Annotated in this window: 48 protein-coding genes, 1 pseudogene and 1 other annotated feature (1 of these 50 cut by a window edge); of the genes and pseudogenes, 47 read left to right on the top strand and 2 right to left on the bottom strand. The window is 39.6% G+C overall.

The annotated features are described in order from the left end of the window. The first annotated feature begins 558 nt into the window (after positions 1 to 558). From spoIIGA to M3183_RS13610, 25 genes and pseudogenes are all read left to right on the top strand, one after another. Positions 559 to 1497: a sigma-E processing peptidase SpoIIGA gene (gene spoIIGA, locus M3183_RS13730; protein ID WP_251470607.1), complete on the top strand. Its 939-nt coding sequence runs from the start codon at positions 559 to 561 to the stop codon at positions 1495 to 1497. A 45-nt stretch (positions 1498 to 1542) separates the two neighbouring features. Further along, positions 1543 to 2262, top strand: a complete 720-nt coding sequence (gene sigE, locus M3183_RS13725) for an RNA polymerase sporulation sigma factor SigE (protein ID WP_251470606.1) — start codon at positions 1543 to 1545, stop codon at positions 2260 to 2262. 158 nt (positions 2263 to 2420) lie between these two features. After that, the gene (gene sigG, locus M3183_RS13720; RefSeq protein ID WP_251470605.1) at positions 2421 to 3200 is read left to right on the top strand and encodes an RNA polymerase sporulation sigma factor SigG; all 780 of its coding nucleotides are present in this window, start codon (positions 2421 to 2423) and stop codon (positions 3198 to 3200) included. Between the two features lie 88 nt (positions 3201 to 3288). Next, positions 3289 to 3552 (top strand): YlmC/YmxH family sporulation protein, encoded by a 264-nt coding sequence (locus M3183_RS13715; RefSeq protein WP_251470604.1) that lies wholly within the window; start codon positions 3289 to 3291, stop codon positions 3550 to 3552. A gap of 55 nt (positions 3553 to 3607) precedes the next feature. After that, complete coding sequence (pgeF, locus tag M3183_RS13710; RefSeq protein WP_251470603.1) at positions 3608 to 4438, top strand: peptidoglycan editing factor PgeF; 831 nt, start codon at positions 3608 to 3610, stop codon at positions 4436 to 4438. Continuing rightward, on the top strand, positions 4435 to 5112 hold the full coding sequence (locus M3183_RS13705) for a YggS family pyridoxal phosphate-dependent enzyme (protein ID WP_251470602.1): 678 nt from the start codon (positions 4435 to 4437) through the stop codon (positions 5110 to 5112). The genes pgeF and M3183_RS13705 overlap by 4 nt, the downstream gene beginning before the upstream one ends. A gap of 11 nt (positions 5113 to 5123) precedes the next feature. Continuing rightward, positions 5124 to 5576: a cell division protein SepF gene (locus tag M3183_RS13700; RefSeq protein WP_251470600.1), complete on the top strand. Its 453-nt coding sequence runs from the start codon at positions 5124 to 5126 to the stop codon at positions 5574 to 5576. A 6-nt stretch (positions 5577 to 5582) separates the two neighbouring features. Further along, positions 5583 to 5849: a YggT family protein gene (locus M3183_RS13695; RefSeq protein ID WP_251470598.1), complete on the top strand. Its 267-nt coding sequence runs from the start codon at positions 5583 to 5585 to the stop codon at positions 5847 to 5849. A 25-nt stretch (positions 5850 to 5874) separates the two neighbouring features. Next, positions 5875 to 6648 carry a YlmH family RNA-binding protein gene (locus tag M3183_RS13690; protein ID WP_251470597.1) on the top strand — a complete coding sequence of 258 codons (774 nt, stop codon included), beginning with the start codon at positions 5875 to 5877 and terminating at the stop codon, positions 6646 to 6648. 79 nt (positions 6649 to 6727) lie between these two features. Further along, the gene (locus tag M3183_RS13685) at positions 6728 to 7243 is read left to right on the top strand and encodes a DivIVA domain-containing protein (RefSeq protein WP_251470596.1); all 516 of its coding nucleotides are present in this window, start codon (positions 6728 to 6730) and stop codon (positions 7241 to 7243) included. A gap of 52 nt (positions 7244 to 7295) precedes the next feature. Continuing rightward, positions 7296 to 7530 (top strand) — a binding site (T-box leader). Positions 7531 to 7602: 72 nt separating this feature from the next. After that, the gene (gene ileS / locus M3183_RS13680; RefSeq protein ID WP_251470595.1) at positions 7603 to 10374 is read left to right on the top strand and encodes an isoleucine--tRNA ligase; all 2772 of its coding nucleotides are present in this window, start codon (positions 7603 to 7605) and stop codon (positions 10372 to 10374) included. Between the two features lie 141 nt (positions 10375 to 10515). Then, the gene (locus M3183_RS13675) at positions 10516 to 10809 is read left to right on the top strand and encodes a hypothetical protein (RefSeq protein ID WP_251470594.1); all 294 of its coding nucleotides are present in this window, start codon (positions 10516 to 10518) and stop codon (positions 10807 to 10809) included. A gap of 117 nt (positions 10810 to 10926) precedes the next feature. Beyond that, positions 10927 to 11418, top strand: coding sequence for a signal peptidase II (lspA, locus tag M3183_RS13670; protein ID WP_251470593.1), 492 nt, complete (start codon positions 10927 to 10929; stop codon positions 11416 to 11418). Beyond that, positions 11390 to 12301 carry an RluA family pseudouridine synthase gene (locus tag M3183_RS13665; RefSeq protein WP_251470592.1) on the top strand — a complete coding sequence of 304 codons (912 nt, stop codon included), beginning with the start codon at positions 11390 to 11392 and terminating at the stop codon, positions 12299 to 12301. Before lspA ends, M3183_RS13665 begins: the two co-directional genes overlap by 29 nt. Before the next feature lie 417 nt (positions 12302 to 12718). Further along, complete coding sequence (pyrR, locus tag M3183_RS13660) at positions 12719 to 13261, top strand: bifunctional pyr operon transcriptional regulator/uracil phosphoribosyltransferase PyrR (RefSeq protein ID WP_251470591.1); 543 nt, start codon at positions 12719 to 12721, stop codon at positions 13259 to 13261. 161 nt (positions 13262 to 13422) lie between these two features. Further along, a complete protein-coding gene (locus M3183_RS13655) occupies positions 13423 to 14730 on the top strand; it encodes a solute carrier family 23 protein (protein ID WP_251470590.1) in 1308 nt (435 codons plus the stop codon). A gap of 162 nt (positions 14731 to 14892) precedes the next feature. Beyond that, complete coding sequence (locus tag M3183_RS13650) at positions 14893 to 15831, top strand: aspartate carbamoyltransferase catalytic subunit (RefSeq protein ID WP_251470613.1); 939 nt, start codon at positions 14893 to 14895, stop codon at positions 15829 to 15831. Continuing rightward, on the top strand, positions 15791 to 17077 hold the full coding sequence (locus M3183_RS13645; protein WP_251470588.1) for a dihydroorotase: 1287 nt from the start codon (positions 15791 to 15793) through the stop codon (positions 17075 to 17077). Before M3183_RS13650 ends, M3183_RS13645 begins: the two co-directional genes overlap by 41 nt. Further along, complete coding sequence (locus M3183_RS13640) at positions 17074 to 18165, top strand: carbamoyl phosphate synthase small subunit (RefSeq protein ID WP_251470587.1); 1092 nt, start codon at positions 17074 to 17076, stop codon at positions 18163 to 18165. The genes M3183_RS13645 and M3183_RS13640 overlap by 4 nt, the downstream gene beginning before the upstream one ends. Further along, positions 18158 to 21364 carry a carbamoyl-phosphate synthase large subunit gene (gene carB, locus M3183_RS13635; protein WP_251470585.1) on the top strand — a complete coding sequence of 1069 codons (3207 nt, stop codon included), beginning with the start codon at positions 18158 to 18160 and terminating at the stop codon, positions 21362 to 21364. The genes M3183_RS13640 and carB overlap by 8 nt, the downstream gene beginning before the upstream one ends. After that, entirely contained in the window at positions 21361 to 22131 is a 771-nt protein-coding gene (locus tag M3183_RS13630) for a dihydroorotate dehydrogenase electron transfer subunit (RefSeq protein WP_251470584.1), read from the top strand. The genes carB and M3183_RS13630 overlap by 4 nt, the downstream gene beginning before the upstream one ends. After that, a complete protein-coding gene (locus tag M3183_RS13625) occupies positions 22128 to 23069 on the top strand; it encodes a dihydroorotate dehydrogenase (RefSeq protein ID WP_251470583.1) in 942 nt (313 codons plus the stop codon). Before M3183_RS13630 ends, M3183_RS13625 begins: the two co-directional genes overlap by 4 nt. After that, positions 23041 to 23757 (top strand): orotidine-5'-phosphate decarboxylase, encoded by a 717-nt coding sequence (gene pyrF / locus M3183_RS13620; protein WP_251470582.1) that lies wholly within the window; start codon positions 23041 to 23043, stop codon positions 23755 to 23757. Before M3183_RS13625 ends, pyrF begins: the two co-directional genes overlap by 29 nt. Continuing rightward, positions 23754 to 24386, top strand: coding sequence for an orotate phosphoribosyltransferase (gene pyrE / locus M3183_RS13615; RefSeq protein ID WP_251470581.1), 633 nt, complete (start codon positions 23754 to 23756; stop codon positions 24384 to 24386). Before pyrF ends, pyrE begins: the two co-directional genes overlap by 4 nt. 110 nt (positions 24387 to 24496) lie before the next feature. Continuing rightward, positions 24497 to 24986: pseudogene (locus M3183_RS13610) on the top strand (transposase); the annotation flags it as partial. Positions 24987 to 25271: 285 nt separating this feature from the next. On the opposite strand, the gene M3183_RS13605 reads toward M3183_RS13610, so the two are convergent. Then, positions 25272 to 26984: an Rqc2 family fibronectin-binding protein gene (locus M3183_RS13605; protein ID WP_251470580.1), complete on the bottom strand. Its 1713-nt coding sequence runs from the start codon at positions 26982 to 26984 to the stop codon at positions 25272 to 25274. A 663-nt stretch (positions 26985 to 27647) separates the two neighbouring features. Here M3183_RS13605 and M3183_RS13600 point away from each other — a divergent pair. The 17 genes from M3183_RS13600 (at position 27648) to spoVM (ending at position 45665) form a co-directional block, all read left to right on the top strand. Further along, the gene (locus tag M3183_RS13600; protein ID WP_251470579.1) at positions 27648 to 30326 is read left to right on the top strand and encodes a calcium-translocating P-type ATPase, SERCA-type; all 2679 of its coding nucleotides are present in this window, start codon (positions 27648 to 27650) and stop codon (positions 30324 to 30326) included. A 95-nt stretch (positions 30327 to 30421) separates the two neighbouring features. Then, positions 30422 to 31297: a YicC/YloC family endoribonuclease gene (locus M3183_RS13595; RefSeq protein ID WP_251470577.1), complete on the top strand. Its 876-nt coding sequence runs from the start codon at positions 30422 to 30424 to the stop codon at positions 31295 to 31297. A 54-nt stretch (positions 31298 to 31351) separates the two neighbouring features. Then, entirely contained in the window at positions 31352 to 31615 is a 264-nt protein-coding gene (gene remA / locus M3183_RS13590; RefSeq protein ID WP_251470575.1) for an extracellular matrix/biofilm regulator RemA, read from the top strand. 9 nt (positions 31616 to 31624) lie between these two features. Continuing rightward, positions 31625 to 32239, top strand: a complete 615-nt coding sequence (gmk, locus tag M3183_RS13585; RefSeq protein ID WP_251470574.1) for a guanylate kinase — start codon at positions 31625 to 31627, stop codon at positions 32237 to 32239. Position 32240: 1 nt separating this feature from the next. Continuing rightward, positions 32241 to 32459 carry a DNA-directed RNA polymerase subunit omega gene (rpoZ, locus tag M3183_RS13580; RefSeq protein ID WP_251470573.1) on the top strand — a complete coding sequence of 73 codons (219 nt, stop codon included), beginning with the start codon at positions 32241 to 32243 and terminating at the stop codon, positions 32457 to 32459. A 422-nt stretch (positions 32460 to 32881) separates the two neighbouring features. Then, positions 32882 to 34105 (top strand): bifunctional phosphopantothenoylcysteine decarboxylase/phosphopantothenate--cysteine ligase CoaBC, encoded by a 1224-nt coding sequence (gene coaBC / locus M3183_RS13575; RefSeq protein WP_251470572.1) that lies wholly within the window; start codon positions 32882 to 32884, stop codon positions 34103 to 34105. Further along, positions 34092 to 36503: a primosomal protein N' gene (priA, locus tag M3183_RS13570; RefSeq protein WP_251470571.1), complete on the top strand. Its 2412-nt coding sequence runs from the start codon at positions 34092 to 34094 to the stop codon at positions 36501 to 36503. Before coaBC ends, priA begins: the two co-directional genes overlap by 14 nt. Positions 36504 to 36562: 59 nt before the next feature. Continuing rightward, on the top strand, positions 36563 to 37048 hold the full coding sequence (gene def / locus M3183_RS13565; protein ID WP_251470570.1) for a peptide deformylase: 486 nt from the start codon (positions 36563 to 36565) through the stop codon (positions 37046 to 37048). Continuing rightward, positions 37045 to 37989 carry a methionyl-tRNA formyltransferase gene (fmt, locus tag M3183_RS13560; protein WP_251470569.1) on the top strand — a complete coding sequence of 315 codons (945 nt, stop codon included), beginning with the start codon at positions 37045 to 37047 and terminating at the stop codon, positions 37987 to 37989. The genes def and fmt overlap by 4 nt, the downstream gene beginning before the upstream one ends. A gap of 1 nt (position 37990) precedes the next feature. After that, positions 37991 to 39355 carry a 16S rRNA (cytosine(967)-C(5))-methyltransferase RsmB gene (gene rsmB / locus M3183_RS13555; RefSeq protein ID WP_251470566.1) on the top strand — a complete coding sequence of 455 codons (1365 nt, stop codon included), beginning with the start codon at positions 37991 to 37993 and terminating at the stop codon, positions 39353 to 39355. 16 nt (positions 39356 to 39371) lie between these two features. After that, complete coding sequence (rlmN, locus tag M3183_RS13550; RefSeq protein ID WP_251470564.1) at positions 39372 to 40463, top strand: dual-specificity RNA methyltransferase RlmN; 1092 nt, start codon at positions 39372 to 39374, stop codon at positions 40461 to 40463. A gap of 4 nt (positions 40464 to 40467) precedes the next feature. Next, positions 40468 to 41214 (top strand): Stp1/IreP family PP2C-type Ser/Thr phosphatase, encoded by a 747-nt coding sequence (locus tag M3183_RS13545; RefSeq protein ID WP_251470562.1) that lies wholly within the window; start codon positions 40468 to 40470, stop codon positions 41212 to 41214. Positions 41215 to 41221: 7 nt separating this feature from the next. Continuing rightward, the gene (pknB, locus tag M3183_RS13540) at positions 41222 to 43204 is read left to right on the top strand and encodes a Stk1 family PASTA domain-containing Ser/Thr kinase (protein WP_251470559.1); all 1983 of its coding nucleotides are present in this window, start codon (positions 41222 to 41224) and stop codon (positions 43202 to 43204) included. Between the two features lie 48 nt (positions 43205 to 43252). Next, a complete protein-coding gene (gene rsgA / locus M3183_RS13535) occupies positions 43253 to 44134 on the top strand; it encodes a ribosome small subunit-dependent GTPase A (RefSeq protein ID WP_251470557.1) in 882 nt (293 codons plus the stop codon). A 5-nt stretch (positions 44135 to 44139) separates the two neighbouring features. Next, positions 44140 to 44790 carry a ribulose-phosphate 3-epimerase gene (gene rpe, locus M3183_RS13530; protein WP_251470555.1) on the top strand — a complete coding sequence of 217 codons (651 nt, stop codon included), beginning with the start codon at positions 44140 to 44142 and terminating at the stop codon, positions 44788 to 44790. A 37-nt stretch (positions 44791 to 44827) separates the two neighbouring features. Beyond that, on the top strand, positions 44828 to 45472 hold the full coding sequence (locus M3183_RS13525; protein WP_251470612.1) for a thiamine diphosphokinase: 645 nt from the start codon (positions 44828 to 44830) through the stop codon (positions 45470 to 45472). A gap of 109 nt (positions 45473 to 45581) precedes the next feature. After that, positions 45582 to 45665, top strand: coding sequence for a stage V sporulation protein SpoVM (gene spoVM, locus M3183_RS13520; protein WP_251470611.1), 84 nt, complete (start codon positions 45582 to 45584; stop codon positions 45663 to 45665). A gap of 131 nt (positions 45666 to 45796) precedes the next feature. Here the strand turns inward: spoVM and rpmB are convergent, their stop codons facing one another. Further along, positions 45797 to 45985: a 50S ribosomal protein L28 gene (gene rpmB, locus M3183_RS13515; RefSeq protein ID WP_007087786.1), complete on the bottom strand. Its 189-nt coding sequence runs from the start codon at positions 45983 to 45985 to the stop codon at positions 45797 to 45799. Positions 45986 to 46504: 519 nt separating this feature from the next. On the opposite strand from rpmB, the gene M3183_RS13510 reads away from it, so the two are divergent. The 5 genes from M3183_RS13510 to recG all read left to right on the top strand — a co-directional run. Next, positions 46505 to 46867: an Asp23/Gls24 family envelope stress response protein gene (locus M3183_RS13510; RefSeq protein WP_251470554.1), complete on the top strand. Its 363-nt coding sequence runs from the start codon at positions 46505 to 46507 to the stop codon at positions 46865 to 46867. A 15-nt stretch (positions 46868 to 46882) separates the two neighbouring features. After that, complete coding sequence (locus M3183_RS13505) at positions 46883 to 48574, top strand: DAK2 domain-containing protein (RefSeq protein ID WP_251470551.1); 1692 nt, start codon at positions 46883 to 46885, stop codon at positions 48572 to 48574. A 347-nt stretch (positions 48575 to 48921) separates the two neighbouring features. Beyond that, positions 48922 to 49584 (top strand): L-serine ammonia-lyase, iron-sulfur-dependent subunit beta, encoded by a 663-nt coding sequence (gene sdaAB, locus M3183_RS13500; protein WP_251470548.1) that lies wholly within the window; start codon positions 48922 to 48924, stop codon positions 49582 to 49584. A 29-nt stretch (positions 49585 to 49613) separates the two neighbouring features. After that, positions 49614 to 50498 (top strand): L-serine ammonia-lyase, iron-sulfur-dependent, subunit alpha, encoded by an 885-nt coding sequence (gene sdaAA / locus M3183_RS13495; protein WP_251470544.1) that lies wholly within the window; start codon positions 49614 to 49616, stop codon positions 50496 to 50498. Further along, a protein-coding gene (recG, locus tag M3183_RS13490; protein ID WP_251470541.1) for an ATP-dependent DNA helicase RecG crosses the window boundary here: on the top strand, positions 50495 to 52416 show its 5' portion. The gene runs 127 nt beyond the window's last position; 1922 of the gene's 2049 nt are visible here — the first part of the coding sequence; the start codon lies at positions 50495 to 50497; its stop codon lies off the right edge, out of view. The genes sdaAA and recG overlap by 4 nt, the downstream gene beginning before the upstream one ends.

Below are 52416 nucleotides of genomic sequence, written 5' to 3'. Positions count from 1 at the left end.
CGCTTATTTTTTACTTCCAAGGGGGCTATCCTGTAATCCAGCTTTTTCGCAGAGTCCGCTTATTCCTAAATTGAATAAACCACCGCTTTTCTTGGCATAACAACATAGTTTACGAAAACAGCCTTTTTGTAAAAAGATACCCTTTTCTTTTTGACAAAATCCGTTGGTAATAGTGGAAATTTTTGCTGTTTTAATTACAGAAAGTGACACACTTCAAGCTATGAAGTAAGTTATACTTTTCCATAAACAGATTAATAGAAAAGCTGAAGCACCTTGGTCAGCCCCGACAAGCACAAGACGAACCGGCTGAAAGGTTGGTTTTTAACCTTTTAGCCGGGATGGCTTGTGACCACGAGGGGCTAGGAGCTGAAGCTGGACAAAGAAAAGCTGAAGCACCTTGGTCAGCCCCGACAAGCACAAGACGAACCGGCTGAAAGGTTGGTTTTTAACCTTTTGGACGGGATGGCTTGTGACCATGAGGGGCTAGGAGCTGAAGCTGGACAAAGAAAAAGCTGAAGCGTAATTATCCTATTAGGAGGAAATAGAGGAGGAAGCTTGGTGATTGTTTATCTGGATGTAATCTGGATGCTGAATTTATTATTTGATACGCTTCTTCTTTATTTAACAGCCATTTTTCTTAAAAGAAAAGTCCGGTTTTGGAGATTGGGAGCCGGCGGATTTATTGGGTCATTAATTATCTTATTATCTTTTACACCCTTAAATGTCTATTCAAACCATCCCATTGCCAAATTGTTTTGCTCATTCATAATGGTGCTCATTACTTTTGGATATAAACGCTTGTCATTTTTTATAAAAGCCTTAATGACGCTTTATGTTTCAACATTTTTAATTGGCGGCGCATTAATAGGGGCCCATTATTTTTCACAATACGATACTGAGCTTACTAATCAGCTGCTATTGTCAAGTGTGAAAGGATTTGGTGATCCGATTAGCTGGCTGTTTGTATTGATTGGTTTTCCAGTTGCCTGGCATTTCTCAAAAAAGAATATTGAAAGTATGGAGATGACCAAAATTCAATATGAACAGATTGTCCAGGTACGTGTTGAAATAGAAAAAGAGACATATATATTTAATGGGCTCGTCGATAGCGGAAATCAGCTTTATGATCCATTATCAAGACTTCCGGTTATGTTTGTTTCCATTAAAAACTCTTTGGAATTGTTACCGGAGCCTATAAAAAAGATTGCTAGTGAGCCTGACACAGTTTTAATGGGCACTGAAGAATTACCTGGTGAATGGCAAGGAAGATTGAGGATTGTTCCTTATAGTGTGGTTGGACAAGAGAATCAGCTAATAGCTGCTATCAGGCCTGATAATATTATGATTGAGCATAATGGAGATGTGTATTTATGCACAAAAGGTCTTGTTTCATTTACCATGCAGCAGCTTTCAAAAGACGATACTTTTCAATGTATTGTCCATCCAAAAATGTTAACAGGTTCAAGGCAGCACGGGAAAGATGAGAAAGTGAGTTAATAATACTATACTCGGGAATTTCATAATTTAGAAGGGGGAGCTAACATGATTAAGTGGAAAATTCGCTTATCCTACTATTGGTATAAAATTTTAATAAAACTGGGACTTAAAACTGATGAAGTCTTTTACATCGGTGGAAGCGAAGCGCTGCCGCCTCCTTTGAGCAAAGATGAAGAGGAAGTATTATTAAAGAAACTGCCAACTGGTGACAAGGCAGCCAGGTCGATACTAATTGAGAGGAATTTGCGGTTAGTAGTGTACATTGCCCGGAAATTTGAAAATACCGGGATTAATATTGAAGATCTGATTAGTATAGGGACAATAGGTTTAATAAAAGCGGTTAATACATTTAATCCAGAAAAGAAAATTAAGCTTGCTACATATGCATCCAGGTGTATAGAAAATGAAATTCTTATGTATTTACGAAGAAATAATAAAATCCGGTCAGAGGTTTCTTTCGATGAGCCATTAAACATTGACTGGGATGGAAATGAGCTATTATTATCTGACGTTTTGGGAACAGATGATGATATTATTACAAAGGACCTTGAAGCAAATGTAGATCGGAAGCTGTTATCGAAAGCTTTGCACCAGCTTTCAGATCGCGAGAAGCAAATTATGGAGCTGCGCTTCGGTTTGGCGAATGGAGAAGAAAAGACACAAAAAGATGTAGCTGATATGCTGGGAATATCACAATCCTATATATCCAGATTAGAAAAAAGGATTATAAAAAGACTAAGAAAAGAATTTAATAAAATGGTGTAAAAAAGAAAAATTTTTCCACTTTACAATCCTTATTATTTCGTGATTTCATCGTATTTTTCGACAAATATGCACCTGTCCGTGATCAAGGACAGGTGCATATTTTTCCTTTCCAAGGAGATACTGTTTTTTGTACAGCAGCTCCTGAGGAGGGAACAGAATTGACTCGAAATAAAGTTGAAATTTGCGGTGTAGACACATCAAAACTTCCAGTATTAAAGAACGAAGAAATGAGAGTACTCTTCAAGCAAATGCAAGAAGGAGATTTAACTGCTCGCGAAAAGCTTGTCAACGGGAATTTACGCCTCGTATTAAGTGTGATTCAAAGGTTTAATAACCGAGGCGAATTTGTTGATGACCTATTTCAGGTTGGCTGTATTGGACTGATGAAATCAATCGATAATTTCGATTTAGGTCAAAACGTTAAGTTTTCCACTTATGCTGTTCCAATGATTATTGGAGAAATTCGGCGTTATTTGCGCGATAATAACCCGATTCGTGTTTCCCGAAGTTTGCGGGATATTGCTTATAAGGCCCTTCAAGTAAGGGAACGATTGATGAGTGAAACATCAAGGGAGCCAACAGCAGAGGAAATAGCAAAAGTATTAGAAGTCCCGCATGAAGAAATTGTCTTTGCATTAGATGCTATTCAAGATCCGGTTTCTTTGTTTGAGCCAATTTACAATGATGGCGGAGATCCGATTTATGTAATGGATCAGCTAAGTGATGAAAGAAATAAAGACATTCATTGGATCGAAGAAATTGCTTTAAAAGAAGGCATGAGACGCTTAAATGAACGGGAAAAATTGATTTTGCGGAAACGATTCTTCCAGGGAAAAACTCAAATGGAAGTTGCTGATGAGATTGGCATCTCACAGGCACAGGTTTCACGATTGGAAAAAGCAGCCATTAGACAAATGAATAAAAATATCCAAAGTTAAAGCTGCTCTTAGGTGCAGCTTTTTTCTATGATATATTCCCAAGTGCAATCATATATTTATTATAGTATCGTAATTGGGAGTGGTGAAATTGGTGAAGATTTCTGAGTTTCAGATAAAAGATGTTGTTAATGTGTCGGATGGCAGACGTCTGGGGAATATTGGCGATATAGAGATTAATTTAAATACAGGAAAAATTGAAGCCGTTGTTATTTCTGGAAATGGAAGAATGCTTGGGTTTTTTGGTAAAGAGGAAGAAATCGTAATCCCATGGAAAAATATCATCAAAATAGGTCAGGATGTTGTTTTAGTAAGATATAAAGGATTAGAAGAAGAAATATCTGACGAGGGATAGAATGCAGGATTTTTCTTTTCATGGTAAACTATAGAAAAACAAAAGAGGTAATAGTATGGAACCTTTTGTTAAGAAGAACCAATCATTGTTAACGATTGAAAGCTGGATGAAGGAGTTCCCAGGACTAGCTGCTGGTATCACAACAAAAAGCGGCGGGGTCAGCAAAGGGGAGTTTAAGACTTTAAATCTTGGATTTCATGTTGGAGATATAGTAAGTGACGTGTGTTCTAATAGAGAGAATGTTGCCAAACAGCTTAATTTTCCTTTGGATCATTGGGTAGGTGCAGAGCAAATTCATGAAACAGTTCTTAAGAAAGTGGGAGCAATTGATCGAGGTAAGGGGTCAGACTCCTATGAACAGGCATTTAAAGGAACGGATGGTTTTTATACAAATGAAGAGGGGATTTTACTAACACTTGCATTTGCAGATTGTGTACCACTCTTTTTTATTGCCCCTGAAAAAAGAATGATTGGGGCAGCACATGCTGGATGGAAAGGGACAGTGGCCCAAATTGCCAGGAAAATGGTCGATTCTTGGAAAAATGAAGGAATCGATCCTAAGGATATTCATGTTGTAATTGGACCATCGATATGCGAAAAATGTTATATTGTAGATAATCGTGTCGTTAAGTTAATCGAAAATATACTAGAAGATGTCGATAGAAAGCCATATAATTTAATTAGTGAGGGACAATTTTCATTAGACTTGCATGCATTAAACCAGCTGATTCTTATAAAAGCCGGTATCCCTGAAAAACAAATTGTAATGTCTCATCTATGTACGAGCTGTGACCAGGAATTATTTTTTTCCCATCGACGTGATAAAGGGAAAACAGGCAGAATGTTAAGTTTTATTGGTTGGAAGGAGATATCAAATTATTCATGAAAGTAGCATCAAAACTTGAACAAATTAGACATCGCATCAATCAGGCCTGTACAAAAGTAAATCGTGATCCTAATGAAATAAGATTAATTGCGGTTACAAAGTATGTAAGCATTGAAAGAGCAAAAGAAGCCCTGGAGGCAGGAATTGAGGATTTAGGTGAAAACCGTGATGAAGGCCTGTTAAACAAATGGGAGGTTCTTGGGGACAAGCCGCTATGGCATTATATTGGCTCTTTACAGACAAGAAAAGTTAAAAATATCATTGATAAAGTCGAATATATTCATTCTTTAGATCGTTTAACACTTGCCAAGGAAATAAATAAACGTGCTGACAGGAAAATAAAATGTCTTGTCCAGGTAAACGTTTCTGGAGAAGAATCAAAGCACGGATTACCTATTGAAGAAACGATTCAGTTTATCGAGTTACTCCGCCCATTTGAAAATATTAGTGTTGAAGGATTAATGACTATGGCACCTTTAACCGATAATGAACAAGTGCTGAGAGATTGTTTTCGCAAACTTAGAGAACTTGCTGGTCAAGTACAGGCACTTCAACTTGATTATGCCCCGTGCACGGAACTTTCGATGGGAATGTCAAATGATTATGCCATAGCCATTGAAGAGGGTGCAACAATGGTCAGGATTGGTACGGCACTAGTGGGTGAAGATAATTAGGGGAGAAAATCATGACGATAAAATCAAAATTAAAAACATTTTTCTTTTTAGATGACGAATATAACGGCCATGAAGATGCTGAGGAAAAAGCTGAAACTATAAAGACACAAAAACAACCTGTAAAAGCCCAGAATGTCGTAAGTTTACAAAGCGTCCAAAAAGCGCCCAGTGTAGTTCAAAAAGCATCAAAAGTGATTCTTGCGGAACCGGGCACCTATGCTGAAGCAACTGAAATAGCTGATCATTTAAAAAACCGCCGGGCTGTAGTAGTAAATCTGCAGCGTATTGATCATGAGCAGGGAAGACAGATTATTGACTTTTTAAGCGGTGTGGTCTATACACTTGGCGGGGACATGCAAAAGATTGGTTTGAGCATTTTTCTTTGTACACCGGATAATGTGGAGGTGTCAGGGAATATTTCGGACCTTTTTCCGGAACAAGAAATACATAAGGTGAGGTGGTAAACAAACATGTATTATGTGATTAGCATATTGCAGCAGCTTATTCAAATTTATTCATGGGCATTAATTATTTATATATTAATGTCATGGTTTCCGAATGCCAGGGAAACTTCTATTGGGAGATTTTTAGCAAGAATTTGTGAACCTTATCTAGAGCCATTTAGAAAAATAATTCCGGCAATCGGGATGATTGATATTTCTCCAATTGTGGCATTTTTAGTATTGAATTTTGCAAGTTATGGTTTGACTAGTGTTTATCACATGATTGGTTCATAAAATTTCTACTAGGTTGTGTTTTTAAATGAATATCTATCAACATTTCCGGCCCGAGGAGAGGGAGTTTATTGACCAAGTCATCGACTGGAAAGAATATGTGGATCAGCAGTATGCACCCAAGCTGACAGATTTCCTTGACCCGCGGGAACAGCATATTTTAACATCAATTATTGGTGATAATGGAGCAGTCAAATGCTCCCTTTTTGGCGGAATTGAAGATGGAGAAAGAAAGCGGGCATTTCTTTTTCCTGAATATTTAGTTCCAAATAAAGATGATTTTCAAATTTGTTTGTTTGAAATTCATTATCCTAAAAAGTTCGTAACCATTGAACACCGGCAGGTATTAGGGACCCTTATGTCTCTTGGCTTAAAACGTGGAAAATATGGAGATATTCTTATAAAAGAGGGACAGATTCAGTTTTTTGCTGCTAAAGAGGTTAGTGACTATATTCAAAGTCATGTAGAAGCTATTGGCCGCGCTGGTGTAAAACTAATTGAAAAAACGCCTGACCAAGCACTAATTCCAAAGAATCTATTAGAAGAATTGGATGTAACAGTATCTTCTTTACGTTTGGATACTGTTATTTCTAATGTTTTACATGTTTCAAGACAAAAATCATTGAATTATATACAACACGGGCTCGTTAAAGTAAATTGGACAGCCATTGAAAATCCCTCATTTAATTGCCGCGAAGGGGACTTAATCTCTGTCCGCAGTTATGGGAGGGTGAAAATTCTCCAAATCGAGGGAAGGACCAAAAAAGAAAAATGGCGGATTGTGGTTGGAAAGCAAAAATAATTCATTTTTTTGAAGGATTATTAAAAACCTTGTCGAATATTACCTATACATATTTAAAGAGATTGTTGGAGGTGGCATCATGCCGTTAACACCGTTGGATATTCATAATAAAGAATTTAATAAAGGCTTTAGAGGGTACGACGAGGATGAAGTGAACGAATTTTTGGATCAAGTGATCAAAGATTATGAACTTGTTCTTCGCGAAAAGAAAGAACTAGAAGAACGTCTAAATGACTTGAACGACCGTTTAGGCCATTTTATAAATATTGAGGAAACCTTAAACAAATCCATCGTCATTGCACAAGAGGCGGGGGAAGAGGTACGCCGGAATGCTCAAAAAGAAGCAAAGCTGATTATTAAAGAGGCAGAAAAAAATGCCGACCGTATTATTAATGAATCTCTTTCAAAGGCGAGAAAGATTGCACTAGAAATTGAAGAGTTGAAAAAACAGTCCAAAGTATTCCGTACACGCTTTAAAATGTTGATTGAAGCACAGCTTGATATGTTGAATACAGATGATTGGGATCATTTACTTGAATATGAAGTGGATGCAACAGAATTAAAACTACAAGAAGAAGAAGATTCGTTAGCTTGACGAATGGTGTCATTGTAGCATATAATTTCTTAACAGATTATTTTGAATAGAATGGTTGACGATGACAGGGACAGTACAATTTTTTCAAATGCTTTTTTAGCGAGCCAGGGTGTGGTGTAAGCCTGGCAAAGCAGAGGAATTGGAAGATCACCCTTGAGTTCCGGGCTGAACCCCAAAAACGGGATAGTAAGCTTTGGCGTATTATTCACGTTACGAATCTTAAGAGGATGGAACAATGTTCTATCTATCAGGGTGGTACCGCGGGAAAAAACCTTCTCGTCCCTTTTTTGGGATGAGAAGGTTTTTTTTAATACTTAAATATCTATTCTATTCAAATAGAAGCTAATGGAGGAAGAAAAATGGAATATAAAGAAACGTTGTTAATGCCGAAAACAGAGTTTCCAATGCGTGGCAATCTTCCAAAGCGGGAACCTGAAATGCAGGCTAAATGGGAAGAAATGAATATTTATCAAAAAGTTCAAGAGCGTACAAAAGGACGACCGATGTTTGTTCTCCATGATGGACCGCCATATGCAAATGGTGATATCCATATGGGTCACGCTTTAAATAAAATTTTGAAGGATATTATCGTTCGCCATAAATCAATGACTGGATATCATGCACCCTATGTACCTGGTTGGGATACACATGGGCTGCCAATTGAACAGGCATTAACCAATAAAGGTGTAAAGAGAAAAGAAATGTCTGTTGCTGAATTCCGTAAGCTTTGTGAAGAATATGCCTACCAGCAAATTGATAATCAGCGGACACAGTTTAAACGTTTGGGAGTAAGAGGAGATTGGGATAACCCATATATCACGCTTAAACCTGAATATGAGGCACAACAAATTAAGGTTTTTGGAGAAATGGCGAAGAAAGGCTATATTTATAAAGGTCTTAAGCCTGTATATTGGTCTCCTTCCAGTGAGTCTGCTCTTGCTGAAGCTGAAATTGAATACAAGGATAAACGCTCGCCATCCATTTATGTAGCGTTTAAGGTAAAAGACGGCAAGGGTGTCCTAGACGAGGATACAGAAATTGTAATCTGGACAACTACACCGTGGACCATTCCAGCGAACCTAGGTATTTCAGTCCATCCTGATCTTACTTATGTAACAGCTGCTGTTAACGGTCATAAATATTTAGTTGCAGAAAGTCTGCTTGAGTCAGTTACAAAAGAGATTGGCTGGGAAAATGTTGAAGTTTTACAAAAAGTAAAAGGTTCTGATTTAGAATATATTGTTGCCAGCCATCCATTGTATGGCCGGGATTCATTGGTGATGCTAGGGGAACATGTAACGACAGATGCAGGTACAGGCTGCGTTCATACAGCTCCTGGACACGGGGAAGACGACTTCATTGTAGGACAAAAATATGGATTAGATGTTTTAGCACCTGTTGATGAAAAAGGATGTATGACAAGTGAGGCACCTGGATTTGAGGGGTTATTCATTGAAGATGCCAATAAAGCTATTGGCCAAAAGCTCGAAGAAAAAGGCGCATTGTTAAAACTTTCATTTATCACCCACTCCTATCCACATGACTGGAGAACCAAAAAGCCGGTTATTTTCCGTGCAACAGCCCAATGGTTTGCTTCAATTAAAGATTTTCGTGAACAATTGCTTGAAGCAGTTAAAGAAACCAAGTGGGTTCCTGCTTGGGGAGAAACACGACTGTTTAATATGATTCGTGATCGTGGTGACTGGTGTATTTCAAGACAGCGTGTATGGGGTGTGCCAATCCCGGTATTCTATGCTGAAAATGGTGAAGAAATCATTACAGATGAAACCATTAATCATATTTCTGACCTTTTCCGCCAGTATGGATCAAATGTCTGGTTTGAGCGTGAAGCAAAAGAACTGCTTCCAGAAGGTTTTACTCATCCAGGAAGTCCAAACGGAGAATTTACGAAAGAAACAGATATCATGGATGTATGGTTTGACTCTGGGTCCTCACATCAAGCAGTTCTTTTAGAAAGGGAAGATTTAGTTCGTCCTGCAGATCTTTATCTTGAAGGGTCTGACCAATACCGCGGTTGGTTTAACTCATCGTTATCCACTGCAGTTGCTGTAACAGGCAAGGCACCGTACAAAGGTGTATTAAGCCATGGCTTTGCATTAGATGGTGAAGGAAGAAAAATGAGTAAATCATTAGGAAATGTCGTCGTTCCTGCAAAAGTAATGAATCAATTAGGTGCAGATATTCTGAGATTATGGGTTGCATCTGTTGATTACCAGGCAGATGTACGCGTATCTGATTCTATCTTAAAACAAGTTGCGGAGGTTTATCGTAAAATCCGTAATACGTTCCGATTCCTATTAGGGAACCTAGCTGAGTTTGATCCGGAAAAAGATAAATTGGCCTATAAGGACCTGCGTGAAGTAGACCAATTTATGCTTGTAAAATTAAATAAGCTGGTTAAATATGTACGAAATGCTTATGAAAATTATGATTACTCTGGCATCTATCATGCTGTTAATAATTTCTGTACACTTGATTTAAGTGCCTTCTACTTAGACTTTGCTAAGGATGTTTTATATATCGAAGCAAAAGATAATCATGAGCGTCGTGCAATTCAAACTGTACTATATGAATCATTAGTTTCGCTTACAAAACTTGTTTCACCGATTCTTTCCCATACAGCGGACGAAGTATGGAAATATATCCCTGGTGTTCAAGAGGAAAGTGTGCAATTAACTGATATGCCGGAATATCAAGAGCTTGAAGGTGCAAAGGCTTTAGAAGAAAAATGGTCAGAATTTATGAAACTTCGTGATGATGTATTAAAAGCCCTTGAAGAAGCGCGGAATGCTAAAGTGATTGGTAAATCATTAACAGCTAAAGTAACATTATATGTAAATGAAAAGACCAAGGCTCTTTTAGATTCTATTGACGAAAGCTTAACACAGCTATTTATTGTTTCTGGTTTTGAAGTTGCTGGATTTTATGAGGCGGCACCTGAAGATGCATTAAAGTTTGACTCTGCAGCAATCGTGGTAACCAAAGCTGAAGGTGAGACATGTGAACGCTGCTGGATTGTTACACCAGATGTCGGGAAAGACCCTGAACATCCTGCACTTTGCCCTCGCTGCGCACATGTTGTAAAAGAAAATTATTCTCATAATTCATAAATAATAGGCCCCTGTCATTTCAGGGGCTTTTAATTTTTTCCTTCTCCGTTAATTGTTGTTCATGATGTCAAATGTTTTGTAGTGTACGCATAAATGAAGCGGACAAAATAAAACAAATGATGAAACGGAGGTAATGACATAATGAATGCTTTGCAGGAAAAGATGTTTTTGGAACTCCGTCAAACGAAATTAGAACTTGAACAATCATTAAAGAAAAAGGATAAAAGCGACTGGTTAGCCGTAATTTTGAAAGCGGAATTAGAAGATGTAGACAATGCCCTTGCTAAAATTGAAAACGGAAAATATGGTCAATGTGAGATGTCCGGTGAACTTCTTCCGGAAGATTTATTACATATGATTCCTACCGTAAAAACACTCAAAGACTCCGAAAATGTAGAAACCTTTTATAAAAAACCTATCCTAACACCATTTTAATAATGTCCCATTGTTGTTTTGCGATTAAATATGCTAAAATTCTAAGAAGATATGCATAAGCTTCCGGCGATTTTTGCCGGGGACTGGAATGTCAGGTTAATGTGGGGGTATTTTTTAGTGTATTATTATTTAATCGCACTTTTTGTTATTTTTTTAGACCAGTTAACAAAATGGTTAATTGAACACAAAATGTATTTAGGGGAAAGCATCCCAGTTATTGACAATGTTTTATATATTACCTCTCATCGTAACCAAGGGGCTGCCTGGGGAATTCTTCAGGGACAAATGTGGCTTTTTTACGTTATTACCATTGTTGTCATTATTGGAATTGTGTATTACCTGCAAAAAGCGGCAAAAGGAAAATGGCTGTTAGGTGTTTCGCTCGCCTTAATGCTGGGCGGTGCAATTGGGAACTTTATTGATCGCGTCATTCGTAAAGAGGTTGTCGATTTTATTCATACCTTTATTTTCAGCTACAATTTTCCTGTATTTAATATTGCAGATTCAGCATTGTGCATTGGAGTTATATTACTGATGATTCAAATGCTTCTTGAAGAAAGAAGTTCTAAGGAGAAAGCCTATGGAAAAAATGGAACACATCGTTCTTAATGAACAACAGGGTGACCGCGTTGATAAGGTTATTTCTGGATTAGATCATGAATGGTCAAGGACACAGGTTCAGCAATGGATTAAAGATAGTCATGTTCTTGTGAATGGAAAACCCGTAAAGACCAATTATAAGTGTAATATAAATGATCAAATTGTCATTTCAATTCCAGAACCAGAGGAACTGGATGTTATTCCTGAAGAAATGGATCTGGATATATATTACGAGGATAAAGATGTTTTAGTTGTCAATAAACCAAGAGGAATGGTTGTCCATCCTGCACCAGGGCATATGACAGGGACTTTGGTGAACGGAATAATGGCACATTGTAAGGATTTGTCCGGTATTAATGGAGTATTAAGACCGGGAATTGTACATCGGATTGATAAAGATACAACAGGATTGTTAATGGTCGCAAAGAATGACAAGGCCCATGAGAGCCTTGTGAATCAGCTGGTTGAAAAAACGGTTACCAGAAAATATAAGGCGATTGTCCACGGTGTCATTCCGCACGATTTTGGTACAATTGATGCTCCGCTGGGCAGAGACAGCAAAGACAGACAAAGCATGGCTGTTGTGGACAAAGGGAAACATGCTGTTACACATTTTCATGTGCTCGAAAGGTTTAAAGACTTTACGTTTGTTGAATGTCAGTTAGAAACCGGAAGGACCCATCAAATTCGTGTTCATATGAAATACATTGGTTATCCGCTTGCAGGTGATCCTAAGTATGGTCCTAAGAAAACACTCCATATAGATGGACAGGCTCTGCATGCAGGTGTACTTGGATTTATCCATCCGAGAACAAATGAATATCTTGAATTTGAGGCTCCTCTTCCCGAGGATATGGAAAAACTTCTACATGACCTAAGAAAAAATCATTGACATTCTCATTATTTTAAAGTAAGATTGCCTTAGTTGAATAAGTCCTTTAAAATCAGTCCCGTGAGGCTGGGAAGGAAACGGTTAGTTGAGCATTTGCTCATATTTACAAAACCTGTATACCTCTCGCCGCCGACGGTGAGAGGTTTTTAAGTTTTGGCTCTGTTAAAGAGCGGGGGTGATTTTTTTATAACCCTGTTGATTGTAGTGGGAGGCACTGCGGGAGTACGTGCCAGGGGAGACCCAGCAGGCGTTAGCGCCGAGGAGGCTCCACGGAACGCCCGCAAACCGCTTGTGCCTCCTTCTAAAAGCTATCGCTTTTAGCCGTGCGATGCCTATGCTGACGAAGACTTCCTTGTGGAGCGAAAATCAACAGCCAAGTTTAACATAGCTTTAGTTTTTAAAAAGAAGGTGACATAATTGAGCCAGAAAGCACTTGTACTTGATGAACAGGCAATAGGAAGAGCATTGACACGTATTGCTCATCAAATTATCGAAAAAAATAAAGGAATTAGTGACTGTGTATTAATTGGGATTCGAACAAGAGGAATATATTTAGCTAAGCGTCTCGCTGCTAAGATTGAAGAAATAGAGGGAAATTCTATTCCTGTCGGGGAACTGGATATTACCCTTTATCGTGATGATTTATCAATAAAGACAGATAATCAAGAACCGCTGGTTAAGGGTTCGGACATTTCATTTGAAATAAACAACAAAAAAGTTATTCTGGTTGATGATGTTTTGTATACTGGAAGAACTGTAAGAGCTGGACTTGATGCGCTTATGGATATTGGACGTCCTTCAGTAATCCAGCTTGCTGTTCTAGTTGACCGCGGTCATCGGGAACTGCCAATTAGAGCTGATTATGTTGGGAAAAACATTCCAACATCCAACAACGAAAAAATTGTTGTTGAATTGAAGGAAGTCGATCAGGAAGATCAAGTTGCTATTTATGATAATTAAATAATACCCTTTTAAATGCAGTCCTGTGAGTCTGACAAAGGGGGATATGGCGGTTAAATCAGATTCTCCGTGCCCTCTTTGTACAGATTAAACAAAGAGGGTTTTTTATTGCAGCAATTGAAGAAAATAAGAAAAACATAATAAAATTAGGGGAGAAAAAAATGACTAATCAGCCTATCTTAGACGTACATGATAAACCTAAGTCATCCCAATGGATAACATTAAGTATTCAGCATTTATTCGCTATGTTCGGTTCAACAATTCTTGTTCCGTACCTGGTCGGTTTAGACCCAGCAATTGCCTTGATATCTAGTGGTCTGGGGACATTGGCCTTCCTGCTTATCACGAAATTTCAAGTTCCAGCATACCTAGGATCATCATTTGCCTATATTGTACCAATTAAACTTATGAATGATTCTTTTGGGCCTGGTACAGCAATGGTTGGTACCTTCCTGGTTGGCCTTGTTTATGGAATGATTGCACTAATTATTCGAAAAGCCGGGTACCGCTGGATCATGAATATACTTCCGCCGATTGTGGTTGGACCGGTTATTATTGTAATTGGTTTGTCTCTCTCCGGGACAGCGGTGAATATGGCTACTCAAAATGCGGCCGGAAAATATAGTATGCTTCATTTTTCTGTAGCACTGGTTACACTAGCTGTGACGATTATCTTCTCAGTCTTTGCGAAAAAATTATTGAGCACAATTCCAATTTTAGCCGGAATCATCATTGGTTATGTTTATGCTCTAATCGTTGGAGTTGTCGATTTTGAACCAGTACTCAAGGCTCATTGGTTTGAAATGCCGCACTTTATTATCCCGTTTGTAAGCTATAAGGTGCAATTTACTTGGGATATCTTTTGGCTTATCGTGCCGGTTGCGATAGTTACCATTTCTGAACACATCGGCCACCAGCTTATACTAAGCGATATTGTTGGACGTAACTATATTAAAGACCCTGGCCTGCACAGGTCCATACTTGGTGACGGAACAGGATCTATCATATCGGCGTTAATCGGTGGTCCGCCAAAAACAACATACGGTGAAAATATCGGAGTTTTAGTAATCACCCGTATTTACAGTGTATATGTACTGGCGGGAGCAGCCATCTTTGCCATTCTCTTTGGATTTATCGGGAAAATTACAGCACTCATTCATAGTATTCCAACACCGGTAATGGGAGGGGTATCCATTCTTTTATTTGGAATCATCGCTTCATCAGGTTTAAGAATGTTAGTTGATAATAAAATTGATTTTGATGATAAAAGAAACCTGGTGATTGCATCGGTTATTTTAGTACTCGGTGTAGGTGGAGCAGTATTAAAACTGCCGTTTAAGGATATTCAAATTCAAGGGATGGCTTTGGCCGCCATATTCGGGGTAGTGTTAAATCTCATTCTTCCTGGAAGACAGCAAGTCAGCGAAAATATGTTTGATTCTAATGATAAAGATAAGAAAACAGCATAGAGAAGCAGCCTTTTAAAAGAAGTCCAGTGAGGCTTATAAGGGTGTAAATCGGAATTAGCGGGTACAGACTGCATTCCGGATATTTTACATTAGTATTTACACCCTGATCAAAATTGGTCAGGGTGTTTTTTTGAAAACGGACAAATTGGGGGGACACATATGATAAAACATTTATTAACCACAAATGAATTAAAGGTTGAAGAGATTTATCAAATTTTGGCGGATGCAAAGAAATTTTCCGAGGGTGCGGCTTGGAAACCGGAGAGTCAGTTATTTGCTGCCAACCTTTTCTTTGAAGCAAGTACAAGGACGAAAAGCAGCTTTGACGTAGCGGAAAAAAGAATTGGTTTAGATGTGGTCCCGTTTGAGGCGTTAACCTCCAGTGTTCAAAAGGGGGAAACACTATATGACACCGTCAAAACGCTTGAAGCCATCGGCGTAAATATGGTTGTCATCCGTCATAGTCAAGACCGTTATTTTGATGAATTGGTTGGAAAAGTCAATATCCCAATTGTTAATGGCGGTGACGGTTGTGGACATCATCCAACACAATCCCTCTTAGACCTTATGACAATTTATCAGGAGTTTTCCCGATTTGCCGGTTTAAAAATTTCAATTATTGGGGATATTCGCCATAGCCGGGTGGCACGTTCAAATGCAGATGTCCTGACAAGATTAGGGGCCGAGGTTCGTTTTTCAGGTCCTAAAGAATGGTTTGACTCCAGTTTGAACCTATCAAAATATAAACCTATAGATGAAGCAATTGAGGAAGCAGATGTTGTGATGCTGCTCCGTGTCCAGCACGAGCGCCACGAGAATAAAGGCGGTTTTAGCGCAAATGAATATCACCAAAAATATGGACTTACAATTGAACGGGAAAAAAGGATGAAGGTAGATAGTATTATCATGCATCCTGCCCCTGTTAATAGAAATGTAGAGATTGCTGACAGTCTTGTGGAGTGCAGCCGTTCACGAATCTTCAAACAAATGCAAAACGGCGTGTTTGTCAGAATGGCCGTCATTAAAAGATCTATTGAAAGCTTACAAGGAGGAAATCAAAATGAAACTGATTATTCAAAACGCATCTTACAAAGCATCTAATGGGGAAAAGAAACAATCTGATATTTTAATTGAAAATGGAATCATTACAAAAATAGAGGAAAATATTGAAGCGGAAGCAGATCGAAAAATGGATGCATCAGGCTTGCTTGTATCCCCGGGTTTGATTGACTTACATATCCATTTGAGAGAACCTGGCGGCGAAAAGAAAGAAACGATTGAAACGGGGACCCTTGCTGCGGCAAGAGGTGGTTTTACTACTGTAGCTGCCATGCCAAATACTCGGCCGGTACCAGATTCCAAAGAACAGATGGATTGGCTTATGCAGCGAATTGAAGACACGGCTAAAGTCCGGGTCTTACCCTATGCATCCATTACGACCCGGCAGCTTGGAAAAGAATTAACGGACTTTCATGCATTAAAAGAATCGGGTGCCTTTGCCTTCACCGATGATGGCGTTGGTGTCCAGTCGGCTGATATGATGCTTCAGGCTATGCAGAAAGCAGCTGGAGAAAATATGGCCATTGTTGCCCATTGTGAAGAAAATACGCTTATTCATAAGGGCTGTGTCCATGAAGGCTCGTTTTCAAAGGAACACGGACTTAACGGAATCCCAGCTGTATGTGAGTCTGTGCAAATTGCAAGGGATGTATTGCTCGCTGAAGCTGCCGGATGTCACTATCATGTTTGCCACATCAGTACAAAAGAATCTGTTCGGGCTGTAAGAGATGCTAAACGGGCGGGAATACATGTAACTGCGGAGGTTACGCCGCATCATCTGCTGTTATCAGAGGATGATATCCCAGGTCTTGATGCCAATTTCAAAATGAATCCGCCTCTTCGTTCCAAAGCTGACCGCGAAGCCTTAATCGAAGGTCTTCTGGATGGAACTATTGATTTTATTGCTACAGATCATGCACCACATACAGCGGAAGAAAAAAGTGCAGGGATGGAACTCGCACCATTTGGAATTGTAGGTTTGGAAACAGCATTCCCGCTATTGTATACACATTTAGTGAAAAAAAATATCTTAACTCTTGAAGAATTGATAGACTTTTTAACAATAAAACCAGCAGAAAGCTTTGGACTTCCATATGGAAAAATTGAAGTCGGTGCACCTGCAGATTTGGTACTGATTGACTTGGAAGATGAACATACCATTAATCCAGAAGAATTCTTATCGAAAGGCAAAAATACACCATTTGCCGGATGGGAATGCAGCGGCTGGCCAATTATGACTATTGCGGGTGGAAAGATAGTTTGGGAAAAAGGATGTGTTACAGCATGAAAAGACAACTAATTTTAGAGGATGGAACGGTTTTTATTGGTGAAGGTTTTGGCAGCAGCATTGATACAATTGGTGAAGTAGTTTTTAATACAGGAATGACAGGGTACCAGGAAATTCTTTCAGACCCATCTTATTGCGGACAGATTGTAACCCTTACTTACCCGTTGATTGGAAACTATGGAATTAATAGAGATGATTTTGAAACAATTAATCCCGCAGTAAAAGGATTTATTGTGAAAGAAGCGGCAGATTTCCCATCAAACTGGAGAAGTGAGTTTACCATCGGAGAATTCTTTGAAATGAAGAAAATCCCTGGTATTGCAGGCATTGACACTCGTAAACTAATAAGAATTATCCGGCAATATGGAACTCTAAAAGGCGCAATTTGCAGTATGGAACATGATGCCGCTGAAGTGATTGAGAAATTACGTCAGACAACCCTTCCGACTGACCAAGTAAGACAGGTATCAACGAAAAATCCTTATCCAAGTCCTGGGCGTGGAAAGAGAGTAGTCCTTGTTGATTTTGGCATGAAGCATGGAATATTGAGGGAATTAAACGAACGAGGCTGTGATGTTGTCGTAGTTCCATACTATACAACAGCAGAAGAAATTCTTCAATTAAGTCCTGATGGTATAATGCTGTCCAATGGGCCTGGGGACCCGAAAGATGTACCAGAAGCGGTAGATATGCTGAGAGGGGTCTTAGGGAAAGTGCCGCTTTTTGGAATTTGCCTTGGACACCAGCTATTTGCTCTGGCGTGCGGTGCTGAAACAGTGAAAATGAAGTTTGGCCATCGCGGTTCAAATCATCCTGTGAAAGATTTAGCAACTGGCAAGGTGGCCATTACGGCCCAAAACCACGGTTATACTGTAGAGAGAGAATCGATTAAAGGAACAAGATTAGCTGTAACACATATTGCTTTGAACGATGAAACAATAGAGGGGTTAAAGCATTTGGATTATCCAGCCTTCACTGTCCAGTATCATCCAGAGGCATCTCCAGGACCTGAAGATGCAAACAGCTTATTTGATCAGTTCCTTCAGATGATGGTAGAAAATAAACAGGGGGTAGCAGCACATGACTAAACGTACAGATATTAACTCCATTCTTGTAATTGGATCTGGACCAATCGTCATTGGCCAGGCAGCAGAATTTGATTATGCCGGAACACAAGCCTGTATAGCTCTTAGAGAAGAAGGCTACAGGGTCATCCTTGTAAACTCTAATCCGGCAACAATTATGACGGATACAGAAATTGCGGATGCAGTATATATTGAGCCGTTAACTCTTGATTTTGTCAGCCGTATTATTCGAAAAGAACGTCCTGATGCCATTTTAGGAACACTTGGAGGGCAAACAGGTCTTAATTTAACGGTTGAATTAGCCAATTCTGGTGTACTTGAGGAATGTAATGTTGAAATCCTGGGCACAAAATTAACTGCCATTGAACAGGCGGAAGACCGCGAACTGTTCCGCAGCTTAATGAATGAATTACAAGAGCCTGTACCAGATAGTGCTATTATCCATAATTTAGAGGAAGCAATAGCGTTTGTGGATGCTATCGGCTACCCTGTGATTGTTCGTCCGGCTTATACCTTGGGTGGTACTGGCGGCGGTATTTGCGGCAATTACAAGGAATTGGAAGAAATTGTGTTGAGCGGTTTGAAAAACAGTCCTGTCAATCAGTGTTTACTTGAAAAAAGTATCGCAGGGTTTAAGGAAATTGAGTATGAAGTCATGCGGGATTCAAACGATAATGCTATTGTCGTTTGTAACATGGAAAATATTGATCCGGTCGGCGTTCATACAGGAGACTCGATTGTAGTCGCCCCAAGCCAAACCTTAAGTGACAGGGAATATCAATTATTAAGAAATGTATCGTTAAAAATCATCCGCGCTCTTGGAATAGAAGGCGGTTGTAATGTTCAGCTGGCATTAGACCCATACAGCTTTAATTATTATATTATTGAAGTAAATCCTCGGGTAAGCCGTTCATCTGCCCTTGCATCAAAAGCTACGGGCTATCCCATTGCCAAACTGGCGGCAAAAATTGCGGTTGGACTGACTCTTGATGAGATGTTAAATCCTGTTACGGGAAAAACATATGCAAGCTTTGAGCCTGCCCTTGACTATGTTGTAACGAAAATTCCAAGATGGCCATTTGATAAATTTGAATCAGGGAACCGTTCCCTCGGCACTCAAATGAAAGCAACAGGTGAAGTGATGGCAATTGGCCGGACATTTGAAGAATCACTGTTAAAAGCGATTCGTTCCCTTGAGGCAGGAGTTTATCACTTTGAATTAAATGATGCCGGTGAAATAAATAAGGAATTGCTTGAAAAGCGGATCAAAAAAGCAGGGGACGAACGCCTCTTTTACATTGCAGAAGCATTAAAGCGCGGGACTTCAATTGAAACCATCCATCAATGGAGTAAAATCGATCTCTTCTTCCTAAACAAAATGCAGGGAATCATTGAGGTTGAATCAAAACTGGCTGAAAATCACTTCGATTCCGAAATCCTTAAAGAGGCCAAACAGAAAGGATTCACTGATAAAAAAATTGCACAGCTTTGGGGAAGTTCTGAAACAGATATTATACGAATTCGCAAACAAGCAGGCATTGTTCCTGTATATAAAATGGTGGATACCTGTGCAGCTGAATTTGAATCTGAAACACCTTATTACTATGGTACCTATGAGGAAGAAAATGAATCCGTTGTAACGGACAAAACAAGTGTTATTGTACTGGGGTCAGGTCCAATCCGAATCGGTCAAGGGATTGAATTTGATTATGCAACTGTTCATTCTGTTAAAGCTATTAAAGAAGCAGGCTATGAAGCCATCATTATCAATAACAACCCAGAAACTGTATCAACTGACTTCAGTATTTCTGATAAGCTATATTTCGAACCACTGACAATTGAAGATGTAATGAATATCATCGATTTGGAACAACCGATGGGGGTTGTTGTTCAATTTGGCGGTCAGACAGCCATCAATTTGGCTGCAAAGCTTACAGAAAATGGAGTGAAAATATTAGGAACCAGCCTTGAAGATCTAGATCGTGCTGAGAATAGAGATAAATTTGAACAGGCGCTAGAACAATTAAATATCCCGCAGCCGTTAGGCAGAACGGCATTATCAGTTGATGAAGCACTTATCATAGCAAAAGAAATCGGTTATCCTGTACTGGTTCGCCCATCCTATGTCCTAGGCGGCCGAGCAATGGAAATTGTCTATCATGAGGAAGAACTTCTTCATTATATGGAAAATGCGGTGAAAATTAATCCAGAACATCCTGTTTTGATTGACCGTTACTTAACAGGGAAAGAAATAGAAGTTGATGCCATTTGTGATGGTCAAGATGTATTAATTCCGGGAATAATGGAACATATCGAGCGCGCGGGGGTCCATTCCGGTGATTCAATCGCTGTCTATCCGCCGCAGACACTATCTGATTCCGTTAAGCAAACATTGGCAGAGTATACGGAAAAACTAGCAAGAGGATTAAATATTATCGGTCTGTTAAACATTCAATATGTATTATCAGAAGATCAAGTTTATGTTTTAGAAGTGAATCCCCGCTCAAGCAGAACTGTTCCATTCTTGAGCAAAATTACAAATATACCAATGGCAAAAATAGCCACGAAAGCTATTCTTGGCACTTCTATTGTTGAACAAGGATACACTCCAGGGCTGGCTGCCGAAAAAGAGGGGGTTTATGTAAAAGTACCGGTCTTCTCGTTTGCAAAACTGAAAAGTGTAGATATATCCTTAGGACCAGAAATGAAATCTACCGGTGAAGTTATGGGGAAAGATATCACACTTGAGAAGGCACTTTATAAAGGGCTGGTAGCATCAGGAATAAAAATTCAAAAATTTGGTACAGTCTTATTTACAATTGCCGATAAGGATAAACAAGAAGCCCTGAAACTTGCGGAAAGATTCGCGGCAATCGGATACCGTATAATGGCAACAAAAGGAACAGCGTCCATACTGGAATCAGCTGGTCTCCAAGTAAAAGTCGTTGAAAAGATTGGATCTGAAGGAAAGACATTATTAGATGTTATTCATCACGGAGAAGCACAGTTCATTATCAACACTTTAACCAAAGGAAAGCAGCCTGAAAGAGATGGCTTTAGAATCCGCCGTGAAGCAGTTGAAAATGGAGTCCCATGTTTAACTTCATTGGATACAGCTGATGCAATCCTTAAAGTAATAGAATCAATGAATTTCTCAACTGAAGCCATGAAGGCAGAGAAAAAGGTGGCTGTATTGGCATGATAAAAAAAGAGTTAAGTAAAATCATCAGCCAAAAGGAAATTGCTGCTGATGTATATGAACTCATAATGGAAGCTGATTTAGTCAGTGAAATAAATGCACCCGGACAATTTGTTCATATACGGGTCTCCAATGGATTTGACCCGCTTTTAAGAAGACCAATTAGTATTTGCTCTTTCGATAAAAAGGCGAAACAATTTACGATGATTTACCGCAAGGATGGACGGGGCACTTCCTTAATGTCAGACATGGAACCGGGGATGTATCTTGACGTCCTCGGTCCATTAGGGAACGGTTTTCCTGTTGATGAGGTCAATGCAGGTGAAACAGCATTGCTTGTAGGCGGAGGCATCGGTGTCCCCCCGCTTTATGAGCTTTCTAATCAATTGATTGAAAAAGGGGTAAATGTCATTCATATCCTTGGTTTTCAAACAAAGTCAGCTGTTTTCTACGAAAAGGAATTTACAGAAAATGGAATGACTTTCATTACAACGGATGACGGATCTTATGGAAGAAAAGGCTTTGTAACGGATGTTATTAAAGAGTTAAGCTTTGATTGTTTGTATACATGTGGACCCACTCCGATGTTAAGGGCCATTGAAAAAGGAAATCCAGATAAAAAGCTCTTTTTATCTTTGGAAGAGAGGATGGGCTGCGGGATTGGTGCATGTTATGCCTGTGTATGCCATAGTAGTGATGCATCAGGATCTTCTTATAAAAAGGTCTGCAGCGACGGCCCAGTATTCCGTGCTGGGGAGGTAATCATATGAACCGTTTAAATATAGAGTTACCTGGTTTAAATCTGAAAAATCCAATTATGCCGGCTTCAGGCTGTTTTGGATTCGGCCGGGAGTATAGTCAATTTTATGATTTAAGTAAGCTTGGTGCCATTATGATTAAAGCTGCTACAGTGGAACCAAGATTCGGCAATCCTACGCCAAGAGTTGCCGAAACATCAGCTGGGATGTTAAATGCCATCGGTTTGCAAAATCCCGGTCTTGAAAAAGTAGTATCCGAAGAACTTCCTTGGCTGGCCCAATATGATGTGCCGATTATTGCTAACATCGCTGGTTCAGTGGAAGATGATTATATTGCAGTGGCAAAGGAGATTTCCAAGGCAGCGAATGTTCGAGCTTTGGAATTAAATATATCTTGTCCTAATGTTAAGAAAGGCGGCATCACTTTTGGCACCGTTCCGGAAGTGGCAAAGCAATTAACGAAAAAGGTAAAGGAAGTTTCCGAAGTTCCTGTTTATGTAAAGCTTTCCCCAAATGTAACCAATATTGTTGAAATGGCAAAGGCAGTGGAAGCTGGCGGCGCTGACGGGATTACGATGATAAATACCCTTATTGGCATGAGGCTGAACCTAAAGACAGGGAAGCCGATTTTAGCTAATCTTACTGGCGGACTTTCTGGACCAGCTGTAAAACCAGTCGCCATCCGGATGATTTATGAAGTAAGCCAGGCAGTATCACTACCTATTATTGGAATGGGCGGGGTTCAATCTGCGGAAGATGTCATCGAGTTTTTCTACGCAGGGGCAAGTGCTGTTGCGGTTGGAACAGCCAATTTCGTAGATCCATTTGTATGCCCGAATATTATTAATGAACTCCCCTCAGCTTTAGAGCAATTAGGATTTGAACACATCAGTGAATGTACCGGAAGGAGCTGGAAGAAAGATGGACAACCCGCTTATCATCGCGCTTGATTTTGCAAATGGCAGTGAAACAGCAAAGTTTTTAAAACCATTTGAAGGACAAAAGCTTTTTGTTAAAATTGGTATGGAGTTGTTTTATCAAGAAGGTCCTTCTATCGTGCATCAAATAAAAGAATCGGGTCATCAAATTTTTCTTGATTTGAAATTGCATGATATTCCGAATACTGTTAAGAGTGCTATGAAAGGACTTGCCCGGCTTCAGTGTGACCTTGTGAATGTTCATGCTTCAGGCGGTAAAGACATGATGCAGGCAGCATTGGAAGGTTTAGATGCGGGAACGAGTGCAGGCAGTGAGCGGCCGCGCTGTATTGCAGTTACCCAATTAACGAGTACATCACAGGAGCAGATGAATAATGAACAACTTATACCTGTTTCTTTGAATGAATCAGTTTTACACTATGCGGGACTCACGCAGGAAGCAGGATTAGACGGTGTGGTATGTTCTGCGTGGGAGGCAGGGATGATTCGTGAAAAGTTGGGACAATCCTTTTTAACAGTCTGTCCTGGAATTCGTATGCAGGATGATCAAACTCAAGATCAAAAACGGGTGGCAACACCGGAATTTGCAAGAGAGACAGGAGTTAGTGCAATTGTTGTCGGACGTTCCATCACGAGAGCTGATGATCCGTTAAAAAGTTATCAGAAATGGATAGAAGTATGGAAGGGTGTTAATGAATGAAAGAGGCTATAGCTAGACAATTATTAGAAATACAGGCAGTTGCACTAAAACCGAATGAACCATTTACCTGGACTTCAGGACTTCGTTCACCGATTTATTGTGATAACCGTTTAACACTTTCTTACCCCAAGGTAAGAAAAGAGATTGCCAAAGGATTGCAGAAATTGATTTTGGAACATTTTCCTGAGGCAGAAATGATTGCAGGAACAGCTACGGCTGGGATTCCACATGCTGCATGGGTAAGTGAGCTTATGGACAAGCCTATGTGTTATGTACGTTCAAAGGCAAAAGGCCATGGAAAAGGCAATCAAATTGAAGGTAAAGTTCAACCAGGTCAAAAAGTGGTAGTAGTGGAAGATTTAATTTCTACAGGCGGCAGTGTCATTACTGCTGTGGAAGCCCTTAGAGAAGCAGGCTGCAATGTCCTGGGGGCAGTTTCCATCTTTACATATGGACTCGAAAAGGGAAAGGAAGCTTTTGTAAAAGAAAAAATTGAAAGCCGCTCACTGACAGACTTTCCGACTTTGGTCAAGGTGGCCATTGAAATTGGGTATATTAGTGATAATGATCAGGAAAACCTTTTGTCGTGGAGCAAAGGTCCCGAACAGTGGAGCAAACAATATGAATAAGAAATAGCCCTGGTATTTCCGGGGCTGACAGACTGTAGACAAACTCGAAGAATTTCTAGTTTGCCCACAGTCTTTTTACTTTTAAAAAGAAATAGTTTCTACACAGAAATCCCTACTTCACTACCTTCGGTGAAAATTATGAGCGCCGCTTTTACGATACCGATGTGTTCAAGGTCATCTTATACCATATATTGTGAAGGAGATTATGGATAAAGGATTGCTGTCTCCTGACCATATATTCTTAGATTCCACACATGTCAAGGCCAGTGCTAATAAATATGATAAAAGTCGTTCGAAAGGAAACTCGTGCCTATGAAGAGAAACTTCAATTGGAACTCAATTTAGATCGCGAGGAACACGGGAAAAAGCCATTTTCTCCTAAGAAATTTGAAAAGAAGAATGGAAAGAAATTAAGGAAAGTATGGCAGCCCCTGAAAGTGACTGCTATGTGAAAGATGAACGAAACAAACATTTGCATATTCATTCCATTCAACCACCGATGAAAAAGGATTTGTATTAGGAACGATAGTGATTCCAGGAAATGGGCATCTGTTACAGCCTCTTGTCGAGAAGGTTATAGAAAAAGTAAAGAAGCACTTGCCTAGTCTGCTTACGCGTTTCTTTCTATGAATTTATAATAATAGCAAATTGGAATTGGCAACTTGCTTGAAAGGGCTTAAACTAGTTGATTGGATCGGAAGGTGTTTGACTCCTGGGGGGGGAGTTACAGGCGAGACCCCACAGGAGCGTCAGCGACGAGGAGGCTCGCCTGTACGCCTGCGGAAAGCAAAGCGCCTGTAACGGTAATCAACAGACTAGATTCAGAACAGTAAAAATAAAAGGAGGGCTGCCCCTGAAATTTTGACTTTTGGGACACCCTCTTTTTTAATTCTTTTTTAATTTAAGTACTAATTCTTCATCAGGTGTTACGTAAATGGTCTGCTGCTGTTCATAAATAACAAATCCCGGTTTTGCCCCGCTCGGTTTTTTAACATGACGGACTTTAGTAAAATCGACTGGGACGGAGCTTGAGTTTCTTGCTTTGCTAAAATAGGCAGCAAGCATCGCAGCTTCTAAAACCGTTTGATCTGATGGTTCCTTGCTGCGGATAACCACGTGTGAACCTGGAATATCCTTTGTATGGAGCCAAATTTCATCTCTAGCTGCAAGCTTATTAGTTAAATAATCATTTTGTTTATTATTTTTCCCAACAATAATCTCTGTTTGGTCTGTGGATAGAAAGTGGTCGAGCATAGGCTTAGCGTTATGGGTCTTTTTGCCATGCCGCTTTTGCCTTTCACGAATATATCCTCCTTCAATCAGTTCCTCACGAATTTCTTGTAAATCCTTTGGCGAAGCAGTCTCAACCTGTTGCAAAAGGTTTTCAAAATAAGCTGCTTCTTCTTCAGCATGGGCGATTTGCTCAATAACAATAGTTACCGCATTTTTCGCCTTTTGATATTTTGAAAAATATTTTTGGGCATTTTCAGAAGGTGATTTCCTAGGGTCCAGAGGAATCGTGATGGTTCCGCCGGCTTCATCATAATAATTTAGGACTTGGATTTCTTTCATCCCTTTTCTGGCTGCATACAGGTTTGCAGTTAACAGCTCTCCATAACGTTGAAATTTTTCCGCCTGCTCGGCGTCTTTTAATGTTGCTTCAAGCTTTTCAATCTTTTTTTCATTTTTTTCTTTTTCATTAATAATCAGCCGTTCAATATCATGTCCTTGCTGCTTAACACGATCACGTTCCGCTTTACCAAAATAAAAGCGGTCAAGCATTTCACTTAATGTTGAAAATGTTTTTATCTCTCCTTTTACATGTTCAAGCGGGAACATGTAAAAGAACTCTTTCGAATCAGTTGTCATAATAGACGGGCAAAGGTCATGATCAGCAACTTTTTTTACCATATGGATAAAATTATTAGGAACCGTTGTTCGATTGGCAAGACCGCTTTTGAAAATAACTTCTTTTGCAAAAAGCGGTGAGATGCCTGAAAAGTTTTCGACTAATTGTTTGTCCAATTTCCCGGTACTAAAGTCTAATTTACTTAACACATCTTCTTCAACAGCCAAAAAAGGATTCAGCTTATGCTGCTCCGGCGGGAATACATATGGCTGTCCCGGCAGAATGGCACGATAGCTGTTAACAGCAAATGAGATATGCTTGATACTGTCAAGGATTAGATTCCGCGTTTTATCCACTAATACTATATTACTATGCCTTCCCATTATTTCAATGATGAGCTGCTTGTAGCTAAGATCACCTATTTCATTCCTGCCTTTAATTTCAAAAACAATCATCCGATCATTTTCAATCTGATATAAATCTTCCAGTATATGACCCTCAATATGTTTCCTGAGCAGCATACAGAACATTGGCGGTTCACTCGGATTTTCATAAGCTTCATGGGTTATTTGTGCCCGTGAGTAGCTTGGATGTGCTGACAAGAGCAGCTTATGATTCTTTCCTCCTGAGCGTATGATTAAAATCACTTCGTTCTTATATGGCTGATGTACTTTATTAATCCTGCCGCCCTTTAGGAGGCCGGAGAGCTCTTCTGTAATTGCTTTAGTAAATAAACCATCGAATGACATAAAAAACATCCTTTTTTTAGAAATACACTTTTTCATTATATCCTAACTTTATTATTTCTGTCTTATTTATAAGACAAAGTATCATTTTTGCGGCTTGTTCAGCTCCAGTGTCCAAGCAGCTAGTACCTTCTCCATTACCCTGCGATAAGTTAAGCTCGAATTTGCCTCCTGCTCCTGTGCCAAACCATATTCGGAAGAAGCGGCGATCAGCTTGTCGAAAAGACAGAGGACGCTTGTTTAGGCAATAACTTGGCTCTTCGTGTTCCTTTTATCAAAGCTGGATTGCTTCACAAGAAAAGATGCGGCAGGATAAACATCGCACGAAAACAATAGCTTTTTTGAGGCGGCCATACTCCGCTGACGCGGGCACTTCTGCTTTTCTTAATATCCTAGCATTTTTTTGGACGACCCTGAATAAGCTTTCTTTAGGGGTCAGCCTATAAGGATCAGCATAAAGTGAAACTTCAATCAGCGGGGTTTTCTTTCATCCCCCACGGATTGTTAGTTGAACCAATCGGGCTTTTACGGGCGGTTGTCCCCCATCGATACTTCCTGCTTAAGCAAAGCCTTGAAGCGGGGGTCATACTGCCCGTTATGCGGGATAAAAACCGCTGCATAATCCTTTACATTATAGCCGATATAAGGGGGAAGTGAGATGGTCGGATGAAGTTCCATGAGATGGAGATTAAACAAGTAGAAAAGGCCTTAGAAACCGACTTTTCGTCAGGATTAACACAGGATAAGGTGAAAGAAAGGACGAAACAGCACGGATTTAATGAATTGGAAGAAGGGGAAAAGCAGTCCGCATTACTGTTGTTCTTCAGTCAATTTAAAGATTTTATGGTTTTGGTTCTTCTAGCCGCTACATTAATTTCTGGTTTGCTTGGTGAATATATTGATGCGATTGCCATCATAGCCATTGTTATTCTAAATGGTATTCTCGGGTTTTACCAAGAAAGGCGGGCAGAAAAATCACTTCAGGCATTAAAAGAATTATCAGCCCCGCAAGTTTCCGTTCTTCGTGATGGACATTGGATTAAAGTTCCATCGAAGGAAGTTGTGATTGGGGATATATTAAAGTTTTCCAGCGGTGATAGAATCGGTGCAGACGTGAGAATTATTGAATCCAATAGTTTGGAGATAGAAGAATCGGCGCTGACAGGCGAATCTGTTCCTGTAGCTAAGCATTCGGATTGTTTAACAACTCCAAACCCAGGTATTGGGGATATGGAGAATACCGCCTTCATGGGAACAATGGTAACAAGAGGAAGCGGAGTCGGAGTTGTTATGGCAACAGGTATGAAAACTGCTATGGGTCAGATAGCTGGTCTTCTTCAAGGAGCTGAATCCCAAGAAACTCCGCTGCAGAGGCGTTTAGAGCAATTAGGAAAAATTTTAATCACTGTCGCATTGTTTTTAACCGTATTAGTGGTTGCTATTGGTGTTTTACGCGGTCATGAGATCTATACGATGTTTCTAGCTGGTGTTTCATTAGCGGTTGCTGCTATACCTGAAGGATTGCCGGCCATCGTAACAGTAGCGTTATCACTAGGCGTTCAAAAAATGATCAGGCAAAAGGCAATCGTCCGAAAACTGCCGGCCGTTGAAACATTGGGTTGTGCATCTGTTATATGTTCTGATAAAACAGGCACCATGACACAAAACAAAATGACAGTAACCCACTTATGGAGCGGGGAACAAACATGGACAGTTGATGGAATTGGCTACCAGCCAGAGGGAGTATTTTACCGAAATAAACAAAAAGTGAATCCTAAAGAGGAGAAGGCATTACAGCAAATGCTTATATTTGGGATGCTGTGTAACCATTCAGATGTTTACCAAGAAGAGGAAGACTATATTTTAGACGGTGATCCAACAGAAGGAGCACTTTTGGTAAGTGCGATGAAGGCAGGATTTCATCGGGCTAAACTATTAGAGGATTTTACAATCATAAAGGAATTCCCTTTTGATTCGGCCCGAAAAATGATGAGCATTCATGTGAAAGATAAGCAAGGAAGGCATTTTATCGTAACAAAAGGAGCACCGGATGTCATCTTAGGAAATTGTGAATCGATTCTATGGGATGGCAGGAGTCAAATTTTAAATAAAGAAAAACAGACAAAGGTGCAGAATGCGATAAATAATCTGGCATCCAATGCATTGAGAACCATTGCCATTGCTTTTAAACCAATTTCACATAATACCATTATTTTAAGTGAAAAAGAAGCGGAAACCAAACTGACGTTAATTGGGATTCAGGGAATGATTGATCCGCCAAGACCTGAAGTGAAGGATGCGGTGAAGGAGTGCAGGGCTGCTGGTATCAAAACAGTCATGATTACCGGCGATCATGTTATTACTGCAAAAGCAATTGCTTCAGAACTTGGAATTCTAACAAAAAATAGCAAAGTGGTTGAAGGAAAAGAATTAGCAAATATGCCGGTTGAAGAACTTGAAGCTGTTGTTAATGATGTCGCTGTTTTTGCGCGTGTATCTCCTGAACATAAATTAAAAATTGTTAAAGCCTTGCAAAATCGTGGTCATATTGTTGCGATGACAGGTGATGGAGTAAATGACGCACCAGCCATTAAAGCTGCAGATATCGGTGTGGCCATGGGGATAACCGGAACAGATGTCGCAAAAGAGGCATCCTCACTTGTGTTATTAGACGATAACTTTGCTACAATAAAAGGAGCTATCAAAGAAGGCAGAAATATCTATGAAAATATTCGAAAGTTTGTTCGTTATTTATTAGCATCCAATGTGGGCGAAATATTAGTTATGTTGTTTGCCATGATTTTGGCTCTGCCGTTACCATTAATTCCAATTCAAATTCTTTGGGTTAATCTAGTAACGGATGGACTGCCGGCAATGGCTTTAGGACTGGATAAGCCGGAAGAAAATGTGATGAAACGGGGGCCTAGAAGTCCGAATGAAGGTGTCTTCTCCCGCGGTTTAGGCTGGAAGGTCATATCGCGAGGATTTTTAATTGGTTTAGTAACGTTAATAGCCTTTATGGTTGTTTATCACGATGATCCTGATCAATTGCAATATGCTCAAACAGTTGCCTTTGCAACACTGGTTATGGCCCAGCTAATTCATGTGTTTGACTGCCGCAGTGAAATTTCCATATTGTCCCGAAATCCATTCGGAAATCAATATCTTGTATGGGCAGTTATATCTTCGCTGGTATTAATGTTAGTAGTCATTTATTACCCGCCGCTGCAGCCAGTTTTCCATACATTACCGATAGAAGCAGAAGATTGGCTTTTAATTATTGGATTATCTTCGATTCCAACTTTTTTACTAGCAGGTTCATTTTTGTTAAGAAAAACAAAATAAAGTATGATATAATCCAAAAGGTGATAGAATTGCTCTATTACCTTTTGGATTTTTAATTTAAATCCAGCCTTTCAAAGAAATGGATGTGCGTAATAATGGTAATAAGTATGACAGGCTTTGGAAGAGGAAAGGCAGAGTCAGAGGCTTTTTTAGTCAATGTGGAAATAAAAACTGTAAACCATAGATTTAGCGAAATGAATATCCGGCTGCCTAGACAATTGTTAAAAATAGAGGATAAAATTAAAAAGAAAATCAATCAATATATACGCCGCGGCAGAATTGAGGTTTATGTCAGTGTGGAAGGCGAAGGTGTCATAACCCGTAGAATTCATGTTGATTGGCAGCTGATTGACGAATACTATCAATTTATCCAGCAGGCAAGAGAACTGTACGGAATTAAAGGAGAAATAACCTTTCAGGATTTGTTAAGTCAGACAGATCTCATACATATAGAAGAAAATGAATCGGATAATGAAGCGCTTGATCATTTAGTTCTGCTGGCAGTTGAAGAAGCGGTGAAACAGCTTAAACAAATGCGGGCAGCTGAGGGAGAAGAACTAAAACAGGATCTTCAGTCGATTATTGCCCAATTGGAACAACATATAGGCGAACTTGAAACATATGCTCCTGTGGTGGTGCAGTTATACAAAGACCGTGTAACCAAAAGAATGCAGGAATACTTGAATGGACAAGTAGATGAAGCCAGGATTTTAACGGAAGTGGCGATTTTTGCTGAAAAAGCGGACATAAATGAAGAAATAACAAGATTAAAAAGCCATATTGGGCAATTTACCCAAACCTTAAATGTTAATGACCCTATTGGAAGAAAACTTGATTTTCTTGTACAGGAAATGAACCGGGAAGCTAATACGATCGGGTCAAAAGCAAATGATTCAAATATTGCCAAAAAGGTAGTGGAAATGAAGAGTTTGCTCGAAAAACTGAAGGAACAAGTACAAAATATTGAATAGAATGGTTTACAAAAAGTTTGACACGGTCAAAATATTTATGATTGGATGGTTTTCATGGGGATAAAATTAATTAATATTGGATTTGGAAATATTGTTTCAGCGAATCGGATTATTTCTATTGTCAGTCCGGAGTCCGCACCCATTAAAAGAATTATTCAAGATGCACGTGACCGTGGATCATTGATTGATGCTACATATGGAAGGCGTACCCGGGCGGTAATTGTTATGGACAGCGATCATGTAATTCTTTCCGCTGTTCAGCCGGAAACAGTTGCCCATCGTTTATCGGACCGTGATGAGACTATTGATGAAGGGTAGGATTTTTTAATGCAGGAAAAAGGGTTGCTCATTGTACTTTCTGGACCATCTGGAGTTGGAAAAGGAACGGTTCGGAAGGAGATTTTTTCTCAGGCAGATACTGCTTTTGAATATTCCATTTCGGTCACTACCCGAAAGCCGCGTGAAGGTGAAGTCGATGGGGTGGATTATTTTTTCAGAACACGAGAAGAATTTGAAGCGTTAATACGAGATGGAAAACTATTGGAATATGCCGAATTTGTCGGCAACTATTATGGTACACCCGTTGATTATGTCCGCCAAACTTTGGATGAGGGAAAGGATGTCTTTCTTGAAATCGAAGTTAAAGGGGCACGTCAGGTTCGTGAGAAATTTCCGGAAGGCTTATTCATATTCCTAATGCCGCCGAGTTTATCCGAGTTGAAAAACCGCATTGTGACTAGAGGAACAGAGACAGATGACATCATTAATAATCGGATGCTTACTGCCCGTGAAGAAATTGAAATGATGGAATTGTATGATTATGTGGTCGTAAATGATCAAGTAGAGCTTGCCTGTGAGCGTATCAAGTCCATTGTTGTGGCTGAACATTGCCGCAGGGAAAGAGTAGAGCATATCTATAAAAAATTGCTGGAGGTTGAATAATATGTTATACCCATCGATTGATTCATTATTAGAAAAAATTGATTCCAAATATTCGCTTGTATCGGTTGCTGCAAAACGTGCTAGAATTATGCAAATAGAAAAGAATGAGCGGCTGCCAAAATATGTTTCTTATAAATATGTTGGAAAAGCACTAGAAGAAATTGATGGCGGTGTACTCACATACCGTATTGCTAACAGAGCAGAAACAATGGAAGAGTAATCATTTTTTAGCAAAAAGTATATGATGAAATAGACAAGGTCTGACGAAAAGGAAACACCCTTATGTCAGCCTTTTTTATTTAATAGATTTTTGTCGAATTAAGAAGGAAAATAGTGAAAAAAAGTTTTTGTTCCATCATAATAGATATAAGAAAAGTGTAAGCGCCTTGCTGCAGTCTTAAGAATAGAACTGTTCTTACCTGAAAACTGTATTTTGACTCTTAGGAGCACATTTAGGTGACCCCAAGCTGCTTAAAGCTATCGCTTATCACAAGAAATTCGAAGGAACTTATTTAAGACCGAGAACTGGCTGTGAGCTCCATGAAAAAGCTGATGCTGCCGAAGTTTTCCTTTGAAGATGGACAATTCTTAAAATCGAAAATTATACATTTTATTTTATAAGAAAAAGTGGGGGAATGATTGATGCTAAAGGATAAAAAAATATTACTTTGCGTAACAGGGGGGATTGCTGTTTACAAGGCTGCAGCTCTGACTAGTAAACTTGTTCAGGCAGGTGCATATGTTAAGGTTATGTTAAGCGATTCAGCCGCAAAGTTTGTTACCCCTTTAACCTTTCAGGCATTATCCCGCAATGAGGTATATACAGACACCTTTGACGAAAAAAATCCACAGGTTATCGCACATATTGATTTAGCTGACTGGGCAGATCTTATCCTTGTTGCCCCGGCAACAGCCAATACAATTGCAAAGTTAGCCGGAGGGATTGCTGATAATATGATTACAACTACTTTGCTTGCATCCACAGCCCCGGTCTGGATAGCTCCGGCAATGAATGTACATATGTACGGTCATCCTGCTGTTCAAAAGAATCTTTCAATTTTAGCAGAATATGGGTATCAATTTATTGAACCAAGTGAAGGGTATCTTGCCTGCGGATATGTGGGAAAAGGACGTTTGGAAGAACCAGAGAAAATTGTAGAAATCATGAATCATTTTTTCGCAAAAGGAACAAATCCATCATTAAAAGGTAAAACAGTGTTAATTACTGCGGGACCTACCCGTGAAAAAATTGACCCGGTTCGTTTTATCTCAAACCGATCCACTGGTAAAATGGGTTATGCTTTAGCAGAGGAAGCTAAAAAGCAGGGGGCTCGAGTCATCTTGGTATCAGGGCCTGTTGCTCTTGATCCGCCTGCAGGTATAGAAGTTGTGAAAGTGGAAAGTGCAGAAGAAATGTATTCTGCTGTTCTCAAGTTTTTTGACCAGGCAGACGTTGTCATTAAGACAGCTGCTGTATCGGATTATCGGCCGAGAATCGTCTATGATCATAAGGTTAAAAAACAAGATGGAAATGCAGCCATAGAACTTGAAAGAACTAAAGATATATTGTTTGAACTGGGGCAAAGGAAAACGAAACAAACACTAATTGGCTTTGCTGCAGAAACGAATAATGTGGAAGAATATGCGCAAAAGAAACTGAAAAAGAAAAATGCAGACATGATTGTTGCCAATAATGTCAAGACCAATGGGGCAGGATTTGGAACGGATACAAACATTGTCACTCTTTATAAAAAAAATGGTTCGAAATTAGAATTGCCGATTATGTCCAAAACTGCAGTTGCAGGAAAAATTTTAGAAGAAGTAAGTTCCCTTTTGAAGGATAGGGGTAAAAATGAAAATAGCTAGTGTGATAGTCGATGTTCCGGCAAAACATACAGATAAACCATTTGATTATTTAATTCCTGAGGAATGGCAGGATACGTTACAGCCGGGCATGAGGGTGATAGTTCCATTTGGACCGAGAAAGATTCAGGGATTTGTCATTGGTATTAAGTCAGAATCCGAAGTAAAGCAGTTAAGAGAAATCATTGAGCCAATGGACCTTAAACCGGTATTGAACAAAGAATTATTGGATCTTGGTAATTGGTTAACGGAAACATCCCTTTGCTTTAAAATTTTTGCGTTCCAGGTCATGCTTCCAGCAGCATTAAAAGCAAAGTATGAGAAAAAGGTAAGGCTTGCCCCTGGAGTTATCGAAGATTCTCTCCCGGCTTCTATCCAAGAATTGTTTATAGGTAATAAAAGTCTTGACTGGGAAGAAGCATTAAAAAGTGACCTTGTTCCAATTCTACAGAAAGAGGCAGCAAAAGGAAATCTCGAAGTGGTCTATATCGTAAAGGAAAGGGTGAAGAAAAAACACGTTAAGTTTGTTCGCCCAGCTGGAACAGCCGAAAACCTTGCTAGAGAAGCGGATCAGCTGCCGGCCAATGCTGAAAAGCAAAAACAGATAATAGAATACTTCATTCTTCATCCAGATCCAATTGAATTGAAACAGCTGCTGTCCGACGTCCATACTTCGTCTTCAACCGTCCATGCTCTTATTGAAAAAAGAGTTCTATTGGAGCAGGAAATGGAGGTATACCGTGATCCTTATGAAAATCGAATATTCGACCATACCACACCATTACCTTTAACGGATGCACAAACAAAAGCTATTACACCAGTTCTTTCTTCAATAGAAGAAAACAGGCACGAAGTATTTTTACTATACGGCGTAACGGGAAGCGGTAAGACAGAAGTTTATCTGCAATCAATCCAAAAGGTGATTGAAAAAGGCAAGGAGGCCATCGTTCTAGTACCGGAAATTTCTTTAACACCGCAAATGGTCAATCGTTTTAAAGGAAGGTTCGGTGATTTAGTTGCCGTCCTGCACAGCGGCCTGTCTGCCGGCGAGAAATATGATGAGTGGCGTAAGATACAACGTAAAGAAGTGAAGGTTGTTGTCGGTGCAAGGTCAGCTGTATTTGCTCCATTTGAAAATATCGGCATTATTATTATTGATGAAGAACATGAAACAAGCTATAAGCAGGAAGATATGCCGCGTTATCATGCAAGGGATGTAGCAATTGAAAGGGCAAAAACCTATCAGTGTCCAGTTGTGCTTGGAAGCGCAACACCGTCTTTAGAAACATTTGCACGGGCACAAAAAAAAGTGTACCACTTATTGACTTTGTCAAGCAGGATGAACAATCAGCCATTGCCCTCAGTTGAAATTGTGGATATGCGGGAGGAACTGCGTGCTGGAAACCGTTCCATGTTTTCTAGGAAGCTTTTTGAAATGTTAAAAGACCGCCTTGAAAAAAAACAGCAATCTGTCTTATTTTTAAATAAGAGAGGGCATTCTTCCTTTGTAATGTGCCGGGATTGCGGATATGTCGTGAATTGCCCGAATTGTGATATCTCGCTGACATACCATCGAGCAGGAAATCGGATGAAATGTCATTACTGTGGATATGAAAGTCATATACCTAAGACCTGTCCCGAATGCTCAAGTGAGTATATCCGCTATTTTGGGACTGGGACACAAAAAGTAGAGGATGAGCTGGGAAAAATATTACCTGAAGCGAGAGTAATCCGGATGGATGTTGATACAACAAGCCGGAAAGGATCGCATGAAAAATTATTGAAAGAATTTAAGGACGGCAAGGCTGACATTCTATTAGGAACACAAATGATTGCAAAAGGCTTAGATTTCCCGAACATTACTCTTGTAGGTGTCTTGTCTGCAGATACGATGCTCCACCTGCCAGACTTTCGCTCTTCTGAAAAGACATTTCAGTTATTAACTCAAGTAAGCGGACGAGCTGGAAGGCACCAATTACCTGGTGAGGTAGTCATTCAAACCTATACGCCGGAGCATTACAGCATAGAACTTGCAGGAACTCAAAATTATGATTTCTTTTACCAGCGTGAAATGATGGTACGGAAAACACATCATTACCCGCCATTTTACTTTCTAACACTTATTACCATTTCACATGAGCAATTAATGACCGTAGTGGCGGAAACAGAGAAAATTGTTAGATTTATCCGGTCGCAGGTATCAAATCAAACGGTAATATTAGGACCTGCAGCATCCCCCATTCCAAGGATTAATAATAGATATCGTTATCAATGTTTGATAAAATACAAACGGGAACCGAATCTAACAAATATTCTTAGGAAAATTCTTGATCAATATCAAAAAGAATCGAAAAATGGACTGTTAGTTTCGATTGATGTTAACCCGTTTATCTTAATGTAATTCGGGCGAAAATGATAATTAATAAATACTTATATAGAGATTGTAACGGAGGAACTATTTTGGCAGTACGCAGAATCGTAAACTACCCAGCAGAAATTTTAGAACATAAATGTAAAGAAGTAGTAAAGTTTGATAAGAAACTAGGAAAAGTGCTGGACGATATGTATGACACAATGATTGAATTCGATGGCGTTGGGCTCGCAGCCCCGCAGATAGGCTTAGATGCAAGAATTGCTGTTGTTGATATTGATGATGAGTCAGGAACAATCGAAATGATTAATCCTGTTATTTTAGAGCAGCAGGGTGAACAAACAGGCCCAGAGGGATGCCTTAGTTTTCCAGGATTATATGGAGAAGTGACAAGACCTAATTATGTAAGGATTGAAGCATTTGACAGGAAAGGCAGGAAATATACGCTTGAGGCGGAAGAATTTCTTGCTAGGGCCATTCAGCATGAAATTGATCATCTTGATGGAATTTTATTTACATCAAAAGTAACGAGATATCTTAAGGAAGATGAGCTGGAAGGAGTTGAAGGGGAATGACGAAGATCGTTTTTATGGGTACACCTGACTTTTCCGTTCCAGTATTGAGGCAGATTATTCAGGATGGCTATGAGGTGATTGGAGTTGTAACCCAGCCTGATCGACCTGTTGGACGTAAAAAACAATTAACACCGCCCCCTGTTAAAGTAGAAGCGATTAAGCAGGGGATTCCCGTGTTTCAGCCGGAAAAGATCCGCAAGCCGGATGAATTGCAAAAAATATTAGATTTAAAGCCGGATTTAATTATTACAGCAGCTTTCGGTCAAATTTTACCAAAGGAACTTCTTGAGGCACCTCAATATGGCTGTATCAATGTTCACGCATCCCTTCTTCCGGAGCTTCGCGGAGGTGCGCCTATTCATTATGCAATATTACAAGGCAAGAAGAAAACAGGGGTCACCATTATGTATATGGCGGAAAAATTGGATGCAGGCGATATTTTAACTGCTGTGGAAGTACCCATTACTGAAGAAGATAATGTCGGTACAATGCATGATAAGCTTAGTGAAGCGGGAGCTGAATTATTATCGGAAACCCTGCCTAAATTGTTAGCAGGAAGTCTGACGCCGATTCCTCAAATTGATGCTGATGCTACTTTTGCTCCAAATATAAAAAGAGAGCAGGAGAAAATAGATTGGACGAAGACAGGCGAGGAAATATACAACCACATTCGCGGCTTAAATCCTTGGCCTGTATCTTTTACAACATTAAATGGATTGGTAATGAAAATTTGGAAGGCGGAAAAGGTTCATAATCAAAGCAGCGGTGAGCCGGGCACCATTATAAAAATAGAGCCAAGTGGACTAGTCGTAAAGAGTGGTAATGACACTGCATTAAAAATTACAGAACTGCAGCCGTCCGGGAAAACAAGGATGGCAAGTGAACAATTTTTACGGGGAGCAGGAGCAAAAATTTCTTTGGGCACTAAATTAGGAGAATGACATGACAACCAAGACCAAAAAAAATGTCCGTGAAACGGCATTAGATTTGCTTAATGCAATTGAAAAAAACCAGTCTTACAGCAATTTACTGCTTAATAATGAAATTAATAAGCAAAAGCTCCCGCCAAAAGATATAGGTCTTTTAACTGAATTAATTTATGGAACCCTGCAAAGAAAAATGACGCTTGATTTCTATTTAACTCCATTTCTTAAAAACAGTAAAAAGCTGGAGAATTGGGTGCTGCAGCTGTTAAGGGTGACTCTTTATCAAATGGTTTATCTTGATAAAATACCTGATCGGGCAGCTATACATGAAGCGGTTGAAATTGCCAAGAAAAGAGGACATAAAGGGATTGCCGGACTTGTTAACGGAGTGTTAAGAACAATACAGCGTGAAGGGCTGCCGGCCATTGAAACAATAGCCGAACCGTTAGAGCGATTGGCAATCGGAACCAGTCATCCCGAATGGCTTGTGAAAAGATGGGCTGAACAATTTGGCTATGAAAAAACAAAACAGATGTGTGAGATCAACTTAACAGCGCCTCTGCAGACGGGGCGGGTAAATGTAACAAAAATTTCCCGTGATGAATGTGTCCGACTACTTGAGGAGGAAGGTTTTCAAATAGAAGCAAGTCCAATTATTCCTGAGGCAATCCGCTCGCTAAAAGGAAACTTGGCTTCATCCAAAGCTTTTGACCGTGGTCTGCTTACCATCCAGGATGAGAGCTCAATGCTGGTTGCTTATGCGCTTGGTGTGAAGGAAAACGAAACGGTTTTAGATGCATGTGCCGCCCCTGGGGGAAAAAGCACTCATATTGCTGAAAAATTAAACCGAACGGGTGAAGTGATTTCCATTGATTTACATGAACATAAAGTTAAATTAATCAATGATAATGCAAGCAGGCTTGATTTGAGTAATATACATCCGCTTGTTTTGGATTCCAGAATGGTTGGAGAGCATTTCAGTAGTGAATCGTTTGACCGTGTCCTGCTTGATGCGCCATGCTCAGGCCTTGGAGTGATGAGAAGAAAGCCAGATATCAAGTATCGAAAGCAGGAACAAGACGTAGAACAGCTAAGCAGAGTCCAACAAAAACTGCTGAATGCTGTTGCTCCTTTGGTTAAAAAAGAGGGCATACTTGTTTATAGTACCTGTACGGTTGATAAACAGGAAAATGAATTGGCCATTCAAGCATTTTTAAAGGATCATCCGGAATTTGAAAAAGATAATTCGCTGAAAAATAGAATGCCTGAGGCAATCCGGCCATTGATGACAAGCTTTGATTTGCAAATATTTCCTCAGGATTTTGGCTCAGACGGGTTTTATATAGCAGCATTAAAGAAAATACCAACCAAAACAAAATAGAAAGAAGGTGTTACAGTTGGAACAGATTACTACAACTGAGACAAAGACTGAAAAAGCAGAAAAGAAAAAATCAATTTATTCCCTCCAGCTTCAGGAGTTAAAAGATTGGCTGCAGGAGAATGGAGAAAAGCCTTTCAGAGCTGAGCAAATTTTTGATTGGCTATACAAAAAAAGGGTTGCTGATTTTGAAGATATGAGCAATCTGTCTAAGGGATTGAGGGAAAAGCTTGCAAATCAATTCCAAATAACAACATTAAATACAGTTATTCAGCAAACATCTTCCGACGGAACGATTAAATTCCTATTTGAACTTCATGATGGTTTTTCCATTGAAACAGTCTTAATGCGTCACGATTACGGAAACTCTGTTTGTGTCACAACACAAGTTGGGTGCCGGATTGGCTGTACCTTTTGTGCCTCCACTCTTGGCGGATTAAAACGCCACCTTGAAGCAGGTGAAATTGTAGCACAGGTTGTAAAGGTTCAAAAAGCGTTGGATGAATCCGATGAAAGAGTAAGTTCAGTTGTCATCATGGGCATAGGAGAGCCGTTTGATAATTATGATAATATGCTTTCATTTTTAAAAATTATCAACCATGAAAAAGCGCTAAATATTGGGGCACGTCATATAACGGTTTCAACGAGCGGGATTGTTCCTAAGATATATAAATTTGCTGATGAAAATATGCAAATTAACTTTGCCGTCTCGCTTCATGCACCAAACACTGAGCTGCGAACCAAATTAATGCCAATCAATAAAGCATTTAAACTTGATGACTTAATGAAAGCAGTAAGGTATTATATCGATAAAACAGGTCGCCGGGTCAGTTTCGAATATGGTCTCTTCGGTGGTGTAAATGATTCAACTGAACATGCAGAAGAATTGGCTGATTTAATTACAGATCTTAAATGCCATGTGAATCTTATTCCGGTAAACTATGTACCTGAACGAGACTATGTCCGTACACCTAGGGAAAAGATTTTTGCATTTGAAAAGACATTGAAAAATCGCGGAATTAATGTAACAATACGCCGTGAGCATGGGCATGACATTGATGCAGCATGCGGTCAGCTTCGTGCGAAGGAGCGAAAAGAAGAGACGAGGTGAAGGTATGAAAGCGGTATTTAAAACAGACAAAGGGAAAGTCCGCCACCATAATGAGGATGCTGGCGGCATCTTTGTCAACCAGGATGGCAGCCGCCTGGCCATTGTAGCCGATGGAATGGGCGGTCACCGTGCAGGTGATGTTGCGAGTGAGATGAGTGTTACTCATTTAAAAAATGAATGGGAAGCGGCCAAAGACATTATAACAGCGGATGATGCCGAAAAATGGCTGCAGGATCAAATAACAGCTGTCAATGATATTCTATTGGAGCATGCCACGAATAATGCTGAGTGTGACGGAATGGGAACAACCATTGTTGCTGCCATCACAACGGACCGCTTTGCTACACTTGCAAATATAGGGGACAGCAGAGGATATATATTAAATGAATCTGGTTTTAAGCAGATTACTGAAGATCATTCGCTTGTAAATGAATTAGTTAGATCAGGCCAGATATCCAAGGAAGATGCCGAACATCATCCTCGAAAAAATGTTTTACTTCGTGCATTGGGAACGGAAAAAACAGTCGAAATTGACATCAAAACGATTATTTTTGAAGAAGGAGACATCCTATTACTGTGTTCCGATGGCCTTTCTAATAAAGTAAATTTGAAAGAAATGTCAGATATTCTGTTAAATGACGATCAACTGGATGTGAAAGCCGGGACGCTTATTTCGCTAGCAAATGAAAATGGCGGAGAGGACAACATTACCTTAGTAATTGCCGAGTTTTCTGAGGGCATTAAGGGGTGATGTTTAAATGATAATTGGTAGAAGACTAAACGGCCGCTATAAAATCTTGAATATTATTGGCGGCGGCGGCATGGCCAATGTCTACCTAGCTCATGACATGATATTAGATCGAGATGTAGCAGTAAAGATGCTTCGGCTTGATTTTGCGAATGATGAAGAATTTATCAGAAGATTTCATAGAGAAGCCCAATCTGCTACAAGTCTTAATCACCCGAATATCGTCAATATATATGATGTTGGGGAAGAAAATGAACTTTATTATATTGTAATGGAATATGTTGACGGCCAAACACTTAAACAATACATACAGCAGCACTCTCCCTTGAGAGTAGAAGAAGCGGTCGAGATTATGAGTCAGCTGACATCAGCCATTTCTCATGCTCATCATAATCACATTATCCATCGAGATATTAAACCGCATAATATTTTGATAGACAATGAAGGTAATGTGAAAATTACTGACTTTGGGATTGCCATGGCTCTTAGTGCAACAGCCATCACTCAAACGAATTCGGTTTTAGGATCTGTTCATTACTTATCTCCTGAACAGGCCCGGGGTGGAATGGCAAATAGAAAGTCTGATATTTATTCATTGGGAATTGTTATGTTTGAATTATTAACCGGAAGACTGCCTTTTTCAGGTGAATCCGCTGTTTCCATTGCTCTTAAGCATCTTCAATCAGAAACACCATCTGTACGAAGATGGAGTCCAAATATACCTCAAAGCGTGGAAAATATAGTTTTAAAAGCAACTGCTAAGGATCCGTTTCACCGATACGATACGGTAGATGAAATGGGAGAGGACCTTCGGACAGCTCTTAATCCAGATAGGATGAATGAACCTAAGTTTTCCATTCCTATCGATGATGAAGCAACCAAAGCGATTCCAATTATCACTGATGATAAACAATTGAAAAATTTGGATGATACGTTAATTCATGCTGTGGAAAAACCTATTGAGAAGCCAGCCGATACCTGGAAGGAGAAGGATGGAAAAAATAAAGGTAAGGATAAAAAAAGAAAGAAATGGCCAATAGTCGTTATTTCTATCTTTTTAGTATTAGCCATTTTAGGAATATTATCTGTATTATTTTTACCAGGAATACTTTCGGCAAAGGATGTAAAAGTTCCGGATGTAAGCGGATTGGAATTAAATGAGGCGATTTCGAAGTTAAAAGATAATGGGCTTGGCATTGATAAAAAAATTAAGTTGACAGATGAAAAAGTCAAGGAAGGATTAATTATTAAAACAGATCCCCCGGCAGGTGATATAGTAAAAGAGGAATCAAAAGTCAATATTTATATCAGTCTCGGGAAAGAAAAAGTGGAACTATCTAATTATGTCGGAAGAACATATGATGATGTCCTTCAACTTTTATCAAACGATAATTTTAAAGATATTAAAAAGATAGAGAAGCATGATGACAGTGAATCTGGGACCATTCTCAGTCAAAGTCTTCCGGAAGGAGAAAAAGTAGTCCCGGAAGATACGGTCTTGGAATTTGAGGTGAGTATTGGCCCTGAAACTGTTACATTAGCGGATTTGACCCAATATAGTTTAAAAGGTGCGAAGGATTACGCCGCTTCAGTGGGATTAACCTTGGATGCATCACAGGAACAATATGATGACAAAGTTCCTGCTGGAATGATTATTTCACAATCACCAAAAGAAGGAACAGAACTTAAAAAAGGTGAGAAAGTAACAGTCGTTATCTCAAAGGGTGAAAAACCTCCTAAAAAGGTAGTGAAAGAAATTACAATCCCATATGAACCTGACCCGGAAAACCCGGATAAAGAACAGATTGTCCAGGTATATATTGACGATCTTTACCGTACGATGACAGAACCGACAGACACCTTCTCTATAAAAGAAACAAAAAAAATAACCATTGAATTAATCATCCCTTACGGTAAAAAAGCGGGTTACAGGATTATGAAGGATAATAGTGTATTTACAGAAGATGTCATTAATTATTCAGATGTAGATTAATCAGAAACTTAAGATAATAAGGGATTAGAGCTCCCAAGGAGTGATGCTATGCCTGAAGGAAAGATTATCAAAGCTTTAAGCGGTTTTTATTATGTTCTTGATGACGATCACTTAATTCAATGCCGTGGCCGGGGGATATTCCGAAAAAATAAGATTACTCCCTTGGTTGGGGATGAAGTAGTATTTCAAGCTGAAAATGACCAAGAAGGCTATATTTTAGAAATTAAAGATCGCAAGAATGAATTACAGCGCCCTCCAATCGCGAATGTTGACCAGGCAATTTTGGTTTTTTCGGCAGTGGAACCAGATTTCAGTCCGGCGTTGTTAGACCGCTTTCTAGTTTTGGTTGAATTTAACCATATAAAACCTTTGATTTGTATTACCAAAATGGATCTCACAAACGATGAACAAAAAGAACGGATATCAACCTATGCCAAAAATTATACAGAGGCCGGATATGAAGTCATCCTGACTTCTTCTGAAACAGAGACTGGGATTGATTTGTTAAATCCGCATTTAGAACATAAAATTTCTGTCTTCGCCGGCCAATCCGGTGTAGGCAAGTCTTCTTTGCTAAATGCTTTGAGGCCGGAACTTGAATTAAAAACAAATAATATTTCCTCCCACTTAGGCAGAGGAAAGCATACAACAAGGCATGTAGAGTTGATTAAAATTGGACATGGACTTGTGGCAGATACACCAGGTTTCAGCTCATTAGAGTTTTTAAATATTGACCCGGAGGATTTGACCCATTGTTTTCCAGAACTTCTGCAGGCGAGTGAGAATTGCAAGTTTCGCGGATGTCTGCACTTAAAAGAACCAAAATGTGGAGTAAAGGAAAGAGTAGAAATCGGAGAAATTCCCGCATACCGCTATGAACATTATGTGGATTTTCTACGAGAAATTAAAGAGAGAAAGCCGAGGTATTAATGATTATGGTGAAGATAGCCCCTTCAATTCTTTCAGCTGATTTTTCAAAATTAGGGGAAGAAATTATTGCGGTTGAAAAAGCAGGTGCTGATTATATTCATGTTGATGTGATGGATGGACATTTTGTACCCAATATTACAATTGGTCCATTAATTGTAGATGCCATTCGTCCTGTGACAAAATTGCCGCTTGACTGTCATCTTATGATTGAAAACCCTGATCAATATATTGAAGCTTTTGCTAAAGCAGGTGCTGACTATATTACAGTTCATGTGGAGGCATGCCGCCACTTACATCGAACCATCCAAAGTATTAGATCGTACGGTGTGAAAGCAGGGGTTGTATTGAATCCTGCAACACCAGTAGATACGATTCAACATGTAATTGCTGACATTGATATGGTTTTGTTAATGTCGGTAAACCCAGGGTTCGGCGGGCAGAAATTTATTCCAGAAGTATTATCTAAAATCAGCCAGGTAAAACAAATGGCAGCAGCAAAAGGCTTTGATATTGAAATTGAAGTAGACGGCGGCGTTAATTCAGAAACTGCAGCCCAATGTGTGGAAGCTGGAGCTAATGTACTTGTCGCAGGCTCTGCAATATATAATCAAGAAGACTATGCGAAAGCTATATCGCACCTAAAAAGCCGGATTTAATGTCCGGCTTTTTGAATATGGAAATGAGGTAATAATGATGATTATCAATATTCTTGCAGGAGGTCCTGAAGACCATTTACCGGATTTGCACCATTATATAGGAAAAAATGTTATTTGGGTTGGTGTTGACCGAGGTGTATTTCATTTATTAAAAAGAAATATTAAACCTGACATCGCTTTTGGCGATTTTGATTCTGTATCCCGTGAGGAATTAACGTATATTGAAGAGGAAGTAAAAGAATTGAAACGTTACCATCCAATAAAGGATGAAACAGACATGGAGCTTGCCCTAAACTGGGCTTTAATGGAAAAGCCAGATACTATTCGTTTATTTGGAGCTACAGGCGGCAGGCTCGATCACTTATTTGCAAATGTACAGCTGCTAATTCAGCCATTAAAAGCTGGTCAGAAAACCGATATCTTTTTAATTGATAGATACAACGAGATTTTTTTGAGAGCACCGGGCACCTACACCATAAAAAAAACAGAGGAAAAGTATATATCGTTTGTTCCGCTGACCCTTGATGTATCAAACCTTACGCTTGAGGGCTTTAAGTATCCCTTGAAAGATCGTCATATTTCTCTTGGCTCCACACTATGTATTAGTAATGAACTTATTAGTGAATGTGGTACTTTTTCATTTTCTGAAGGCATATTAATAGTGATAAGAAGTCATGATTAATAGGCTCCTGAAAGTTGGTACTGATTTCGTTCGTTTGAATAAAATGGTATTGACGTTCGAAAGCTGTGGTTTGATATGAGAAGAGACGTGAGATTTGAGGAGGGACAGTATGAAATTTTATACAATTAAACTGCCGAAATTTTTAGGCGGAATTGTCCGAGCGATGATTGGTGCGTTTAATAAAAAAGAATAAAGATTATAATGCATTGCTCAATACCTTTTAATAAACAATAAAAAGTACCCATTCAATTTTGGGTGCTTTTTATTTTGGTATGTCAGGGAATTATTCATGAAAAGAGCATCCCTCATCAGGATGCCCCAAAATTATACGCGTTCAACTTTACCGGATCTTAACGCTCTTGCAGAAACCCAAACACGTTTTGGCTTTCCATCAACAAGAATACGAACTTTTTGAAGGTTGGCACCCCATGTACGCTTATTAGCGTTCATAGCGTGTGAACGTGCATTACCAGTTGTCGTTTTCTTTCCAGTTACAACACATTTACGTGGCATAATATTTCCCTCCTTAACTACCAAAAGCTTAATAGCTTGTATACCAAAATAGATATAGAAAAAAATGGCTAAGCCAAGTTTTCTAGCCTTCACATACTTTAATAATTTAACACACAACGATTATGAATGCAATACTTGTATCAAAACCTTTCAAGAAAAAAACCTTGACAACAAAAAAGCGGAAGCGCCTTGGTCAGCCCCGACAAGCAAATGTACTTCATCCCTGAAAGTTGCTTTTTAACTTTTAGGGATGAAGGTAAATTGACCTTGAGGGGCTGGGCACAGAAGCTGAACAAGAAGAAAAGCGGAAGCGCCTTCCGAAAAAGCATGGCTTGTTCCTGCAATGATAAATCACAGCTGTTTTTCTTAGTTCCAAGGAATGCTGATCATAAATCTTGTGGTGCTGGACAACTCTTAATGTTAAAATATATACTTTGGAAAGGTATGACTTTCCATATTGCTGTCACTATAGTAAAATTACTGTAGCCAAGGATCAATAATCCAAAGGGGGAACGATTCATGTCCATCGAATTACAAACCAAGTTCGGACAAATTGATATTTCAAATGAAGTAATCGCTACCATTGCTGGAGGAGCGGCAATTGAATGCTATGGAATCGTCGGCATGGCTTCTAAAAATCAAATAAAAGATGGTTTAACTGAAATACTGCGTAAAGAAAACTTTACCCGCGGTGTAATTGTCCGCCAGGAAAATGAGGAATTACATATTGATATGTACATTATTGTAAGCTATGGAACGAAAATTTCTGAAATTGCTCATAACGTGCAATCACAAGTTAAATATATCCTTGACAAGACAGTTGGGCTTGCCGCAAGTTCGGTAAATATTTACGTTCAGGGAGTTCGAGTAACTCTACCCTAGTGAGGAGGAAAATTTGTGTCAATTACAGCTTTAGATGGAAAACGTTTTGCTGAGATGATCATTTATGGTGCGAATCATCTAGCAGCAAATGCAAAAATGGTCGACGCATTAAACGTTTTCCCCGTACCGGATGGTGATACAGGAACCAATATGAATTTGTCCATGACCTCCGGGGCAAAGGAAGTAAAGAATAATATCCAAGAACACATCGGCAAGGTTGGAGCAGCCTTATCAAAAGGATTGCTTATGGGAGCACGAGGGAATTCTGGAGTTATTCTATCTCAGCTTTTTCGAGGATTTTCAAAAGACATTGAAAATAAAGCCGTTATTTCTGTAAACGACTTTGCCCATGCCTTAGAGGCCGGGGTGGAAACAGCTTATAAAGCTGTTATGAAGCCAGTGGAAGGGACCATTTTAACAGTAGCAAAAGATGCGGCTAAAAAAGGGATTCAGACTGCCGAGAAAACGGACGATATTATTGTTTTAATGGAAGAAGTTTTAAAGGAAGCGAAAGCATCTTTAAAAAGGACACCTGAGCTTCTGCCGGTATTAAAAGAAGTTGGCGTTGTTGACAGCGGCGGACAAGGTCTGGTATGTGTCTACGAAGGATTTCTTGCTGAATTAAAGGGTGAAAAGCTTTCCGATACAGTAAGTGTTCTTCCATCAATGGATGAATTAGTGAGTGCCGAACATCATAAAAGTGTGCAATCTCATATCAATACGGAAGATATCGTATTTGGCTACTGTACAGAATTTATGGTGAAATTCGAAGCGGATAAAACAGCTAAACACCCTTTTCAAGAGGAAGTATTCCGTAATGATCTTAGTAAAATGGGGGATTCCCTGCTGGTTATTGCTGATGACGAACTCGTTAAGGTTCACGTTCACTCTGAACAGCCTGGAGAAGTTTTATCATATGGCCAGCGCTATGGCAGTTTAATTAATATGAAGATTGAAAATATGCGCCAGCAGCATTCTAATATTGTAGGGGAAACGAAAAATAACTCAGTTTCTAAACAGCCTGAACAGCCTGAAGGTCCTAAAGAAAAACAAGAATACGGAATAGTTACTGTTTCAATGGGAGCAGGTATTGCGGAATTATTCAAGAGCATCGGTGCCCATGAAGTGATAGAAGGCGGTCAAACAATGAATCCAAGTACCGAGGATATTGTCAAGGCCGTAGAGAAGGTAAATGCTAAAAAGGTATTTATTTTGCCGAATAACAAAAACATCATCATGGCTGCTGAGCAGGCAGTACAAGTGTCTGAAGATGAAATTTATGTAATACCATCGAAAACCGTTCCACAAGGTTTATCTGCACTGCTTGCCTTTAATCCTTCTGCTGATGCAAAGACAAATGAAGAAGCTATGGAAGCAGCATTAAACCATGTTAAGACAGGACAAATTACGTATGCTGTCCGCGATACTCAAATCGATGGTTTGGATATTGAGAAAGATGATTTCATGGGAATTGCAGAGGGTAAAATTGTCGTAAAAAATAAAGATAAAGAAGCAGCCGTAAAGGATTTACTTTCACATATGCTCGATGAGGATTCAGAAATACTCACCATCATATATGGAGAGGATATTACTGAAACAGAACTCAATCAGCTGACAGAGTATGTAGAGGAAAACTTTTCCGATGTTGAGATTGAAATCCATAATGGCCAGCAGCCGCTATATTCTTACATCTTTTCAATTGAATAAGTAACGTTTAAAATAGAGGATGGGTCTCGCAGAAGAGGTCCATCCTCTATTTTTAAAAGTAAAGAAAGAATAAAATCCTAAATCTTGAAACATGACCAGCACAGCGCCCAGCCAGCTTTCATCCTCGAAAAAAATGCTTCAAGTATTGCGAAAGCGATAGCTTTGAACAGCTCGAGGTGTAATAATCTTCGGCCCTAAAAGGTTAAAGGACAGCTTTCAGTGCGAAGAATAATTACTTGTCCGAGTTGGTCAAAATGCTTTGGCTTTTTTATCATATGTATTAGCTTATTTTTAGTAAATGAATAGAGATGGTAAAAAATCTATTTAAAACGGAGAGGAGAAACCATATGAAATATAGAAGCGTATTTGACATTATTGGTCCGGTTATGATTGGACCTTCAAGTTCACATACTGCAGGCGCTGCAAGAATTGGGCGTGTTGCTAGAAGTCTTTTTGGCAGGGAGCCTAAATGGGCCAATATTTCATTATATGGCTCATTTGCCCAAACCTACAAAGGACATGGTACAGATGTAGCTGTTATTGGCGGCTTACTTGATTTTGATACCGATGATCAAAGAATCATTCATGCTATTGATATTGCAAATGAGCGCGGCATGAAAATTACTTTTATTGAAGAAGATGCCGTAACAGACCACCCAAATACAGCCAGAGTGATCATTGGCGACCATGATGGGGAATTAGAATTGGTCGGCATATCAATCGGCGGCGGTAAAATTGAAATTACTGAATTAAATGGATTTGAATTAAAGCTTTCTGGGAATCACCCAGCATTACTCGTCATGCATAATGATCGTTTCGGCACCATTGCAAATGTTGCCAATACGCTTGCCAAATATGAAATTAATATTGGTCATATGGAAGTTTCCCGCAAGGAAGTCGGGAAATTGGCCCTAATGACAATCGAAGTAGATCAGAATATTAATAATCAGCTGATTGAAGAACTTGAACAGCTGCCTAATATTCTAAAAGCAACTAAGATAGCCGACTAAAGTCAATCAGGGAATTAGGGGGGAATATTGTGTTCCGTAATGTAGCTGAATTAGTAGAACTTGCAGTCAGTCAAAATAAAAAGATTTCCGAAATTATGATTGAACAGGAAGTAATGGTAAGCGGCCGTACAAAAGAGGAAATTTTGGGTTTAATGGATAGGAACCTTACTGTCATGGAGAAAGCCGTTGAGCGGGGAATTAATGGGGTTAAATCTCATTCCGGATTAACTGGCGGGGATGCGGTTCTGATGCAGAAATATATTGAAAAAGGAAATTTTTTATCAGGTGAAACCATTCTTGATGCCGTAAGTAAGGCAGTTGCAACAAATGAAGTAAATGCCGCAATGGGAACAATTTGTGCAACACCGACAGCAGGTTCTGCGGGAGTTGTTCCGGGAACATTGTTTGCGGTTCAGAAAAAATTAAACCCTACAAGGGAACAAATGATTTCATTTCTTTTTACAGCAGGTGCTTTCGGCTTTGTAGTAGCCAATAATGCTTCCATTTCAGGTGCTGCCGGAGGATGTCAGGCAGAGGTCGGTTCTGCTGCCGGAATGGCTGCGGCAGCAATAGTTGAAATGGCTGGAGGTACACCTCAGCAATGTGCCGAAGCAATGGCAATTACCTTAAAGAATATGCTTGGTTTAGTATGCGATCCTGTAGCGGGCCTTGTAGAGGTGCCTTGTGTTAAGCGAAATGCTATGGGAGCAGCTAATGCGATGGTTGCGGCTGATATGGCATTGGCTGGAATTACCAGCCGTATTCCATGTGATGAAGTGATTGATGCTATGTATAGAATCGGGCAGGCCATGCCATCTGCATTAAGAGAAACAGCACAGGGAGGGTTGGCGGCAACTCCAACAGGACGACGGCTTGAGGCTAAAATTTTTGGAATGCCGCTGAATGAAAAGTGAATCAATATCTTAATCAATCAGTAGAAGTATTAAAGGGGATTGGTGAAGAAACGGCTGAAACCTTGTCAGAAATGAAAATCCATACGATTCAGGATTTATTAGAATATTTTCCATATCGGTATGAGGATTATCGTCTTCGAGACTTAAGCGAGGTCAAGCATGAAGAGAAGGTAACAGTCGAAGGGGAGGTTCATAGTGAGCCTTCTCTTGTCTATTATGGCAGAAAAAAATCGAAGCTTACGATTCGCCTTCTAGTCGGGCGATATTTGATTAAGGCAGTCTTTTTTAACCAACCCTATTTAAAAAAGAAAATGATCATCAATGAAACTGTAACAGTGACAGGAAAATGGGATGCCCACCGTCAGACGATCACGGGGCAGGAACTACAGCTTGGAAGCAACACGAAACAGCATGATTTTGAACCGGTTTATTCATTGAAAGGTAAAATCACCAAAAAAGGGATGCGGAAATTTATTAGTCTTGCTTTTCAACAATTTGGGGGATATATAGAAGAAACGCTGCCAGAAACATTGCTGCACAAATATCGTCTTCTGGGACGACGTGAATGTATCAAAGCCATGCATTTTCCGGGTAATCAAGAAGATGTTAAACAGGCAAGAAGAAGACTGGTATATGAGGAATTTCTTCAATTTCAATTAAAAATGCAGGGATTAAGAAAATTTGAACGGGAGCACTCCCCAGGGATTAAACAAGACTATGATCTTGAAAAATTACAAGAATTTATTAATAATCTTCCATTTCCGTTAACAAATGCGCAAAAAAGGGTTGTTAATGAAGTATTAACGGACATGTTATCGCCTTACAGGATGAACCGTTTATTACAGGGGGATGTTGGGGCAGGAAAAACTGTGGCAGCAGCCATAGCTCTATATGCATCATGCACTGCAGGATTTCAGGGTGCCCTCATGGTTCCAACGGAGATTTTAGCTGAACAGCATGCGGATTCCTTAAAACAGTTATTTGAGTCCTTTGCAATCAGATGTGAACTGCTGACAAGCTCTGTTAAAGGAAAGAGGAGAAAAGAGATTTTAGCTGAATTGGCTGCTGGAAATATTAATATTTTAATTGGCACCCATGCACTTATTCAAGATGAGGTTTCTTTTAAACGATTAGGACTTGTCATTACAGATGAACAACACCGTTTTGGTGTAGAACAGCGGCGTGTTCTGCGCGAAAAAGGAGAAAATCCTGATGTCTTATTTATGACGGCAACACCCATTCCGAGAACACTTGCGATTACCGTTTTCGGTGAAATGGACGTATCCGTTATCGATGAAATGCCGGCTGGAAGAAAAAAAATCGAGACTTACTGGTCTAAGCCTGAAATGCTCGAACGTGTCCTTGGATTTGTAGAAAAAGAATTGATTAAGGGTCATCAGGCATATATTATTTGCCCATTGATTGAGGAGTCGGACAAGCTCGATGTCCAGAATGCGATTGATGTTCACACTGCACTGAGCCACTATTTTCAAAATCGATACCATGTAGGATTGATGCATGGACGCTTAAGTTCAGAAGAAAAAGATTCAGTTATGAAAGCATTCAGTCTTAATGAGGTTCAGGTGCTGGTATCGACTACGGTCGTTGAAGTTGGGGTTAACGTACCTAATGCTACCATTATGGTTATTTATGATGCCGAAAGATTTGGCCTTTCACAACTCCATCAGCTGCGTGGAAGGGTTGGCCGCGGAAGTGATCAATCATATTGTATTTTACTTGCCAATCCTAAATCTGAAACAGGTCAGGAAAGAATGAGAATCATGACCGAAACAAATGATGGCTTTGTTCTAAGTGAAAAAGATTTAGAACTAAGGGGCCCGGGTGACTTTTTTGGAAAAAAACAAAGCGGGATTCCAGAATTTAAGGTGGCAGACATGGTACATGATTACCGTGCGCT

This window comes from Neobacillus mesonae (assembly GCF_023715155.1).
Classification (GTDB): Bacteria; Bacillota; Bacilli; order Bacillales; family Cytobacillaceae; genus Neobacillus; species Neobacillus mesonae_A.
The sequence above is the reverse complement of the archived record's forward strand: the minus strand, read 5'-3'. Positions and strand labels throughout refer to the sequence as shown.

Coding starts and splice junctions, on each gene's coding strand:
- sigE (WP_251470606.1), top strand. CDS start 1,543: ATGATTAAGTGGAAAATTCGCTTATCCTACTATTGGTATAAAATTTTA.
- pgeF (WP_251470603.1), top strand. CDS start 3,608: ATGGAACCTTTTGTTAAGAAGAACCAATCATTGTTAACGATTGAAAGC.
- M3183_RS13705 (WP_251470602.1), top strand. CDS start 4,435: ATGAAAGTAGCATCAAAACTTGAACAAATTAGACATCGCATCAATCAG.
- M3183_RS13700 (WP_251470600.1), top strand. CDS start 5,124: ATGACGATAAAATCAAAATTAAAAACATTTTTCTTTTTAGATGACGAA.
- M3183_RS13695 (WP_251470598.1), top strand. CDS start 5,583: ATGTATTATGTGATTAGCATATTGCAGCAGCTTATTCAAATTTATTCA.
- M3183_RS13690 (WP_251470597.1), top strand. CDS start 5,875: ATGAATATCTATCAACATTTCCGGCCCGAGGAGAGGGAGTTTATTGAC.
- M3183_RS13685 (WP_251470596.1), top strand. CDS start 6,728: ATGCCGTTAACACCGTTGGATATTCATAATAAAGAATTTAATAAAGGC.
- ileS (WP_251470595.1), top strand. CDS start 7,603: ATGGAATATAAAGAAACGTTGTTAATGCCGAAAACAGAGTTTCCAATG.
- M3183_RS13675 (WP_251470594.1), top strand. CDS start 10,516: ATGAATGCTTTGCAGGAAAAGATGTTTTTGGAACTCCGTCAAACGAAA.
- M3183_RS13665 (WP_251470592.1), top strand. CDS start 11,390: ATGGAAAAAATGGAACACATCGTTCTTAATGAACAACAGGGTGACCGC.
- M3183_RS13655 (WP_251470590.1), top strand. CDS start 13,423: ATGACTAATCAGCCTATCTTAGACGTACATGATAAACCTAAGTCATCC.
- M3183_RS13645 (WP_251470588.1), top strand. CDS start 15,791: ATGAAACTGATTATTCAAAACGCATCTTACAAAGCATCTAATGGGGAA.
- M3183_RS13640 (WP_251470587.1), top strand. CDS start 17,074: ATGAAAAGACAACTAATTTTAGAGGATGGAACGGTTTTTATTGGTGAA.
- carB (WP_251470585.1), top strand. CDS start 18,158: ATGACTAAACGTACAGATATTAACTCCATTCTTGTAATTGGATCTGGA.
- M3183_RS13630 (WP_251470584.1), top strand. CDS start 21,361: ATGATAAAAAAAGAGTTAAGTAAAATCATCAGCCAAAAGGAAATTGCT.
- M3183_RS13625 (WP_251470583.1), top strand. CDS start 22,128: ATGAACCGTTTAAATATAGAGTTACCTGGTTTAAATCTGAAAAATCCA.
- pyrF (WP_251470582.1), top strand. CDS start 23,041: ATGGACAACCCGCTTATCATCGCGCTTGATTTTGCAAATGGCAGTGAA.
- pyrE (WP_251470581.1), top strand. CDS start 23,754: ATGAAAGAGGCTATAGCTAGACAATTATTAGAAATACAGGCAGTTGCA.
- M3183_RS13605 (WP_251470580.1), bottom strand. CDS start 26,984: ATGTCATTCGATGGTTTATTTACTAAAGCAATTACAGAAGAGCTCTCC.
- M3183_RS13600 (WP_251470579.1), top strand. CDS start 27,648: ATGAAGTTCCATGAGATGGAGATTAAACAAGTAGAAAAGGCCTTAGAA.
- M3183_RS13595 (WP_251470577.1), top strand. CDS start 30,422: ATGGTAATAAGTATGACAGGCTTTGGAAGAGGAAAGGCAGAGTCAGAG.
- remA (WP_251470575.1), top strand. CDS start 31,352: ATGGGGATAAAATTAATTAATATTGGATTTGGAAATATTGTTTCAGCG.
- gmk (WP_251470574.1), top strand. CDS start 31,625: ATGCAGGAAAAAGGGTTGCTCATTGTACTTTCTGGACCATCTGGAGTT.
- rpoZ (WP_251470573.1), top strand. CDS start 32,241: ATGTTATACCCATCGATTGATTCATTATTAGAAAAAATTGATTCCAAA.
- coaBC (WP_251470572.1), top strand. CDS start 32,882: ATGCTAAAGGATAAAAAAATATTACTTTGCGTAACAGGGGGGATTGCT.
- priA (WP_251470571.1), top strand. CDS start 34,092: ATGAAAATAGCTAGTGTGATAGTCGATGTTCCGGCAAAACATACAGAT.
- fmt (WP_251470569.1), top strand. CDS start 37,045: ATGACGAAGATCGTTTTTATGGGTACACCTGACTTTTCCGTTCCAGTA.
- rsmB (WP_251470566.1), top strand. CDS start 37,991: ATGACAACCAAGACCAAAAAAAATGTCCGTGAAACGGCATTAGATTTG.
- M3183_RS13545 (WP_251470562.1), top strand. CDS start 40,468: ATGAAAGCGGTATTTAAAACAGACAAAGGGAAAGTCCGCCACCATAAT.
- pknB (WP_251470559.1), top strand. CDS start 41,222: ATGATAATTGGTAGAAGACTAAACGGCCGCTATAAAATCTTGAATATT.
- rsgA (WP_251470557.1), top strand. CDS start 43,253: ATGCCTGAAGGAAAGATTATCAAAGCTTTAAGCGGTTTTTATTATGTT.
- rpe (WP_251470555.1), top strand. CDS start 44,140: ATGGTGAAGATAGCCCCTTCAATTCTTTCAGCTGATTTTTCAAAATTA.
- M3183_RS13525 (WP_251470612.1), top strand. CDS start 44,828: ATGATTATCAATATTCTTGCAGGAGGTCCTGAAGACCATTTACCGGAT.
- spoVM (WP_251470611.1), top strand. CDS start 45,582: ATGAAATTTTATACAATTAAACTGCCGAAATTTTTAGGCGGAATTGTC.
- rpmB (WP_007087786.1), bottom strand. CDS start 45,985: ATGCCACGTAAATGTGTTGTAACTGGAAAGAAAACGACAACTGGTAAT.
- M3183_RS13510 (WP_251470554.1), top strand. CDS start 46,505: ATGTCCATCGAATTACAAACCAAGTTCGGACAAATTGATATTTCAAAT.
- sdaAB (WP_251470548.1), top strand. CDS start 48,922: ATGAAATATAGAAGCGTATTTGACATTATTGGTCCGGTTATGATTGGA.